Here is a 57,671-nt window from a genome sequence, read left to right as displayed (position 1 = left end):
TTTCAAGCTCTCACCTTCGTGCGAGTTTTCTTCTGTCGTCATCTGTTTTTAATCGTTTTTCTCTTTATTAATTTGTACTACTTTATTCAGAGAGAGTTTTAAATCATTTACTTCTTTTCTACTCAAATAAGATATTTCATATTTGAGGATGGTAGAGCCATTGTTCTTGCTTGAGATGGTCACGTATAGTCTTTTAATAAAAAAAATACTGACGATCTCGTATGTTATCAATTTATATTTTGGAAATTCATCATGAAGAGGTCTGTCCAAAAAAGGAATGATGTTTCTGTTCTTAAAATTCAGTGCTTCTCCATCACTGTCATATTCAAATATTTGTCTGCCGTTCAGGTGAAAAATCACCATTAGTATGACTGGAACAATAAGAAGAATATAACTTTCTTTTCCTACAGCATGAAACCTGTATTCGTTTAACAAAAATGCTGCAATTCCAAATATGGCCATCATTATCAATAATGTATGTACAAAATTGTAAACCGAAGCTTTGTTGCGGTTGCTGAGTCTCATTTGTAATATTTGTGTTTATTGGTTTAATTTTTAGTTTGCTACTTCATCCAAGGTTTCTTTTTTATCAATATCCGGATCTTCCACTACAAGATTTTCAAGAATAAACACCTGCCTGTCCGGTGTATTTTTACCCATATAAAATTCAAGCAGCTGATCTATTGTCTGGTCTTTGCCTATTACTACAGGCTCCAGACGGATATCTTTTCCGATAAAATGTTTGAACTCATCGGGTGAAATCTCTCCAAGTCCTTTAAATCGGGTAATTTCAGGGTTTTTCCCAAGTTCGTTCAATGCTTTTATTCTTTCCATTTCGGTGTAGCAGTACCTTGTCTCTTTTTTATTTCTCACCCTGAACAATGGGGTCTGAAGAATATAAAGATGTCCATTTTTAATCAGATCAGGGAAAAACTGAAGGAAAAATGTAATCATCAGAAGACGGATATGCATACCATCCACATCGGCATCGGTAGATATAATTACCTGATTGTATCTCAGATCTTCGAGACTTTCTTCAATATTCAGAGCAGCCTGAAGAAGGTTAAACTCTTCATTCTCGTATACTACCTTTTTAGTCAGTCCGTAGCAGTTCAAAGGTTTTCCTTTCAGAGAGAAAACGGCCTGGGTCTCAACGTCTCTTGATTTGGTGATAGATCCGGATGCGGAATCTCCCTCGGTAATGAAAATCTGGGTCTCCCCTTTTCTTTCATTCTTCTGGTCGTTATAATGCTGTCTGCAGTCACGGAGCTTCTTATTGTGAAGGGATACTTTTTTGGCTCTTTCTCTTGCCAGCTTCTGGATCCCTGAAAGTTCTTTTCTTTCTCTTTCGGAAATAAGAATCTTTCTTTGGATCGCTTCGGCAATTTCAGGGTTTTTATGAAGGAAATTATCGAGTTTGCTCTTCAGAAAATCAATGATAAAAGTCCTTACGGTAGGTCCGTTGGGTCCCATATCACTGGATCCCAGCTTTGTTTTCGTCTGGGATTCGAATACAGGTTCTTCTACGTTGATAGAAATGGCTGCAATGATAGATTTTCTGATATCTGAAGCATCAAAGTTTTTATTGAAAAATTCACGGATCGTCTTTACATACGCTTCACGGAAAGCATTAAGGTGCGTTCCTCCCTGCGTGGTATTCTGTCCGTTCACGAAAGAAAAATAGGTTTCTGTCTGTGATTTGTCAGAATGCGTAATAGCCAGTTCTATATCGGTATCTTTCAGGTGAATGATGGAATACAGAATTTCGTTTTCCATCTCTTCTTCCAAAAGATCTTTAAGTCCGTTTTCAGAATAATAGGTCTCGCCGTTGAAAATAATCTTCAAACCGGGGTTCAGGTACGCATAGTTGCGCAGCATTTTTTCTATATATTCTTTCCTGTATTTGAAATGAAGGAAGATCTCACCATCAGGAATAAAGGATATTTCTGTTCCGTTTCGGTCCGAAGTATCTTTTTCTTCATGGTTTTCAGTAATCAGTCCCCTGGAAAATTCCGCCATCTTCATTTTTCCTTCACGGAAAGACCTTACGCGGAAATACTCTGAAAGGGCATTAACAGCTTTGGTACCCACCCCATTCAATCCTACAGATTTCTTGAAGGCTTTACTATCGTATTTTCCTCCTGTATTCATTTTGGAAACGGCATCTACGACCTTTCCCAGTGGGATTCCACGGCCAAAGTCACGGATGCTGACTTTACCGTCGTCCACTTTTATTTCAATTCTTTTCCCAGATTTCATTCTGAACTCATCAATAGAGTTGTCCAGAATTTCTTTGAGCAGAATGTAAATACCGTCGTCCGCAGAGGAGCCGTCTCCTAGCTTCCCGATGTACATTCCGGGGCGCAGACGGATGTGTTCCTGCCAGTCGAGGGTTCTGATATTATCTTCGGAGTAGATTGGATTTATTTCTTGTGACATATATGATTTCAGCAAACACACAAAAGTACGAAATTGTACAAAATTATACGAATTTTTCGATTCGTTTTTTTTCAGTATTTAACCTTAAATATTGTATTATTATTAATCAAATCATATATTTACCGTATTATTCAATATCTAGTGAAAAAAATTATACTTTTTCATCTATTCTCTTTTATATTATCATCATCATTATTATTTGCCCAGATTCCCGGAATGATCAATTATAATGATGGAGATGGTCTGAACAATTCGTATACCTACTCGCTCAGTCAGGATAAAACCGGGTTTTTATGGATAGGAAGTGATAACGGATTGTTCCGGTTTGACGGAAAGGAATTTAAACATTTTAACAATAAGCAGGGCTTAAAAAACATCGAAGCCCTGTCATGTATCCCTTTATCCAACGGGGAAATTTTTATTGCCCCTTTTCTGAATGATTTTGCTTATTTGAAAAACGGCAGAATTATCAACTCGGATTCTAACAGCGAATTACAAAAAATGCAGTTCACCGTTAATCCCGACTATTATGTTGATAGTGAATCTCTTTACCTGTTTTCTACCTATAATCCTGACAATATCTACGTATATGGGAATGAAAGGGTGAGCAGGATTCCTTTGGCAATCAAGAGCAGCCTGACAGCTCCTTATTATGCTTTCGGTCTGAATATCGCTGATCAAATGCTGTATCTGTTCAATCAGGAAAAAACGGAAAACATTCAGGCTTATAATATCATCACAAAAAAGAAAACAATCTGCAATATTTCTCTTAAGAAAAACACGGTCACATTAAGGAAGGGTGACATTTTTGTTTTCAGAAACAAAAGAACGGTAGAGGTTTACCAGCTTTACAACAAAATTTACTTCAAAAAACTTAAAAGCTATACCGCAAAGGAAAATATTCACCGGCTCGTCATAGATCGTAACTACCGGCTCTGGCTGTGTCCTGAAGAGGGCGGAGCTCTTTATTTCAAACAGCCTTTATTTGATAACAGCAGGCTTTCCGACCCTGTCAGAATGATGGAAAACTACATCCTCAACGATATTTTAGTGGATAAAGACAACAATACCTGGTTTTCTACTCGGAATAATGGCATCTTTTTCATTGCTGACCAGTTTTTTAAAAATTACGTTCATTTTCCGATCAAAAATAATTCATCCAATATAAAGGCCATTGCCAAAAACAGCCATGGTATTTTCCTGGGCTATAACGAAGCTAAAAGTGGCATTTACCATAATGGGCATGTAACGGATCTTGTTTTTGAAAAAAACATTAAAATAGAGCACAAATCTATATTTTCTGAGGGAAACACTGTGATATTCGGGCTTACAAGAAGCCTGTTTCAGTATGATATCCTGACGAGGGAAAAAAAAATTTTAAAGGATTATCTTTTAAAAAATATTGTGCCCTATACACCAGGATCTATTATATTATGCACATCAGACGGACTTGTTGCCTATAATTATAAAACAGGCAGTTATACTGAAATACTCAGCAAAGAAAGAATGTATACAGCTCTTCCCTATGCCAGGGATAGCTTGTTTGCCGGGAACTTTAAGGATCTTTATAAAGTGAATACTACTTCTAAAAAGAAAAAACTATTTCTCCAGGGATATTACTTTACAGATCTTAAAAAGTTCGGTGACAATCTATATATCGGAGCTACCAACGTTAACGGGATCATTATTTTTGATCATTCTAAAGTCCTCAGAAAGATTACGGAAAAAATTGGATTGATTACAGGCCAGATCAAAAAAATTGAAGTAGAAAACAACAATGTATTTTGGGCAAGTACTAATTATGGACTCAGCAGGATTGAGCTTAAAGGAACTGATATCAGTATCAATAACTTCACACAGACAGACGGCCTGCCATCAAATTCAGTATCCGGATGTATCATTTCCGGTGATACCATCTATGTGGGAACTTCAAAAGGACTGGGAATTCTTTCTGTTAAAAATCTAATGAGCCAGAAGAAATTTATCAACAAAAAAGTAATCATCAATTCCGTTATCATTGGTGGCAGGGAAATTTTTGATATCAGACAGCCATTAACGGGCCAGACTCCTGATAATGACGTTACCTTCAATGTAAGTTTTCCGGATTTTATTTCCCAGGGAAAGATAAGTTACCGGTACAAAATCGAGGGACTCAGCAATGGCTGGCAAACGGGCACTTCCCAGAAGATCATTTTTTCTTCTCTTCCTCCGGGTAATTATACATTTAAGATCTTGGGGATCGGATACAATGGAAAACAATCTTATGCCTCAACGAATCTGCAATTTGAGATTCTTCCGCAATTCTGGCAGACCTGGTGGTTCAAGCTGATGATCATCAGTCTGGGTGTTGCTGGCCTGTTTATCCTTATCACCTTTTATTTTCAGAAGAAAAGAAATAAAAAACTGGAAACGTTATACTATGAAAAAAAGATTGCTGAACTGGAACTGCAGGCGATAAAGGCCCAAATTAATCCTCATTTCATTTATAACTGCCTCAATTCTATCCAGTATCTTCTGTATAAAGAAGATTATAAAGAAACAGAAAATTATCTTGAGATATTTGCTCAAATGATCCGAAAGACCCTGCATTATTCAGAAAAAACCTTCATGTCTATCAAAGATGAAGCAGATTATCTTTCATTATATCTGAATATGGAAAAACTCAGGTTAAAAGATCTGTTCGACTATAAAATTACTTTATCTGAAAACATCAACGAAAGCTGGGTGCTTCCTTCCTTGCTGATTCAGCCTTTTGTGGAAAACGCCATAAAACACGGAATTGCAGGTTTAAAGGACAGAAAAGGAAATATACGGGTGTCTTTTGAGCATACCGGAACATCAATCTGTGTCACCATAGAAGATAATGGTACGGGCATTAACAGCAAAAGGAAAACCAGCCCTGATTCTTTCGGGGTAAGATTATCCCAAAAAAGGATTGAAACATTCAGGCAACTTTTTGAGACTCATATTATACTGGAAATTTATGATCTCTCCGAAAAAGAGCAAAGACCGGGAACGCAGATTAAACTTTATATAAAACCTTATGAAAACCAAAATACAGGCATGCATCATTGATGATGAACAGGACGGAAGAGATTATATCGCTCTTCTACTGAAGAATGAATTTCCTGAGATCCAGACGGTATTTCAGGCATCAAGCGTAGAGGAAGCTTATATTTATCTTACTAAAAATTCCCCGGATATTCTTTTTCTGGATGTGCAGCTGAAAGACGGTACTGCTTTTGACCTGCTTTCAAAGTTCAGAGAAATAGACTCCCGGATCATTTTCATTACCGCATTTGAAAATTTTGCCATTCAGGCTATTAAAAACGGTGCGGCAGATTATTTACTTAAACCCATTAAAAAAATAGACTTTATCATTGCTGTCAATAAAGTGCTGGAAACCATTAAAAAAAGTAAAAGCCAGCCGGGTATTTCTTCCAGCGAGAACAAGATCAGTCTTCCTACCCTTCAGGGCTTCAAATTGACCAATATCAGCGATATTATCCGTTGTGAGGCAGATTCCAGCTATACCACCTTTTATCTTACGGATAAAACGAAGGTCATTGTTTCCAAAACACTGCATGAATTTGAGGAACATCTTACAAAATATAATTTTTTCAGGATCCATCATAAACATCTGATTAATCTTTTTCACCTTAAAGAATACATTAAAGGGAAAGGCGGGCAGGTAGTGATGGCAGACCATTCTGTCCTGGATGTTTCTGTGCGTAAAAAGAATGATTTTTTAAACAAGATTGAGAATTTAGATTAAAAACTGCAGCCGGAATATATTTCCGTTTTGTTATCTGCCTTCCAGTTTTGCAATCATTTTTTTCAGCATTACCGGAACAATCAATTGGTGGAAAGGACGCACGGGAATGAAATACAGCATTCCCATCCGGTTGTGGTATTTCACGGTAGTTGAAATTGTTAAAAAACTATTTTCAGTACTGTGTTGTGTACTATCATAAAAAATTGAAACCCTGAAATCAAGGTGCTTATCATTCTCACCTATGATAATTTCGTGATCCGTCTTATCGAATATTTTGAAAATTCCTATCTGATCTCCCACTTCAAGTTTAAAATCATCAGGTGATAACGATTTACTCTTATCTGTTCCGGTTTTCAGTCCGAACATTTTAACAATGCTGTTTCTGAAAGCAAACATGTTCTTCCCCCACTGAGGTGTACTGGTGAAAAAAGCCCTGCATATTTCGTTCGTACTGATATTTCGTTTAGTATTCAATTCTCCTTTAAAACTGTCTGCATAATCAAAAAATTTTTCTTCTTTGAATAAAACAGATCCTTCCGGTATTGCAGTTTTTATAATTTTCATGGTATTAGAGTGGTTTTGGGCTCTGTTCTAACAAATATAACTGGCTTGCTGCAGAAAAGACCTGAGCAATCTCAGCTTTCCTTTTTTTAATTACAATTAATAGCAGCAAGGCTTCACTTATTAGAAAAATGTATTCACTTATTAATTCACATTAAAGAGATTTTAAAAACTATTTTAATTTTAACCTATATTCAAAATAACTATTAATCCTTAAAGTTTTTGTTGGTTTTTGATGTATAAAATCAATATAATATTATGGTAAGAATGTATTTTTTAACTATTTATCTTCTTTTAGGATGTCTTATGGTGAATGCCCAGGCACCATGTTCAGATTTTAATGACCCCAATAACCCTCCCGGACTTTGGACTCCTGCTCCTTATCCCAACGGAAATGTAGGCGTTTCTGCCGGTACCCCGAATACGCTGGATGGTTCTCAGTATATTATTCTTGATGATAAATCAGGCGGATCATGGTATATCAACCCTTCTGATTTTAAAAATCTAGGGCAAAGATTTTTAGGCCAGTGTCTTTATTTTGATTTCTATCTTGAAAAAGATGGCGGCTATGGTGCTCCTATTCATCCTACCATCTACATCATGTCCGGCAATCAGTATATCACTTTTGTAGCCAATGTCACCGTAACTCCGGGAAGCGGATGGGTTCGTGTGCGTGCACCGATCGCTAATGGTACAGGAACTACCCTTCCAAGCAATTCGGATGGAACATGGACGTTAGGCTCAGCAGTAACGACTGCTGATTTTAATAACATTATGAATAACTCCACAGCTGTTATGATATCTCCGGATTATACCTCAAGCCCAAGCGAAAGAGTATGGTACGATAATATCTGTGTGAAATCATGTGACGGATGTACTGCGGATTTTAAACTTGACACTTCATTCAGCACCGTAACCAATACGGCTACCGCTAACTTAACCCTTACGAATCCTGTTCTGGTTTCTACGCCTAACAATCCGGGAAGTACTTATACCGTGGCATGGGGTGACGGAACTTCTTCACCTTACATTATATCTACTCTAAGCCATACGTATACTACTCCCGGAACGTATACGATCTGCGTTACTGAAAAGAAAGATAAAATGATCATATGTACAAGATGTTTTACATTCTGCTACTCAAAAAGAGACACTGTACCAACAAAAGAAGGCGGAGCAATTGCATTGAAATCTCCACTTTCCGATCTTGAGAGCATTGCTAAAACAGAACTTCAGGCAGAGGAACAAAAAGGAATTATCATGGTTCCCAATCCCGCTAAAAGCCATGTGGACCTACAGACCAACCTTCCTAAAAGAGAACTGGTATCGGTAAGACTGATGGATTTTTCAGGGAAAGTATTGCTTGAAAAATCTGAAATCCTCAACAGCGGTCCCCAGACCCTTACCCTGAATACGGAGAAGCTGGTACAGGGTGCTTACATCGTTGAAGTGAAATCTGAACATATCACAAGTTCACAGAAACTGCTGATTTCAAAATAAAGTCTTATAAAATAATATAACTTCAAAGACTGTCCATGCATGGGACAGTCTTTTTTATGGAATTTCTGCTTCTGATTACAAAAAATGAATTAAATTCGAAGTAAGTAAAAAATCCTTTAATGATACAACTTCCATTATCCAAGCTTTCCAATGTAGGAACTACCATTTTCAGCCAAATGACACAGCTCGCAAACGAAAACGAGGCGATCAACCTTTCACAGGGGTTTCCGGATTTTATGCTGGATCCTGAGCTGCTGGATCATGTAGATTATTTCATTAAAAAAGGGTTTAACCAATATGCTCCAATGGGTGGAATGATTACTTTAAAGGAAGAAATTGCCAGGAAAATTGAAAACAGCCATCAGGCTATATACCATCCAGACTCGGAGATTACAGTAACTGCGGGGGGAACTCAGGCTATTTTCACTGCAGTAGCCACTTTTGTTAAAAAAGATGATGAAGTGATCATTTTTGAACCGGCCTACGATTGCTATGAACCTACTGTAGAACTGTTCGGCGGAGTTGTAAAACGATTTGAAATGAAAGCCCCGGATTATGCAATCGACTGGACAGCAGTACGAAACCTGGTCAGCGATAAAACCAAAATGATCATCCTGAACAATCCCAATAATCCGTCGGGGAAGATTTTAACAGCGCAGGATATTCAGGAACTGATTGCCATTGTAAAAGGAACTTCCATCCTTATTTTAAGTGATGAAGTCTATGAAAATATTGTTTTTGACGGAAAACAGCATCTGAGCCTCGCCAAATATCCGGAACTAAAGGAAAGAACTCTTCTGGTAGCTTCATTTGGAAAGCTGTTTCATGTTACGGGATGGAAAATCGGTTATTGTGCTGCTCCAAAAGCGCTGACAGATGAATTCAGAAAAATCCACCAGTTCAATGTCTTCTCTGTTAACACTCCTATTCAGTTGGCGCTGGCAGCTTACATGAAAAATGAAGGTCATTACAATAATTTGGGGCAGTTCTTTCAGGAAAAAAGAGACTTTTTAAGAAAAGGACTGGCCGGAACTTCTTTTGAATTGCTGGATTGTGAAGGAACTTATTTCCAGGCATTGAAGTATGATAAAATATCGGATAAAAATGATTTTGATTTCGCGAGCGAGCTTACTATCACTCATAAAGTGGCAAGTGTTCCTTTTTCGTCATTCTATAAAAATAAAAGGAATGACCACGTGATCCGGTTATGTTTCGCAAAAAAGCAGGAAACATTAGAAAAAGCCATAGAAAATCTTTCCAGGCTTTAAATCTTTATATAAGCGGAGAAAGTAGCCTGGCCAGATGTTCAAAGAATACTTTGGTTTTTGGTCTTTTCCTCCATGATTCGAGAGAGATTTCCTCACAGTCATTCATGTCTTCATGAAAAAGGTTCTGAAGCTTATCATTGATTTCTTCATTAAAAACCAATGCATTGACCTCAAAATTCAGTTCCTGGCTTCTTACATCCATATTGGCTGTCCCCACGGAAGAAAAGTTATCATCAACGATCATTGTTTTAGCATGGATAAAGCCTTTTTTGTAAAAGAAAATCCTCACATTATTTTCCAGAAGCTCTTCGTAATAAGAATATGCCGCAGCATTCACAACCATGGAATCCCCGGATTTAGGAACCATGAGCCTTACATCAACTCCGGAAAGAGCTGCCTGTTTGATGGCATTTAATACAGTTTCTACCGGAATAAAGTATGGAGTAACAATATATATTCTTTTTCTGGCAGAAAGTACCGCAGAAGCTGTACTGAGCATGATGGAAGGCTTGGTATCCGGACCGCTGGCCGCCGTCTGAATAAGCGAATTTCCTTCTTCTTTGTTCTTATAATCAAAATAAAGCTTAGAGATTTCAGGTATCTTTTCTGTTGCAAAGATCCAGTTGCTGAGGAATAAAAACTGAAAGTAGAAAGCAGCCTCTCCTTTTATATAAAGGTGAACATCTCTCCAGTATTGTATGGGATTAGGATTAATATATTTATCGGAAACATTGATTCCGCCTGTAAAAACTTCTGCGCCATCTACAATAATGATCTTTCTGTGGTCCCTGTAATTGACCCTGTTGGCCAGCAGCCTGAATGTAATTTTATTAACAGGAGATAGCTGAACGCCTCCTTCCTTTAGTCTTCTCAAAAGCTTACGACCTATTTTCCCGCTCCCCATATCATCATAGAGAAAACGGACGATAACACCCTCTTCTGCCTTTTTGATCAGCAGATCGGCAAGCCTGTTCCCTATTCCGTCATTATCATAGATATAATATTCCAGATGAATATGATGGACCGCCTTTTCAATGACCTTAAAAACTTTTTCAAATTTACCTTCCCCATTGATCAGTATTTCCGCATGGTTTCCCGGTGAAAGCGGAGAATAGGAAGCATTATAAAGATAATTGACTGTTGTTAAAAACTGTCCTATTTCTTCGGTATGATTTTTTAATGTTTTATAATGTGTTTTCCGGATATAAGCACTTACACCCTGATAGATCTGTTCGTTCCGTGCAATTTTAAAACTATAGAACTTATTTTTCCGGTAATTGACTCCAAATACAAAGTAGATAATAATTCCTATAACCGGAAGAAAGATGATCAGCATAAGATAAGCCAGGGTTTTGCCCGTATTCTTAGTATCCATAATAATTTTACCGGCCAGAAAAATAATCCCAACAAGATAAAGAACTTCAAGTCCTACAAGAATATATGGGAATTGATCAAAAAACTCTTTTATCATACCTTGAACTTTGCAGATACTAAAGGTAGGTAAAAAGGCAAATAGATAAAAGATAAAAGAACGGGATCGGTAATCTGTGTATCCTGTTTACAAAAAAATAAACCAGCTCATTTTCAGATCTGGTTTTATTTTTTAATTTAAAGAATACCTTGCAATGATATTTTATAAAAACATTCCGCCGGAAGCTTCTATTCTCTGTCCGTTGATCCAGCCTGCATCTTCGGTGCACAAGAATGCCACTACCCCTCCGATGTCATCCGGAAGTCCGGCTCTTCCCAATGCAGTAATACTAGAAATCATTGAATTTACATGCTGATCGTCTCTTGTTCTTCCGCCTCCAAAGTCTGTTTCAATAGCTCCCGGCGCTATAACGTTCGCTTTGATTTTACGGGATCCCAGTTCTTTTGCCATATATTTTGTCAGCATTTCTACACCAGCCTTCATAGAACCGTAAACAGAAGACCCTGGCAAAGCAAATCTTGCCAGTCCTGATGAAATATTAATAATTCCGCCCCCGTCATTAACAAAAGGAAGCATTTTCTGAGTCAGAAAGAAAACTCCTTTAAAATGAACATTTACGATGTCGTCAAGCTGTTCTTCCGTAGTTTCCGTGATGGGAGCGTATAAAGCTGTTCCCGCATTATTGATCAGAAAATCGATATTTGGGCTGCCTGTTTCAGTTTTCAGATGATCTGTAATGTTTTTCACAAATGCATCAAAGCTTTTTACATCTCTGGTATCCAGCTGATAAGCCACAGCATTTTGTCCCAATGCTTTTATTTCTTTAACCACAGCTTCAGCTTCCTCACTGCTATTTTTATAAGTAATAATAACATCTAAGCCTTTTTGGGCAATCTTAAGAGCGGCATTTTTTCCAAGGCCACGGCTTCCGCCCGTGATTAATGCGATTTTTGTTTTTGTATTCATCGTTTTATATTATTTATTTTATTATTTAATGATACAAAGTTGGAAAATTCTGCGGAAGAAACGTTTGCCTGAATCAATCTGAAATTTGCAAAATTCAAATCATGTGCGAAACTGCATTGGGGTAAATGAAGTCTTTCTTTTGAAAAAGTTGGAAAAATGGGCTATTTCCTCAAAACCCAGCGCATAAGAAATCTCAGAAACATTCCATTTGGTTTGTCTTAAAAGAATTTTAGCTTCCTGAATCATACGGTCGGCAATAAATTCGGTGGTTGTTTTTCCAGTGCTTTCTTTTAATTTTTTATTTAAGTAATTCACATGAACCGCTAGTCTGTCAGCATAGTCTTTTGCTGTTTTAAGCTGTAATCTTTGGTCTGAAGATTCTATCGGAAACTGTCTTTCCAGAAGTTCTATAAATAACGACACTACACGTAATGAGGCATCATTTGAAGCAGAAAGCTTTGCAGCAGGCTGCAGCTTTTGTCCGTAATGAATCAGCTCCAGTACATAATTCCTGATGAGGTCATATTTGAAAATATAATCGGAAACTATTTCCTGTTTTATTTTTGTGAACAGAATTTCTATTTCGTCTGCCAGATCATCATCAATCTCGAACAACGGAATATTCCCCGGCTGAAAAATCGGCAGGTCTTCCAATGAAAACCGGGATTGCGCTTTGATGAAGAAATCTTCTGTAAATACACAGAAGCTTCCCGACTGGTCAGGATCTTCCGGAATCCAGTGATACGGAACTTTAGGAGTAGCAAATAATAAAGCATTCTTTTTGATAGCTATGATTTTGTCTGCATATTCTGCCCTATTCTGTCCTCTGATCAGGCTTATTTTGTAATATTTTCTTCTGTTGTAAGGCATTTCCGAAGTAGTTCGCGCTCTTTCGATAGTCTGCCTGATATCGAATACATTGAAATGTCCTATATCTTTATGAAGTCCTTTCGGAAAAATACTTTCAAGATCTTTTCCCAGTTTGGCGGCCATCTCTTTATAGAAATCTTCAAGGGATGAATGAGTGATCTTTTCCATAACTGACTTTTTGTAAAATTCAAATATACAAAGTTAACATGATTTGAAAAATGAAAAAAAAAATACTTTTTTCTTCATGAAGTGATATACATATACATATTTTTCTTACCTTAGTTTTCAAACTAACTCACTAAAAATCAAAACAATGAAAAATCAAGATTTACAGAAAGGAAAAAAACTGAACAAAAAGCAATTAAGAAGCATTACCGGCGGATTAATGGACTGCATTGATCCTATGACCGGAGCCTGCAGTAAAATATCAATAGGCTGTGCACAGCTGCAATGCAGACCCGGAATAGAGCCTTAAGGAATTTAAAAAGCTACTCTGCATAAGGGTGGCTTTTTTATTACTGGGAAAAAGAAAAAATGCTCCAGAGATAATCCCTGAAGCATTTTCAATTATAACTAACTTTAATATATTCTTATACGTTGAATCTAAAGTGCATGATGTCGCCATCCTGAACGATATATTCTTTACCTTCTACAGCAAGTTTTCCGGCTTCTTTAATTTTCACCTCTGAACCATAAGTGATATAATCATTATACTTGATTACTTCTGCACGGATAAAACCTTTTTCGAAGTCTGTGTGGATCACTCCGGCAGCCTGTGGAGCTGTCCATCCCTGTCCTATTGTCCATGCTCTTACTTCTTTTACACCCGCTGTAAAATAGGTCTGAAGTTTTAATAAATCGTAAGCTTTTCTGATCAGACGGTTTACTCCAGGCTCTTCAAGTCCTAATTCTTCAAGGAAGATCTCTCTTTCTTCAAATGTTTCCAGTTCATTGATATCTGCTTCAATCTGTGCTGCTAAAACAACGGTCTCTGCACCCTCGTTTTTAGCCATCGCATCAATCTTTTCTATCCATTCGTTACCGTTTTTGATAGAATTTTCGTCTACGTTGCACACATATAACACAGGCTTTTTGGTTAAAAGCTGGATATCATCGATGATTGGCTGCGTCAAATCATTGACCGGAAACTCTCTTGCATTTTTCCCGTCCTCGATGAATTTTTCCAGGTTTTGAAGTGTTTCATAAACAAGGATATCATCTTTTTTTCCGGATTTGATAAACTTTTTAGCTTTTTCAACAGCTTTTCCAACTGTTTCAAGGTCTTTAAGCTGTAATTCGATGTCGATAATTTCTTTATCTCTCATTGGGTCTACAGAACCTTCAACGTGGATAATGTTACCATTATCAAAGCATCTTAAAACATGAATAATGGCTTCACACTCGCGGATATTGGCAAGAAACTGGTTTCCCAGCCCTTCTCCTTTGCTCGCTCCTTTTACAAGCCCTGCAATGTCAACAATTTCAACTACAGCCGGCAATACTCTTTCTGGATTAACTATTTTTTCAAGTTCAAAAAGCCTTTGATCCGGTACAGATACCGTACCAAGGTTCGGTTCTATCGTACAGAAAGGATAGTTCGCAGATTGAGCTTTAGCGTTGCTTAAGCAGTTAAAGAGAGTTGATTTGCCTACATTCGGAAGGCCTACAATTCCACATTTCATATTGTAAAATTCAAAGTTTAATATTCAATAAGTTCAGGCTGGAAGTCTGATGTTTAAATTCATATTCCGACCACCCAACTTTCAGCCTGCAAAGATAGTGATTTTAAAGGGAGTTTCATAATAAAAAAATCTGCCAGGATTTAGGCAGATTTTTAATAATTTTTGTCAATTAATTGTTTTTTATGGATTGTTTCCCGTGGCTTCCTGAGCCAGAGGGACATCATTCGGTGTCTCCTGCAATGTTTTATCTAAAGTAAATAAAGACTCATCGGTAGCGCGGTCACCGCCTGCAATTTTCAATTTATCTATCAGGTTGGCAGCCAATGTTTCTTCTTCTATCTGTTCCTGTACAAACCATTGCATAAAATTCCATGTAGCCCAGTCTTTTTCTTCCAATGCGAGATCTACAATTCTGTAAATTGCTGTAGTATTGTCTACTTCATGTTTAAAGACTCCGTCAAAACAGGCTGTTAAAGATTCCGGATCGGCAGGCGGAGCCGGAATAGCGTCTACTTTTGGTTTCCCGCCTCTGTTCAGCACATATTCCATAAACTTGATAGAATGATTTCTTTCTTCCTGCGCATGTCTGTAAAGGAAATTGGCAATTCCCTGATATCCTTTATCATCTGCCCAGATCCCGTAAGACAGAAAAACGTGTGATGCATGAATTTCTTTGTTCATCTGATCACTCAATGCCTTTTCAATGGTCGGGGAAAGTCTGTTGGTATTCATAATGATATATTTTTGGTGATTATGGAAATATTAATGCAAAAATGGTTCCGTCCAGAGTTTATTTTTAACCATTTACTTTAAATTTCATTTACATAGAACTGATCTCCATTCATTTAAGCTAATAATTTATAGTTATTCTAAAATAAAAACCAGTTCTTTTCTGAACTGGTTTTCTTTATTTTCTTCACATTAGCCTTTTATTTAATTTTCCTTGCCATATAGTCGCTTTCATTTCCAAGCCTGTCTACCGCTTTTATGGCCACTGCATTTAGTTTTCTGCCGCCTTTAGATTTTGGTATATCCCTCGAAAGAGTGTCCAATGTAAGGATTTCTGTTTCCCAAATTCCGTTGTACTGAGTGAAAAGTATCCATTGGAAGACATTTCCTATACTTTTGCTACTCCAATTCGTTTGTACAAAACTTCCGTTATCCACTGTAAATAATGTTGGAGTCTGTAATGGAACTGCCTTTATCCATGGTGTTTTCGGAACTAATGCTTTTTCGCTGTATGGTCCGTTTTTCAGAGTAGGAAGCATGTCTGTATTTTTTGTTAATCCAGCGATGCTCCAATGAATTTCTCCGGCATCGTTCTTTAAAATCTGTCTTGAGATTTCAATCTGATTCTTAATTTCCGCAGGGCGGTCGGATACTTTGATCTCAACAGTATTAAGACCCGGCCAAAGATGGCGGTTCATTGTATTCTCGGATTTCCACCAGTCTAATAATGCTTCAAAGCCCTGACCTTTGGCATCGATCGGCCAGTACAGCTGCGGAGAGAAATAATCTACCCAGCCTTTATTCAGCCATAATTTGGCATCAGCATATAATTCGTCATATTGAGAAGAACCCACAATTCCTGCAGGATATCCGGGTTTCCAGATTCCAAACGGACTGATCCCGAATCTTACATAATCTTTCTCTGCATGAATCTCTTTGTAAATTCTCTCTACAAATTTATTGACATTATCCCTTCTCCAGTCTGCTCTGGATAAAGTTCCCCCGTTTCTCTGGTACTCATTCCACGATGCATTATCTGGAAAGTCCGCACCCCTGTTATAGGTGGCGTAAGGATAGAAATAATCATCAAAATGGATGGCATCAATGTCATATCTTTTCACAATATCTTTTACAACATTGGAAACGTGTCCCTGTGTTTTGGGATTGGCAGGATCGAACCAATACATTCCATTCTTTAGTCTTACCACAATATCAGAAAGCTTATTCACCATAGACAGGCTGTTTACAGCACCTCCGTTCGAATGGTGGGCACGGTAAGGATTTAGCCAGACATGCAGTTCCAAGCCTCTTTTATGTGCCTCCTCAATCCAGAACTGAAGGGGATCATAATTGGGATAAGGAGCCACTCCTGTTTCTCCGGTCAGAAAGTATGACCATGGCTCTATACTACTTGTATACAACGCATCGGCAGAAGGTCTGATCTGGAAGATTGCTGCATTGAAATTGTTATCTTTCAGCATATCGAGCATGCTTATAGCTTCTGCTTTCTGCTGATCAACCGTTAAATTATTCCTTGAGGGCCAGTTGATATTGGCTACACTTGCGATCCAGGCTCCGCGGAATTCTCTTTTAACCTCCGGAAGAACGGTTCTGAAATTCTCATCAGACGGAGGTACTGTTGTTACAGGTTTTACTCCCGCAACCGGATCTTTAGGCTTTATGGTATTGTTGTTAGGCTTTGCTGTATTTTTTGTTGGTGCTTCTTTTATTGTATTGTTCTGGACGGAGCAACTGGTATATGACGCAAAAATTCCGGCTAAAACAGTAAGCTTTATGATATTCATTCTCATCGTTTGCAAACTACTTTAAATTTATTTCTTCTAAGAGATTATTATGCCAAAATAAACATTTTAAGACATAGTGTAATAAAAAAGCCCCGAAAAATTCGAGGCTTTTCTAGTATATATAAGAATTTCTTATGCTTTCGCTGATCTGTCCATTCTTTTTCTTTCTTCTTCGGAAAGGATTTTCTTTCTCATTCTGATGAAGTTTGGAGTTACCTCAATCGCTTCATCACCCTGGATGTATTCCATACATTCTTCCAGTGAAAATAAGATTTTCGGTGCAACACCAGTATCTTTATCTTTTCCAGAAGCTCTCATATTGTTCAGCTGTTTTGCTTCTACAATGTTTACTACCAAATCTCCAGGCTTGTTTTGTTCACCGATGATCATACCTGCATAGATTTCCTCACCCGGATCCACGAAGAACTTACCTCTGTCCTGTAATTTAGCGATAGAATATTCTGTAGCAGGACCTTGAGTTTTGCTGATCAGTACTCCATTGTTTCTTCCAGGAATAGCACCTTTGAAAGGCTTATATTCTGTGAAACGGTGCGCCATAATAGCTTCACCAGCAGTAGCAGTCAACATCTGAGAACGCAATCCGATCAAACCTCTTGAAGGAATTTCGAATTCCATATGCTGCATTTCTCCTTTAGTTTCCATAATGTGAAGGTCACCTTTTCTCTGAGTAGCCAAGTCGATTACTCTTGAAGCAAATTCTTCCGGAACATCAACTACCAAAGATTCGTAAGGCTCACATTTTTCTCCATCGATTTCTCTAAGGATAACCTGTGGCTGACCAATCGTCATTTCGTAACCTTCTCTTCTCATTGTTTCAATTAAAACTGACAAGTGAAGAATACCTCTACCAAATACCAAGAAAGTGTTTGCATCATCAGTTTGTTCAACTCTTAATGCTAAGTTTTTCTCTAATTCTTTTGTTAATCTTTCTTTCAGGTGGTTAGAAGTTACATACTTACCATCTTTACCAAAGAAAGGTGAGTTGTTGATAGAGAACGTCATGTTCAATGTAGGCTCATCAATTGCAGTTCTTGGCAATGGTTCCGGATTTTCAAGATCTACGAATGAATCACCGATCTGGAAAGCATCAAAACCTACAACAGCACAAATATCTCCTGCTTTTACTTCTGAAACTTTTTTCTTTCCTAATCCTTCAAAAACATAAAGTTCTTTTACTTTTCCTTTTAAAACTTTACCGTCTGCCTGAGCAAGTCCGATCCACTGAGATTCTTTGATCTCACCTCTGATCACTTTCCCGATTGCAATTCTTCCTAAGAAAGAAGAAAAGTCAAGAGAAACGATCTGCATCTGTAAGTTTCCTTCCTCTACTTTAGGTTCAGGAACATATTGCAGGATACCATCCAATAATGGGAAAATATCTTCTGTCTGTTCTAATGAAGTGTTGAACCAACCTTGTTTGGAAGAACCGTAGAATGTTGGGAAATCAAGCTGTTCTTCAGTAGCCTCAAGGTTGAAGAATAAATCAAATACCTGGTCATGAACTTCTTCAGGACGACAGTTTGGCTTATCTACTTTATTGATAACAACTAAAGGTCTAAGTCCTAATTCCAATGCTTTCTGAAGTACGAATCTTGTTTGAGGCATCGGCCCTTCAAAGGCATCCACCAACAAAATAACTCCATCCGCCATTTTTAAAACTCTCTCTACTTCCCCACCGAAATCGGCGTGACCGGGAGTATCGATTACGTTAATTTTAACGTCTTTATAAGTAACAGAAATATTTTTAGATAGAATGGTAATACCTCTTTCTCTTTCAAGGTCGTTATTATCCATTATTAATTCTCCACTTTCCTGATTTTCTCTGAAAATGTTTGTAGCATGAATAATCTTGTCAACCAAAGTCGTCTTCCCGTGGTCAACGTGTGCGATAATCGCAATATTTCTAATGTTTTGCATGAATGATTTTTACGGGTGCAAAAATAGTGTTTTTTAATGAATAATGAGCAAGAATATAGATTAATTAACAAATTCATAATGAGAAATCTATGCAAGATCTTTTAAAAAATCGGGTAAAATAATATACGTCAAGTTCTGTCGCAGGCTGCATTTATCTTTGCTTCAGTAGATTTCCTGCAGGAAACACAATTTATTAACATCAAAAAACAAAAAAATGGCAACAATTGAATTAAATGATCCATTTACAGGTGAATGGACAGTTTTTGAAGAAGCTGTACATAAGTACTATGATGACGATAACGACCCGAATACTCCACTTCCTGAGATTACCACGGATGATTGCGATGGGATTATCTACAAAAAAATTGATAATAAGTATTACAGAAGAGTGTTGGTTGATGACACGGTAAATGTAAAGTGGTTTGGAGCTAAGGGCGATGGTGAAACAGATGACACAGAAGCGATAAAAAAAGCCATTAAATCTTCCCATTCGGTAAGATTCGACCGTGGTCAATATATCATCAATTCTACGATCGATATTCCAATGGAATTTTCAGGACTCAGCATTTCAGGAAGCGGCAGTGACATATGGGATAAAAACAGCACCATTCTTACAACGAAAACTTCAAATACGCTTTTTAAAGGTGTGGCAGGGCTAAATACTTTCAAAATTTCAAATCTTATTTTTGACGGAAAACATAATGCTAATGCTACTACATCAGGAACTATTGCCATGGATTTTACTGATGGCGGAGGATTAATTCTGGACAGAGTTGTGGTAAAAAATTTCTCTGAATATGGTTTATATTCTGAAAAAGGTATGTTAAGAATAGAAAACTGTTATTTCCGGGATAATAAAATTGGTGCTCAAATATATTCGGACAGTAGTATTTCCAATTCTGAATTCGCTGCCGGAGATATTCCTTTAAGACTGGTTGCCGGAGGTAACAGATTAGTCAATGTATGGTGTAATTCCGGAAAGATCTCATGCCTGGATATCGAACCTTTGAATACCAATACAGGTCATCAAAACACGTCTATCACTAATTTATATATTGGTGAAGTGGACAGCGGCCAAACCGAAGCATATGCTATTCGAATCAGGGGTAATGATGTTAAAAGAGTTCAACAGGTTCAGATCAGCAATTCATTCTTCGTTCATGCTGCCGGTGACTCAATAAACGGACTCGTGTATGTAGACAAAGCTGACGAAATTATTCTGAATGGTATCAATGTTTTAGGCAAAGGCCTGTATTCAACGGCAAATGATTATACCAGTCATTTTGTTAAAGGGATTAATTCCAATAGAATTACAGTTGCCTCAAGTGTAATTAATGGCATCAATAAAAATGTTATATATCAAGGGAGTAATTGCTATGATTGGGAAATATTTAACAATACCTTCAATAACTGTGGCGATCATATTGCCGTTAATGATGAGGGAGCAAATATTTACGTAGCTGAAACAATGGGAAGAACATCTGTGATCGGCAACAAGTTTTTAGTGGCAAGTGGAAGCTCTGTTCCATACGCTGCATATGTTTCCAGTATTGAAAGCTTAAACTGGGATAGCAATTTCATTTCTTATCCTAACGTCATCATTGTAAAAGACCCTACTTATACCAGCTCGCCTGAAAACAACTTTTCCGGTTCTTTTTATAGAAATGGAAATGATTTTAAAACAATAAACAAAGCAGCTTTGACAGCCAGTTCTTTTGATCATGGATTTGTACGTCCAAACAAAAACTTAAAGCATGCACAATTCTTTTACGATAATAATTACAGAAAGCCAATTTGGTACGATGGTCTGGATTCGACGTGGAAAGACAGCACAGGAACGGTAATATAAATCAAAATAATAAAATACTTCAGGAACACATGATCTTTGTAAAGTATCATATTTACGTAGCAACCTATTTGGTGATATCTTTGGTAAAAACCTGTCAGCAAAAGACGTTGGGAATTCGCAGGCAACCTCTATTGAAAACGAAAATGGATTCCTAGTGATTAAAATAACAGGATTTAACGAACCCAATCTTGGCTATATTATTCAGGGTAACGTACAACTTATTGTTTAATACAAAGCACCTCAATCGAGGTGTTTTGTAATTTATCACCTCAGGCTCTACTGTTCATATTTTACATCAGATAGGATTTTGGATCTGACCAGTATTCCAAAGCCAGTAAATAAGCCCGGCCTGAACCAAAACCACAAGTGCAAATTTCAATAAAAAAGACTTTTTCGAAATTTTATGTCTGAAAATAAGCATCCCTAAAACCGATCCTAAAGTTCCTCCTACAAAAGTCACTCCCAACAGTGTGCTCTCCGGAATTCTTCTTTTATGTTTGATTGAAAGCCTTTTGTCCCAGCCGAAAATAATGAAAGTAAAAAGATTTATTACCAACAGAATGTATATCATAATCATAGGGCAAAAGTAGTGAATTAAGCGGTGGCTTCCAGTAACATCATTCACCATAAAAAAAGCTGCCTTCCTAAGAAAGCAGCCCTGAGTATTTGTATCTAACAAATTATTTTTTAGCTTTTACATCAACAGCGATTTCGATGTCTTTGCTGATCATCCATTCTGCCGGATCTGCTTCTGAAGTACCGAATTTAATTCCCCAATCTGCTCTGTTTACTGTAAATTTAGCCTGAACAGAAGCTGAACCTTCAGCAACATCTACTTTAGCAGGGAAAGTTACGTTCATTGTTTTTCCAGATAAAGTAAGGTTTCCGCTTACTGTTTTGTTTGCTCCTGCAACAGCATCTTTAGGTGCTTCTTTCAGATCTGTAACACTTGTAATTTTGAAATCTGAAGTAGGATTCTTTGCTGTATCAAAGAAATCAGGGTTTTTCAAGTGAGCTTCAAGATCTCCCGGTTTTTTATCTTTTTCTGTTACTGAAGCAGGATCTACTTTAATAGAGTTCATATCGATCACGAAGTTTCCAGCAGTCAGTTGACCTCCTTCAACGCTTAAATCTCCTGATTTTACGTTAAGTGTTCCCCAACGAGGAGCCATACCTCCTTTGTGGAAAGCTTTCCAGTTTACCACAGAAGTAGCAACATCAACTGCTAAAACTTCACCTTTACTTTCTGCTACTTTCTGCTCTGTCGCAGTTGCTGCAGTATCTGCCGATTTTTCTTTTGTACACGATGCTGCAAGTAATCCTATTCCTACCAATGCAATTACACTAAGTTTTTTCATATTGTTTATTTGTTTAAAAATTTAATTAAATCTTAAATTTCAATTTTTCAAAAATAGAAAAACCATATCAATTATTATCTTAACATACATCAAGAAATTAAAAATTTCAGATTTTACTATTCACAGCTAGCATATGAAGGTGAAACAACCGATTCAGGATTTTAAAATTCATTAACTTTGTACAGGTAAAACTCTCATGATAACTCACAAAGAGATTACAATTTTGAGCCGTTTCAGGTTTGTCAGTGAACTATATCGAAAGAGTTGATAGAGAAATTACTCATCATTAAATCAATCAAAAAATATGAATCAACAGTTATTTGAAAAAGTAGATCAGTACATCGGTAATTTGTTTGCTCCGGAAGACAGTGTTCTTCAGGAAACTATTCAGTCTTTGGATGATGCTTCTATCCCCCAAATCAGTGTGACGCCCAGTCAGGGCAAGTTTTTGCAGTTGATGCTGCTTAGCTGTAAAGCCAAACGAGTTCTGGAATTGGGTACTTTAGGAGCCTACAGCACAATCTGGATGGCCAGGGCAATTCCTGCAGATGGTAAAATAATTACGGTAGAATTTGATCCTCATCATGCCCGTGTTGCCAGCCAGAATATTGCAAAAGCCGGGTATTCAGATAAAATAGATCTGCGAACCGGCAAAGCGATGGATATATTAAATGAACTTATTTCCAAAGGCGAAGAAGCTTTTGATTTTATTTTCATTGATGCTGACAAACCTCCCTATACCGAATATTTTGAATTAGCGTTGCAGCTTTCACATCCGGGAACGATTATTATTTGTGACAATGTCATCCGGGAAGGCAAAGTCCTGGATGAAAATACCACCGATGAAAAAGTGAAAGGAGTGCAGCGGCTTAATCAAATGCTGGCCAACAACCCAAAAGTTACCGCTACTATTATGCAAACCGTTGGTGCAAAAGAATATGACGGGATGGCAATCGCTATTGTCAATTAAATTTCGGCCAGTTCATTTTCTTTAACGAAGAATAAACATTTAAGGTGGGGCAACTCGCCTTTTTTTCATTCTAAAGCCTTATTTTAGCCTTCCGAAAACAAAATAATGACGACCGTAACATTTATACAGCAACAGCTTAATATATCCGAAAAAAGCATCAACAATACCCTACAATTACTGGCCGAAGACTGCACAATTCCATTCATTTCCCGCTACAGAAAGGATAAAACCGGGAACCTGGATGAAGTTCAGATCGAACAGATCTCAAAGATCAGCAAACAGTTTGAAGAAATTGTAAAGCGAAAAGAAAGCATTTTAAAATCAATTGAAGAGCAGAATGCCCTGACAGCAGAATTGAAACAGAGAATTGAGGAAAGCTTCGATATTCTGGAGCTGGAAGATTTGTATTTGCCCTTCAAAAAGCGCAGAAAAACAAAAGCAGATACTGCCAAGGAGAAAGGACTTGAGCCTTTAGCCAAAATTATTATGAGTCAGAAAAGTAATGACCTGCAGTTTCTTGCCTCTAAATACCTGAACACTGAGGTTCCATCGGAAGAAGAAGCGCTTCAGGGCGCAAGGGATATCATGGCGGAATGGATCAATGAAAATATGTATGTCCGTAAAAACCTTCGCCGCCTGTTCCAGCGCAAAGCAATGATTACTTCTAAAGTGGTGAAGGCTAAAAAAGATGAAGAGGATGCACAGAAATTCTCACAGTATTTTGAATGGGAAGAAAATCTTAACAGAACACCTTCTCACAGGCTTTTGGCAATGCTCAGAGCTGAAGCTGAAGGTTTTGTAAAACTTAATACAGGTATTGATAAAGAAGAGGCCATTGATTTTATCGAAAAAGCCATCATCAAATCCAATAATGAAAGTTCAGATCAGATTGTCCTGGCTATTAAAGACAGCTACAAAAGACTTTTAGAGCCTGCCATTTCTAACGAAGCTTTACAGGAGGCTAAAGAAAAGGCAGACAAAAAAGCGATTGAAATATTTTCTGAAAACCTGAGCCAGCTTCTTCTTGCCCCTCCTTTAGGCGAAAAAAGAATTTTAGCCATTGATCCCGGATACAAAAGCGGCTGTAAAGTAGTCTGCATTGATGAAAAAGGAGATCTTCTCCATAATGAAACCCTCTACCCTCACGCCCCACAGAATGAAAGCGGAATGGCCATGAAAAAGATCCGTTCTATGGTGAATGCCTACAATATTGAAGCAATCTCCATCGGAAACGGGACAGCAAGCCGTGAAACTGAGTTTTTCATTAAGAAAATTGCTTTTGATAAGCCCCTGCAGGTTTTTGTGGTTTCGGAAGCAGGAGCATCAGTATATTCTGCAAGTAAAATTGCAAGGGATGAGTTTCCTTCTTATGATGTAACGGTGCGTGGAGCAGTTTCCATCGGGAGAAGGCTGGCCGACCCGCTCGCGGAACTGGTGAAAATTGATGCCAAATCCATCGGCGTGGGGCAATACCAGCATGATGTAGACCAGACTCAATTGAAAAACGAACTTGATCTGACAGTTATGAAGTGTGTAAACTCTGTGGGAATCAACCTGAATACTGCAAGCAAATCACTTTTAAGCTATGTTTCGGGGATCGGTGAGAAAATGGCGGAGAACATTGTTAATTACCGAACTGAGAACGGCGCTTTTGAGGACAGAAAACAGCTTAAAAAAGTTCCGAGGCTTGGGGAAAAAGCGTACCAGCAGGCTGCAGCTTTTGTAAGAATTGCCAATGCCAAAAATCCGCTCGACAATTCTGCCGTACATCCTGAAGCTTATGGAATTGTAGAAAAAATGGCTAAGGACCTTGGCATTAAAACCAACGAACTGATTGCCAGCAAAGAAAAAACAGCTTTGGTAAAGCCTGAAGATTATGTGACAGAAGAAATAGGAATTTTAGGGATCAAGGATATTTTGAAAGAGCTTGAAAAACCTGGATTAGATCCCAGAAAAGCAGCTAAAGTATTTGAATTTGATCCTAATGTAAAAAGTATCCGGGATTTAAAGCCTGGTATGATTCTCCCCGGAATTGTCAATAATATTACAGCTTTCGGGTGTTTTGTAGATATGGGGATCAAGGAAAGCGGACTTGTCCATATTTCCCAGCTGAAAGACGGGTTTGTTTCTGATGTAAATGAAGTGGTGAAACTTCACCAGCATGTACGCGTAAGAGTGACAGAAGTGGATGAAGCGAGAAAAAGAGTGCAGCTGAGCATGATTTTATAGTTATCTGTAAATCTCAATAGTATAATCAAACAAAGTAATCATACATTGAACTATAAAAATTTAATTTTCGACCTGGACGGGACCCTTTGGGATTCCAGGGCCACAATTATCAAAATCTGGAATGAGGTATTAAATAAGCACCGGTTAATCAAAAAAGATTTAAAACCTGAAGATATGAATCAATATATGGGTTTGCTGGCCGATCATATTTTAAAAGATATGGTTCCCGGAATTTCCGATCAGCTGGTTCATGAGGTCCTTTCGGAAATCGTACAGGAAGAAAATAAGATTCTTCACCAATATGGAGGCATACTTTATGACGGTGTAGAAAAAACGTTGAAAAGCCTGACAAAGAACCACAGTCTTTTTATTGTCAGCAATTGCCAGGACGGATATATAGAATCGTTTTTAGCCTATAACAAATTCAGTGATCTGTTCGCCGACTTTGAATCTTATGGCCGTACAAAGAAGCCAAAAGCTGAAAACATTAAGCTGATTATGGAAAGAAATGATTTGAACCCTGAAAACACAATTTATATTGGTGATACGCAGACCGATTACAATTCTGCAAAAGTGAATCATCTTCCGTTTATTTTCTGTGGATATGGCTTTGGAAAGCTGGATATCTCTGAATATCAGCCTTCAATTTCAAAATTCCCGGATATAGAACTTTATCTTAGTTAAAATATTCAATCCTAAGAATTATAAACTTTGGACAAGAAACAAATAAAAATCATTAAAATATCTGAGCTTAAGGATAAAAGAATTATTCGCAGGGCAACCCGTCAATTTGATCAAATGGGTTATAGAATTTACAAATCTTTTGAATATGATTTTCCTTACGACCCCACCTATAAAGGCAACGAAAGTGAAAGACTATTTGCAAAACTTATCGATATATTGCCATTCTTTCTTACTTTTCTGTTTTTGTTTAAGAAAACACCTGTGATCAGTTTCCTGTACTCAATTCCCTGTGTTATTATTTGGGGAGCTTTGTGTGAAGTATTTTGGGGAACTACCTTCGGTAAAAGCATATTTAAAATAAAGGTGCTTGATGATTTTGGAAATTATCCTGGTCTAATATTATCATTAAAAAGAAATTTTCTGTGTCTTACAAATCTTTGGCCGGTATTTACAGACTACATCCCTCCAACAACCCATACATGGGAAAAGGAAACTACGCTGATGAATTTCAGCATGCATATGAATAACACAATCTGTAAAACTTATATTGTTAAGAAAAGTAAAATTGAAGAAATAAAAAAATTACTTTATCAGGAAAAAACAAAGGCTGCACAATAATCTGTACAGCCTTTACTCTTTAAGCTTGAAGACACATATTAATGTAATCTGACATCTGATATCTTTACTTAAAATCTTTAGAATTCCTTCTTGGCTCCTTTACTTCCGGCCATTTTACCGTTTCTCCTTTATCATCCTGAGGCAATACTCTTTTTTCCCTGCTCGTAAATTCAGGATCTTCCGATGCCATATAAGCCAATGCAGCCGTTAAAACCACATTATTTTTAACCTCATCAAAAACGATCTTGTCGTAGGTATCCTTCGTCGTGTGCCATGTGTAGCCGAAATATCCCCAGTTCAGAGAGCTTAAGGAAAAGCCCGGTACGCCTGCCGCTACAAATGATGCATGGTCAGAGCCGCCTCCGCCAGGCATTCCCGGGAAATCGGTTTTAATATGATCTCTCACGGTTTTAGGAACTCCGGTTAACCATTTCCCGATATAGCTATAAGAATCTACAAATCCCTGCCCGCTGATATTAATTACACGTCCGGTTCCGTTATCCTGATTGAATACTGCCTGTGTTCCCTTTATAATCTGCGGGTTGTCTGCTACAAAGCCTCTCGAACCGTTAAGTCCCTGCTCTTCACTTCCCCAAAGCCCAACAATAATAGTTCTTTTATTATTGGGGTAATATTTTTTTAGTATTCTCATGGTCTCAAGCATGGTAAGTGTACCCGTCCCATTATCAGTTGCTCCCTGAGCCCCATCCCAAGAATCAAGGTGGGCAGAAAGGATCACATATTCCTCAGGTTTTTCTTTTCCTTTAATGACGCCGATCGTATTAAAGTTTTTCGCCTCAGGAAGAATCCTGGACTGGGCCTCTACCCTGATCTTAGGTTTCGCCCCTTTTTCTGCCATTCTGTAAAGCATTCCGTAATCTTCCACATCAATGTCTATCATTGGGATTTTTGACGTTTTCGCTCCGAAAATCCTGTTCGCTCCCATAATCCCTGTCCAGTTGGAAATAGCAATTCCTGCTGCCCCTGCTTTTTCCAAAGCTTCCGGAAGTGTATTATTGTCATAGCCAATGTTTTTCACATAATCACGGAAGTCTTTTCCGGCCTGTTCTTTTTCTGCTTTCAGTTTTTCATACAGTTCCGGTGTGGCAAATTCTTTGATCTGCTCGTCTGAACGTCCGATCTTCTGATACTGTGCCATAAGCACTATTTTTCCCTTTGCAGAAGGAAGCCATGCATCGAATTCCGCTTTGGAGGAAACTTTTGGAAGCACCACCACCTCAGCTTCTACTGCTTTTTTAGTTGCAGGGCTCCACGCAAGCTGTGTTGCAGCCAATGATTTTACACGGGGGTATACCATATCTACGTGGGTAATACCACGCTGCCATCCTTTCCATGTTCCGAATTGCTGAAGGCTGGATTCTATTCCCCAGGAACGGAGTTTAGCCGCAGACCATTCATTGGCAGCCAGCATTTCAGGAGTTCCTACAAGACGCGGTCCTATACCGTCCAGAAGCTCATAAGCCATGTTTTCCAGCTGGGAATTATTATTGATTTCATCTACAAAGCTTTTCACAACAGGATCAAGCCTTTCTTTCGGATCTACTTTCACCTGAGCCCATGAGAACTGGGCGACCAGCATAACCGCTGGTACAGCAAAAAATTTATTTATCTTCATAACCTATATTGAATGCTTAAAGATAGCAGAATTTGCTTGAATACAGAAAAAAGTGCAGAAATAAAAGGATTAACTTACGAATTTTCCGGGCTGGCAGTTTTGATCAAAGCCTAAATTTGATTGGTTAAATTAAGGCAAAAAAAACCGGCTCAGTGAGCCGGCTTGGGAACGAATTATTTTTTAGCTTCTTCTACAGAAACTTTTCTGAATTCTTTGAACAGTTTGCTAAGTTCTAAAGCTGATTTACGAGCTCTTGTACCTGCAGCTTTGTTTCCTTTTTCTGCTTGTTGGTTAGCCTCAGTTGCGAACGCTTCGAATTCAGCGTTGATTTTTTCAATTAGTTCTTTCATTATTTTTAAAATTTAGGGTGCAAATATAGGTTTTATGGTAATTCCAGCCTAACTCAGGCAAAAAAAGTTTGGCTTAAAATGCATTTTTTTTCTGCTTTTCTTCTATCAATCTGATTTTCTTTGCATTTATAATAAAAAATAACGGCTTTTATTAAGCGAATTAGGACTTCTAGAGCATTATTTGAATATTTTTCCATCCTTTTATCTGGCCTATTTATTCTTATTCCAAAGTTTTAGGTGCTCTCGAATTCCGGAAAACAGATATTCGTTACGTTGCACTGCGAAAATATATTAACCAAAATAACTGTTCCTGATAAATTAACAGGAATTGTATCCCTTTTGAATGCAATAATCTTCTAATTTTGAATAAAAAAGATTCATGAATATAATTTCAAAATTTACAGTGGGTTCTGAAGAAGGAATTTCTGATCTTATAACCATTATCGATTCTTCGGTTTACACCTTGCATAAAGAACTTATTCCTGAAGAAGATATCAAAAAATACATCGCCGGCAATATTGATCCCAGAAAAATGATCAATGACCTGAATGACCTTTCCAACCAGCTTATTATAACGTATGCAGATGATCAGCCTGCCGGTTACAGCATTCTTAAAAGCGGTTCCGGCCATCCTGCCCTGCCGGAAGGGAAAAAGGCTACAGAGATCAGCTTTGTGATCCTTTCGGAATTTGATTCACCGGAAACCAGACAGTCACTCTGGAAAAAATGCAGATCTGCAGCCAGTTTCACCGATATATTATGGCTCAATATGATGATTCATGACCCACTTTTAGAGTTTTTTAAAGAAGCAGGTTTCACCATTATTGCTGATGCTACAGCCGGACCTTTTCAACTGCCGTCGCATCTATTAAAACTGGACATCAAATAATTTCCCAGACTTGTGCCATTTAAAAATAATCTTACTTGATCATACTCCTTTAAAATAATATTAAATTAATATTGCTTTTCGTATCTTTGATTTTTATAATTTCTATATTATGAGTGATCAGCTGGAAACTATTGAAGATTATTACAGACGCGTCCGAAAGAATCAGGTAAAAATGTTTGATTCTGATGATTTTGAAACAGGAAAGTCGCATTTCAATGTTTCTATGCGGAGGTATTGCAGCTTTAAAAGTCCGTATAACCGCCGTGATTATTATAAGATAAGCTTTATTCTGGGAAAAGGCACATTTCAATATGGATCTCATGAATTGTATATTGACCGACCTGCCCTCTTTTTTCCTTCGCCTAATATTCCGTATTCATGGGAATGCGACGGTGATCTTCAGGAAGGGTATTTTTGCCTGTTCAATCAGGAATTTTTCAGTGGAAATACTGAATTCAATCTGTTTAAGAAGACTTCTCTGTTTAAAGAATGGAGCAAGCCAATTGTTTTTTTAACGGATGAACAGACCCAGCTGGCTACCCTTTATTTTGAGCAGATGTATAAGCTGAATAATTCAGCATATCCTTTCCGGTGCAGCAGTATTAAAAGCCACCTTGCCTCTGTGATGCACCTCGCTTTGGAGAACCGTGTGGATGATATCAATCCCAGTGAGCTTCCGGCTAATATCCGTTTATACCGCCTATTTGATGAGCTTCTTAATAAGCAGTTTCCATTGGATTCCCCGGCATATCCGCTGGCTCTGAAAACCGCTTCTGACTTTGCAGATCAGCTTAATGTACACGTTAATCATTTGAATTCATCGGTAAAATCTGTCACTCAGCTTACCACGACTCAAATTATTAAAGATAGGGTATTTGAAGAGTCCAAAAACCTGTTAAAATACACCAACTGGGATATTGCTGAAATAGGATATACCCTGGGATTTGAACAACCTTCCCATTTCAATAATTTCTTTAAAAAACATGCAGAGGTTTCACCCTTAAAATTTAAAAATGCATTTTAAATCTTTGATTTTTGTAATTTTTACTTTGTCTTTTAAAATTGAATTTCTGTATTCCCGGCTTATTTTTGCATAGTAAAATAACGAATGAATATGTTGTTGAAAGAAGCATCTGAAAAAAGAATCAGATTAATAACCATTATGGCTTTTGTGTCGATCCCGCTTTCCGGGTTTGTCACTGATATTTATTTACCATCATTCCCATCGATGGCAAAGGAGATGCAGGTCTCTGAAAAGGATATCCAGATCACTTTAACGTCTTACCTGCTGAGCTACGGGATTTCACAGCTTTTTGTAGGGGGAATCCTGGACAGTATCGGGCGCTACCGTCCTAAACTGGTCGCATTATTCCTATTGATCATCAGCAGTATCCTAATTACAATGACCGACAGTATTCTGCTGATCTGTCTGCTCCGTATTTTGCAAGGGGCAGCCGTTTCCGTACTGGTTGTTGCTACACGGGCTATTTTTGTGGATCTCTATGATTCTGAAAAAGTAAAGCATTATCTGAGCTATTTCACGATCGTCTGGTCGTGCGGGCCTATTCTGGCTCCTTTTCTGGGCGGTTATCTGGAAAAACTGTTTAACTGGCACGCCAATTTTCATTTCCTGGCTTTCTATGCGGGAATGCTGTTTTTATTTGAATGGTTTTTCAGTGGTGAAAGCTTACCGGAGAAAAAGAAACTTAATCTTTCCGAAAACATCAGCCTGTATAAAATGATGCTAAAAAACAGGATCTTTATGCTGGGAATTTTCATTTTAGGACTAAGCTATTCTATTGTAATGCTTTTCAATATTACGGGTCCTTTTATCATTGAAAATACCTTCCATTTTACTCCAGTGGTTATCGGGTACTGTACCCTGATTTTAGGATTTTCATGGATGATTGGTGGTTTTATAGGAAAACGGAGACTTAAACTTGATTTTAAGGAAAGAATTTTACAGCCTATCATTTTACAGCTGATTCTGATTACCGGACTAATTGCGACCAGCTTCTATGCGGAAAGCCTTTTCATTATGATTCCTTTTGCATTTTTTATTCATATCTGTTCCGGGATTTTGTTTACGTCATTTTTTACAACCAGTATGCTTTATTTTCCTAAAAATGCGGGAACAGCAGGTGGACTGATGGGCGGACTAGTGTACGTGATTACTTCTATTACAAGTTTTATTATTTCGGTCAGTGGAACTGTCACGGAACAGGATGGTCTTGCCTGGCGTTATCTGGCGATTGCCATTATACTTTTGGGAATTATCCTGGTCATGCACCAAGCCGTCAAAAAAGAACAAGCAGAGAATTAATCTCTGCTTTTTTATTTTTTCAATTAAATATTATAAAAATGGCTTATTCCCAGATCTATAAGCATTCTTACTTTTTAATGAAAGCAACGGCATCTACTTCTATCATCATATCATCCAGTGCCAGTCTGGGAACCGGAATTAAAGTACTTGCCGGGAACTTTTTATTTTTCCATATTTTCTGCATTTCCTCTGTCCATATTTTAAGTTTCTCCTGATCATGATCAACAATTAAAACCGTAATTTTAAGAACGTCATTAACTCCTAACTGATAATCGGCAAGTACGGTTTCCAAGTTTTCCAGAGAAAACTTGACCTGAGTCCTAAAATCTTTAGAAAGATGATGTTCCAAGCCTTCTCCTCCACTTTGTCCGGATATAAATACATATTTCCCCTCAACTTCATTCGTTGTAGCATGAGAAAAAGCAAATGGCGCCGGATCAAAAAGACCTTTCGGATTTTTGTGGACGACAGCAGCCAAATTAGTTGCTTTTTTTGGTTTATGGTGATTTGTATTTTGTGAGAAAGCCAAAAATCCTACACAGAGAGTGGATAAATTCAATACTAAACTTTTCATGATATCTATTATTTGTTCTAAAATATTGAAGCAAATTTAGATTTCAATATTTTTAGAAAAATAAACATATGTTGACGTTTTTAGCTTTTATAGACGGTATATTTACCAGTTTTTTTGGGTAATAATAGCAATACATGATCTGGCATATATAGTGGGTACACTTCATAAATAAGAAGAGCAGTTTAAAGTAAAAAGCACAAATGCAATTGATTTTCTTATCTTAACTAAATATTACAGATTCTCATAAGTCTGATCTATTAAAAAAGATACCGCTTTTTTGATTTTATCACGGCCGTCATCAGTATTAAGATCTATACCGCAAAACACACTGCCATTTACGGATGCATACATGTTCAGGTAATAAAGTCCTGAAACTAAAATGGCCGCTATTGCACGGAAATCCTGCGAACGTTCTCCGAAATGAGGATCGATAACTAACTTAAAAAGAGTTTCCCCGTTTTCTTCCTGCATATTGGTCAGCTTTGTCAGGGATTTCCGGGATTCAGACAAGCGCCACAATAAAAGTTTCTGCAGCTCCTTGTTGCTGCGCACATAGTCAAATTGCTGCAGTAACATTGCCTCAGTAAATGCTTTTCCTCCGTCTTTTGGATCGGGCATCATTGTATCGGTGGTTACATTACTCCAATAATCTTGAGACCGGATATATTCATCCATCAAACCATCCATACCGCCAAAATAGGTGTAGATCATTTTTTTATCTACTCCGGCTGTAATTGCGATATCATTTATCTTTAATGCCGCATATCCTTTCGTTTTCAATATCTTTCCAACGGCATCCAAAAATTTCTTTTTACTTCGTTCCTTGTTCCGGACACTGCCTGCTGCTGATTTTCTTTCCATAGCTAAACATTAGATTATACAAGTTTAAGAAAATTTTAATTATTTTAGACACTGAATAGTGTCTTGTTTTGTATATTTGCACAAACTAAACCATTCTATATATATTTAACACAATTTAGGTTGAAACAACTAAAAAAAATTCATAGCGCACCATGGTATATTTTAAGGCAAAACAGCTTTCAGATGATCCTATCGCAAAATGAGTCAGTTTATTTCCTCAGTTTAGGAATGCATCAAAAACAATGAGGGTGAAATGATGAAGACCGTTACTGGGGCATTAAAAATTATGATTTCGAATCTAAACAACTAAGGTAAAAACACTAAATGTGGACAGCATCATTTAACTTCTAATGATGCTGTTTTTGATTTTAAAAAGTAGTCAACATTTAATCTGACAGTTACAATTAAACTGAATAAATTAAAAAATTGTAAACCAATAAATACCTACTGACACCTACTTGTCACAGCTCCATTCTATTTTTGTAGCCTAATTAAAAATCTTCAACAATGAATTTAGTATCAATACGTATTATCACGGCTAATATTGAAAATTTAGTACCATTTTATGAACAAATAACAGGAATACAGGCCATACAGTATACTCCCGATTTTGCTGAACTGAAAACAGCAACAGCAACCATTGCTATCGGAAGCGTGCGAACACTGCAGTTTTTTGGTGGAGAAGGTTTGATACAAGCTGCTGAAAACCGTTCTGCAATCATAGAATTTTTAGTTGATGATGTAGAGAAAGAATTTGAACGCTTACAAAATTTTCTATCTTCTTCTATTATACAGGAGCCAACCACGATGCCGTGGGGGAACAAATCATTATTGTTCAGAGATCCTGATGGCAATCTGGTGAATTTCTTTACCCCTTTAACAAAGGAGTCAATAAAAAAATTTATAGCTAAAGGATAAAAATAAAAAGTGATCATTTAAAAATGATCACTTTTTAATTATACTAGGCCTGCCGGAGGTGCCAACTTAATGGAAAGTATACTTTATATAAATAATTTGGTGTTAATTTTTATCTGTCAGCCTCCAAAACACAGACCTGGATTACCGCATTACCGAATATTCTTTCTTATTTGAAAGCACATCCAGCATTACTTTTGCAATTCTGGCTCTTTCATCTTCCGAAAGATTAGATCCTGAAGGCAAGCATAAGCTATTTCCGAACAGATTCTCTGCAACTTTTCCTCCGTAATAGGGTGCATCTTTAAATATAGGCTGCAGATGCATCGGTTTCCAGATTGGACGGGACTCGATGTCATCCTTCAGAAATGCCAGTCGTAAATCTTCGTGGTTTTTTGATGTTTTTGTTTTTGCACCCTCAACTGTAATAACGGATAACCAGTGATTGCTGTAAAAATCTGAATCAGGTTCTGAAAATATTTTTACTCCTTCTATATTTTCACAGAGTTCTGAATAAAAGCTATGCATTCTTCTACGGCCTTCTACCCTCTCATCCAGCACTTCCATTTGTCCTCTTCCGATTCCCGCACTGATATTGCTCATTCTATAATTATATCCAATTTGAGAATGCTGATAATGTGGGGCATTATCCCTTGCCTGTGTAGAAAGGAATACCGCTTTATCTTTGTCTTCCTGGGAATGGCATACCAATGCGCCTCCTCCGGAAGTCGTAATAATTTTGTTTCCGTTGAATGACAGGATACCGAAACGGCCAAAAGTTCCGCAGGCTTTTCCTTTATATCTGGAGCCTAATGATTCAGCGGCATCTTCAATTAAAGGAATGTCATACTCTGCAGCAATGGATAAAATCTCATCCATTTTTGCCGGCATTCCGTAAAGGTGAACGACAATAATTGCTTTGGGCTTTTTGCCTTTTGAAATTCTGTCTTCTATAGCTTCTTTTAAAGCGACCGGACACATATTCCAGGTATCTTTTTCGGAATCTATGAATACGGGAACAGCTCCCAGATAGACAATAGGATTAGCAGAGGCAGAAAATGTCATAGACTGACAGATAACCTCGTCTCCATGAGTGACATCGCACTCAATTAATGCCAGGTGTAAAGCAGCAGTTCCTGCAGAAAGTGCAGCTACTTTTACATCTTCATTTAAGAATAACTCCAAATCTTGTTCAAAACCATCAACATTCGGCCCTAAGGGTGCTACCCAATTTGCGGCGAATGCTTCTTTAATGTATTTTAATTCGTTTCCACCCAAATGGGGAGAGGACAACCATACTTTTGATTTCATATTTTACTATTCTAAATTTTACTAAATATTTAAACTTCTACTTTTTATTACTTTACCCGGATTACCTACTACTGTAGCGCCATCCGGTACATCGCTAATAATGACAGCTCCGGCACCAATAGTGCACCATTTGCCAATTTCTATTCCCTGTATCACGCTGGCTCCGATTCCAATATGGGTTCCTTCCCCTACATATACGTTTCCTGCCAGTGCGACATTTGGAGATATATGGACAAAATCTTCGATAACACAATCGTGATCAATAGAAGCATTGGTATTGATAATACAGTGTTTCCCTATCCTTACTGCTGCATTTATAGTCACACCAGGCATAACGATAGTTCCTTCTTCGATTTTTAATCTTTTAGATAGTATTGCTTTGGGATGAAGGAGGGTAACATAATTGAAATGCTCACCCCGATTAACTACTCTTTTCCGTAACCTGTTGTTTCCTATAGAAATAAGCACTTCTATATCATAGGGCGGAGCTTCGTGAATAACAGTATAATTCAACACTCTCTCCTTCGACGGATTTTCGTCGATATAGGCTTCAATATTATAACCGCATTCTTCGGCGATTTCGGCCACTACTTTACCATGACCACTTGCTCCGTATAAATACATATTCTGTCTACATTTAATTTAAATTAATTATTTCCTGTAAAAGCCTCTACCGTGGCCTGATCAGCCTGGTTTATGCCTTCCTTTTTTATTACTTTTTTTAAAGTAAGGAACATCACTTTGCAATCTGTTGCAAATGATACATTCTCTATGTACCAAATATCTAATTCAAATTTCATCGTCCAGGAAATGGCATTTCTCCCATTTACCTGCGCCCAGCCTGTAATGCCAGGGCGTATATTGTGTCTTCGTTTTTGAGATTCATTATATAAAGAAAGGTAATGCGGCAACAGAGGTCTGGGACCTATAATCGCCATGTCTCCTTTCAATACATTAATTAACTGTGGAAGCTCATCCAGGGAAGTCTGACGTATAAAACTTCCAACCCTTGTTAAGCGTTCCGAATCGGGCAGGTAATTACCTTGTCCGTCTTTTTTATCATTCATTGTCTTAAACTTGATGATATTAAATATCTTCTCATTTAACCCAGGCCGTGCCTGCAAAAAGAATGGTTTGCCCTGATTTGCGAAATACAGCAAGACCGTGACAATAATGAAAACAGGTGACAACAAGATCAGCCCTATTAACGCAATCAGAAAATCTATAACCCGTTTTAAAAAAAACTTATACACGGTAATCTTTTTCTTTAATTAGTTTTTTGTATTCACTCAATAAAGCGTTCCAGATAACAGACTGCTCATAACGAGATTCGATCATCGGCCGGGCATTCATTTTTAATTTCTGATAATAATCTGTGTCCAATTTCATTTTTCTCATTGCTTCACTAAGCTTTTCACTGTTTTTGACCGGAACTATTGCTCCATTTTGGTCTTCTATAATAATTTCGTTGCATCCGTTGATATCAGAAACAATGCTTGGTAATCCCATTGCTCCCGCCTGCATCACTACATTTGGAAACCCTTCCCGGTAGCTTGGAAAGGCCAATGCATCGGAAATAGCAAAATAAGGACGTACATCTTTCTGAAAACCTACCGATATGATATCCGGGTTATTTTCAATTTCTCTTAATGTATCCGGATGCAGAGGATCCAGCTCCTGTTCCAGTGGGCCAACCAGTAATAATTTGGACTGGCGCTGTGAATTTTCTTTCTTGTTTATGTGAGAAAAGGCTTTGACCAATTCGTTAATTCCTTTATCCCCTACCAAACGTCCTACAAAGACAAACACAAAATGTGCATCTTCTATATTCAATTCTTTTTTTAAAAGATCTTTCTGTGCTTGTGTCACCTGGTCAGTCGAAAAATAAGAAGTATCAATTCCATTGGACGACCCATTTCCAATTACTTTTATTTTGCTTTTATGAGTATAATTATTCTGCAGGATGTATTCATATAGCCCTTTTGAGTTTGGATATACCTTTGTTGCAGATGCATATGTTAATTTCTCTACGAAGTTTAGAATTTCACGTTTCATACCTGTTACTTCCATCAATGGCAAACCTGCTATGGTATGTAATCGGTGAGGAACTCCAGCCAGCTTTGCTGCCAACATACCTACTATACCGGCTTTAGGTGTGTGCGTGTGTACGATTTGTGGCTTTTCTTTTCTTAAAAGCTTATAAGTACTCCATAAAGATTTAATATCTTTAACTGGAGTAATCTGACGAGACATATCAATAGCAATGACTTGTATTTCCTCATCATTTTTCACCTCATCCAATTCTTTTCCAGGCGAAGAAACTCCTATTACTTCAAAATGTTCTGACATAAATCGATGCTGCCCCTTTAATAATATTTTTAAAGAAAGCGGAATTGTTGTTATGCGAATTAGTTTAGTTTTCAAATCTTTAAATATTTAGTTCTATCATCTTCTACTCCTTCGTAACTAACCCCTTATATTTTAAGGCGTTTTATTACCGAGTTTTTAATGCATATCTATTATGCTTTGAATGAGTTTTAAAATCTAACCTCATTTCACATGAAATTTGGTTCTGAAATCAATACTGCTTTCAAACTAAATAATTTCCGTTCTGTCTTTGTGTATTTTTTATAGAGGCTATTTATGCTATCTAATTGACCTGGAAACAAGTACAATAATCCGTACTTCTATTAAGTCTATATATCATAACGCTCTCCAGATAATCATTTGCAGAAATATCTTAATGATTCTTTAATTCTACTCTGATTTTGTTTTATAGCTGCACCCATTAATATGTGAACTTGCTACTGTCTTTAACATGTTTTAAAAGCGATTCTGTAGAACTATCAATTTTGTTATTGATATTAAATTTATAGTTGTTCATTTGAATCATAGGATATAATCCAAACTGTTCTCTTTTTTCAAAAGGTTTTGCAACATTACGAGTAACAAACTTATCCACTTTAAAATAACCTTTCATCTCTTTAATATCTGGTTTGTTTTTATATCCTGCAATATAAATTCCTGTATTGGAGTTTTCAACGGAAATATTGCTGCAGGAAATTGTAACCGATTTTGACATAGTTCGATTACCATATTGTCCTAAATGCAAATCTATACCTACATTGGCGTTATTTATTTTTACATTATCAATATTGATATTTTCCAAATCATTAGAGCTGTCATCAGGTTCAATATCAATACCAGCCATAGGATTTGTTCCATCAATGTTTGCAATTAACAAATTTTTTATAAATACATCTTTACCTCCAGCAATTGTTATTCCATTTCTTCTAACATTGTTTATAATCCCACCCATAATGTTAATTTTTTCCGTTTCTAATAATTTTTCTTTGGTAATACCTGATCTTATATTCCTCATAGTTTTGACCAATACAATCCCATCACCCCAGCAATCTGATATATTGACATTAAAAATATCAATATTTCTTGAGCCCCTTATATCAATACCGAATCCCCATTCACCTTTAGAATCCAAATGTTTTTCACGATCACCTATTAATGTAGGGTTGTAAATTTTAACATTTTCGATACCATGTAAGCTAATGATCTGGTATCTTACATTGGCTGTTGGTTTTAATATTAAGGAAGAGTTTTTCTGAAAATAGATCTGTGAATTGGATTGTGCAAAAATTCCACTAGTCATTAATGGGAAGTTTGGCATGATGACTTTATTATTGGCATCAATAGCTTTTTGAATATAAGTTGTATAATCAACAGTTCCGTCTTTCACATAACCCTTTGGAAGTACTGTTTCAACTTTGAAAAAATCATCCGTTTGAACAGCAATATTCTGAGTTACTATTAATGATTTATCAATGAATACCTTATCTCTTCGTTGAGAGCAACAAATGATTGAAAAGGTTAACAAACTCAATATTAAAAATGATTTTATAATTTTCATAACAAATCTTTTATATTATTTTTCACAATTCTATATTTACCGCTACCTTCAACAGGAATTTCATTAACATAATGTAAATGTATTTTCATAGCATTCCCCACTCTGTCTTTCCAATTTCCTATAAATACTTTTTCAATTTGTTTTGAATAGATTTCTTTATCAATAACGACATATAAATCCAACTCTTCCAATTTGTTCTGTACAGCTTGAAATCTAATAATTCCCTTTGTATCTTTTAAGGTATTGGAAACATTTCCCAAATTGATTTTTCCGTTTTCAACGGAATAGATAAAGTCATCAATTCTCCCTAAAATTTCTTTTACCAGAGGATTGTTATTTCCACAGCTGCATTTTTTATCCGCATCTTCAAGGGTTATTGAATCCCCGATATCATATCTTACCAATGGAGTAGCAGACGTTGTAAATGAAGTGACCACCAGCCTTCCGGACTGCGCAGGCTGATTATTTTCATCTAAAACTTCAAAAACCCCAGTCTGCAATTCTAAATGAAGATTTCCTTTTACGCACTCAATGATAAAAGGAGCGCCTTCAGAGGAAGCATATTGATTGTAAAGTTTTGTTTTAAAAAATTTCTCAATATAGTATCTTGTTTCATCGGTAATGGTTTCTGCCGTTGGGAAAACCGCTTTCACGGCATTTTCCGGAAAGTCGTATCCGTTAGCTATGCCATATTTGGCAATTTCCAGGATGGTAGAGGGAAATCCCACAAAATATTCCGGTGTGAAACGGATAAGATCTTCCACATAATATTTAAGATAATCATCCTTGATATGGAATGTGGAATAGTAACGGACATGATGTACAAAATCTGTCTTCCAGAATATTTTCTTTTTAACATCGCTATCCGTCAATAAATTTTTACCGGAGAACCAGGCCGTCTTTTTGCCCAGTTCGTACCCGAATCTGGATCTGAAATCATCTAAAAATGCAAATCTCTCCTGACTGTCTCTGAAAAAGAACTTCACTTCCAGGGATTTTCCTGTAGTCCCTCCTGTTTTGGATTTTTCTAATTTTTCTGAAGTTTTTACCGTAATGGCATCAATATTATTACGGAGCACTTCTTTATTAACGATGGGCAGGCTGGAAATATTTTCTATTAATTCAGCATGCTCGATATTTCCGATCGTTTTTTTATAATAATCCGAGTTTTGGGTTACAAATTCTATGAATTGTGCATACCTGTTTTTCTGATATGCTTTTAATTCTTCTAATGATAAATGGCGGTTTTGTTTTTTCTCTTTCCTGAAATTCTGGTATTCGCCGCCATATCTTCTTTTGTAGGCCTGCCTGTTATAGGCATAGACCAAACAGTTCTGAAGAAAACCGGGTAATATTTTATATACTTTCTCTTTCATTAAAAGCCTTGTTTAATCATTAATTTAGTAAAGTTTCCAAAATCCATATTCTTCAATAATGAAGCATATTTTCTATAGAGTAAATTTTTTAAATATTTTTTCTCGTCTATAGATTTTACTGTAGAAAAGTCCAGATGATAGATGATGGATCTTGTTACATCTGACTTTCCTCCGCTATTGTTTTCTGCCTCCTGCAGGTATAATTCCGTCACTGCAGGGGAATAGGCTATTCCAAATTCTCTGGCCAGTCTCGCCCACAGATCCATATCTTCTCCTCTGGATAAGCGTTCATCGAATGAGTTGACTTTTAATAAAGCTTTTTTACTCACACATACACAGGAGGTATGGATTACTCCTTTTTTAAGAACTATTTTGAAATAGTCTTTGACCAATCCTTCTTTAAGCTCATCCTGTTTTCTATTATCAACAATGTTTCCTGTACCATATTTTCTTGCAAAATTGGTCACAAAAACATCTGCATGGTCCTTATATCTTGTAATCAGCTTACTAATTTCTTCCAAATGATTGGGCAGCCATTCGTCATCAGCATCCAGAAACGCAATGTATTCATACCGGGATTTTTCAATTCCGGCATTACGGGCTGAAGAAACACCTCCATTTTCTTTATTAAACAGCTTCACTCTTGGATCATCTATTTCACTCACGATGTCCGGACCTTTATCTTTGCTGCCATCATTAACAATAATGATTTCAAAATGCTGATACGTCTGATTCAGCACTTTAAGGATGGTTTCCTTAATATATTTTTCTTTGTTGTACAAAGGGATTACTACTGATATCATTATTTTAAATTAAATATTAAAAACAAGAAGAAACAAATAAAGAATACTCCCAATAAATTGATAAATCCTATTTTTCTGTTGGTCTGCGTGTATGGATACATCAGAAAAGGAATGAAGATCCATGACAGGAAACCAAAACGGTCACTGAATGCTGCGGAGAACATCAGAAAGAAAAAAGCCGATGTAAGCATATACGTTACATAAAACCTTTTATACTTTAACTTCTCCTCTATATTTTCAATATTTTTAAGGGTATAATACCCAATCACCGCAAATATGGTATTGAATACAAAAAAGTTCAGTCTGAACCCTGTTTTGTACGCTACTTTAGCCCCTTTTGCATAATACTGATCCAATCTTTCCTCTACCAGAATATTCAGTACCGGGATCTTCCCTAAAAGATCATTAAGATTAAAATTCACCAATGACAGTATGGTAGCCACAATGTAAATGGAAAATATAACCTTGAGGTTATTGATCTTGGTAGACATTAAGAAAACCACAATAGGGATGATAATGGAAGCATGGTTAAAAAATGCAATGATGAAAAACACAATGGCTAACCACTTTTTCTTATCAAAATAGGTTACGGCCAGAAAAAAGAAAGAGAAAGCAATCCCCTGTCTTGTCGTGTTGATCCCCATTGTTTTAAAGAAGAACATACTGACCACAATAAAGAAAATTAGAAATCTGTTTTTCTGGGTCAAATTTCTTATCCCTACAATAATTGGCGTTACGTATAATATGGCATTTAATGTAAAAAATGCTTTATAATTGTCACTCAGCTTACGGGCCAGCATGGAAACAAAGTAAATTCCTATATCCTTGAGTTCACTTAAAGATCTTACCACTTTAGCTCCGGTGAAATAGATCAGTGATCTTTCTGAATCCGAGCCTACTTTCTTATCCCGGAATCCGATCAGTAATATCATAACCAATGCAAAAAATATTAATAAAAAATTCTGAATTTCATCAGAGTTTTTTCTTCTGTAGATATATTCATTAATCAAAATGACAGCAAAAAGTGCTACACTTAAATAAACAAGTGTAAATCTTAAATTAAATGCATTTATAATGGCGTCCATTTCTCTGTTTCTACAATTTCTGCATGATACGGTCTAATTCCAGATCATAATTATAACTGTTATAAAATGATTTGGCATTCCTGGAATATTCCGTATAATTTTCCAATATGCTGTGCAGGGTTTTAGCGACCAGATCTTCTTTCTGAAAATCAATGCACTCTCCCATTCTGCCAGCTGCAACCGTATTTATAAGCCCCGGAATATCATTCCCGATCATTGGCATAGAAAAATTAGAAAACTCCCATAATTTGTTCGGTGCACAAAATATATTGTTCAAAGAGGAGTGATCATACGTTAATATACCAATATCCGCATGGCTGGTTACATGCAGATGATAAGGAGGCGCTACAAACGGAATATGGATGATGGAAGGACAGATGGTTTTGAGTTTTTTCAAATAGTCTGTTTCCTTACCCATAATGATCAGTGCAAAATCTTCTGACTGATTGATGTAGCGGCAAATTCCTTCGAGTTCTCTTTCAGGAAAAATAACTCCCTGATAAATAATTTTCTTTTTATCTTTTACAGGTTCTAACAGCTTTGACAGTTCATCCGTCAAAGGAAGATTTCTTTCAGACAACTCCGAATACGGTTTATTCAGAATAACTTCCGGTGTTTTGGCCAGCTTCCACCAAACCCGAAGTATATTCGCTCTGTCCAAATTGGAACAGATGACGAGCTTTGCATTTTTAGCAAATTTTTCAAGGCCTTTGATGTACCTTGGCGCGTAATCAAACAGCTCGTATAGATTAAGCACATAGTTCAGGGACAACAATTTATTCCCCAAAGCCAGGGTGGTATCTGCGGCCGGAATCCAGATCAGTTTATCCTGATATCTATTCTCATTAATAATTTTCCAGAAAGTCTTTCTGATCTTAAACCAGTATAAAAACTTGTTGGATGAAGGTTTTATATCCGTTAAATGAACTTTGTCGCAAAGACTGTTCAGCTCGTCGATCAGGTTTCCTTTTTCAAAGCCTAATACCAGATGAATTTTATAACCGTTTTTATTCAGATACTTTATAAAAGCCAATAAAGGAGGGTAATCTGAAACGCAGGTTTTATGAACTATTACAATTTCTTTATTCTCCATTAAATCTGCTGTTATATTTTTTTACAAATTGGTTCAACATCTCATCTGCTTTTGATCTGAGCTCTGAAATGTATTTCTGATGATCTTTTTCCAGATCTGACTGTACTAAATCATTAAGCTTCGGAATATCAAAATCATTATTCCATAAGGCAAATGACGGAATCTGCTGGGTAAGAATCCTTAATTTAGGCTCTATTTCTACGCAGATCACTTTCTTCCCTAACAAGCCGGCAATGATGGCTCCATGATAACGCGCCGTAATGAATGTGGAAAATGAATTTAAAATTTCTATAAAATCATTGATTTCCATGGTTTCCGGATTCCAGACTATACTTTTGTAATCCTGTATCCTTTTCATCCATTTCGGATCTTTATCTTTTGCAAATACTATAAACGTAACATCAAGTTGCGGATTGGAATTGACAAAACTGATCAGCTGTTCCTGATAATCCGCCGCACTGTTCTTCCACTCCCAGTCTCTCACGATAATTCCTATTTTGTTGGAATCTTCAATCTGTGGGACGTTTTGAATATATTTATTAAAACCGGAGGAAAATACCACATCAGCTCCTAAGAATGATTGGATATTCCAGTCGTTGCAATAATCATAAGAAACCTGATCTCTTACTCCTGTAAAAAGGGAATCTTTCAACTGATTCTTTGCAAATTCTATAGCCTGCATGTTATTGTTAAACGGCCCTAATCCGAAGCCCAAAAAAGCTTTTTCAGAATGGGTTACCGCTTCATTTCTCGGTCCAAGCTTCTGCAATACTTTTTTTAGTATTTTAACCGGACTTTTGGATATATTATTCTTTAGTTTGGTTTTAAGTGTAGATTTTTCTATAAAAGAAAAAAACTGCGTTCCTCCACCATAGACCAAAAGATCATCTTTCTGATTATTATTGTATGAAGAATCACATAAAAATTTAGAGACATAGCTATTTTCAGCTCCTATAAAATTCAGGGAACTGTTTTTGATATTGGCTTTGATGAAATCCTCAAACACGATCATCAACAAATCATCGCCAAAATTACTGTCACCATATGCTCCTTTTATTGATATATTCATTATATTTCCGGCTTGATATTTTTTAATAATTTATTTTTCAAATAAATTGCATCTTCAGATTTTAATCTGTAATAATGTTCTGCATCTCTTGATTTAATGACCTGGCAAGGATTTCCCACGACAATGGAAAGCGGCGGTATTTTTCCTGAAACCACACATCCGGCACCTATGATGCATCCTTCTCCAATCTGGCTTCCGGGTGTAATGATTACATTTCCCCCGATCCATACATTTTCGTCAATTTTTACTTTTTTGAATTCAAAAGTTTCATCATAAGGAATAAATTTTGAATCCCTGAACTTATGATTAGCCGAATGAACGGTTAAATTCGGGCCAATGATGACTCCGTTACTGATTTCAACTTCTCCAAGTCCGTTGATATCGGCATTGGGACCAATATATACGTAGGAACCAATGGAAATCCTGTCAGGATACAGCAGCCTTATATTGGGATTTATATCATTAAGCTCACCAAAATGTTTTAATCTTTTTTTGGTTTTATTAAACTTGATCTGATCGAGAATTCTATTTAATTTTCCAATTAAAAACATGATATCGCTTTTTTGATTAATAAAATACTTAAGTAAGTAACCACCGGTAAAAAGATGATGATAAAAAATTTGATATTAAAAATCTCTTTTTTATATATATCAATATACCGTAACAGTAAAACCACCAGAAATCCTAATAAAAATGAAATTGATATTCCCTGCAGGCCTATATACTGTATCAAAACAATACTTAATGCTATGGATACAACAGCGCCCAGCAAGGTCGTCAATGTGATTTTTAATGTATTCTTTTCTTTCTGATATTTTAATCCCAAAAAACCAGCAATGGCATTAAATCCTACCCCCAGATACAAATAGGGCATATATTCCCAGGTTTCGAAATACTCTTTGGAGACCAGTATTTTGGTCATCAAAGGGGATAAAATACCCAGCGTAAAGGCCAGGGCCAATTCAAACATGATAAACTTTCCCAGTAATCTATTAAAGGTCAGGTTATCTTCTTCTTTTAAGATCCTATCCTGTAACGGCAGCAGCAAAACAGAATTGATCACCAGAAGCAATGCAGGAAAACGGCTTGCTACCGCATATAATCCATTTCCTTCGGGCCCCATATAATGCAGGATAATAAATTTACTGGCAGATGATATGGCCCACCAGCTCATTAAATTGGGAATCAAAGGCAAAGAATAGGATGCCATAGATTTTATAAGCTCAGGATCCCAATATTTAAATTTGAAATACTGAAGTATTTTCACCTTATACAAAATCAGAATACATGCTACCGTGTACGCTGCAATATTGGCAATAAAGACTCCTTCAACATTTAATTTTAAAACATAAATGAAAACGACATTAAAAACTACAATCAAAAAAGTAGTCAGAATCCCGTTGATCGCAAACTGCTTCGTATTTCCCTGTCCTCTTAAAATGCTCTGCAATAAAGGCAGTAAGCAATTCAGGAAAATTAATACGATAAAATATCCCTCATACTGAAAGCTGTTAAAAAACACATAAATGGAAAAACCAATACAAAAAATAAGATACCCTATACATAGTGTGATAATAGAATTGGTCATAATTTTTGCCTTCTGGTCTTCACTGATGTATTCTTTATCAATTAACCATCTGTACGTAGCATCAGAAATCTGTAATGAAACCAGTGGCGCAAAAAGACTTATTGTGGTAAGCAGTAAGTCATATTCTCCCAATTCTTTTTTAGTGAGAAAATAGGTGTAAAAAGGGACTAATAAAAATGAAAGAATCTTTGATCCAAAGCTTCCTATGGAATACGTCAAAGTTTCTTTAAACATCTTCTTTTTTAGCAGAGAAGATATATTCATTTATTTACTTTTTATAAAATTTACGATACGTTCACATGCCGTTCCATCGCCATAAGGATTATGCAATTCCCTCATGGATTGGTAACGTACGGTATCATTTAACAAACTCTGCGCTTCTGAAACAATTTTATTTTTATCTGTACCTACCAGAATTACCGTTCCGGCATTCACTGCTTCAGGTCTTTCCGTAGTATCTCTCATTACCAATACCGGTTTCCCAAGACTTGGAGCTTCCTCCTGTATCCCTCCGGAATCGGTGATGATGATATACGACTGATTCATTAACCATACAAAGGCAGGGTATGCTAAAGGCTCAATCAATACTATATTATTAACCTCAGATAAAATTTCATACACAGGTCCTTTTACATTGGGATTCAGGTGCACAGGGTAAATAACCTGAACATCAGGATTTGTAACGGCAATTTCTTTTAATGCTTCACAAATATTGATAAATCCCTGTCCATGATTTTCCCTTCTGTGTCCTGTAACCAGTACAATTTTTCTGGATACATCTATGATGGACCTCAGTGTTTCTATTTCTTTATTATCTATATGCTCCACTTTCTCTGAGCTGTAGAATAATGCGTCTATCACAGTATTACCTGTGACCAATATATTCTCTTCTTTAGTGTTTTCTGCCAATAAATTAAGCTTCGACTGTTCTGTCGGGGCAAAATGATAATCGGCAATACGTCCCGCTACCTGGCGGTTCATTTCTTCAGGGAATGGAGATCTCTTGTCATGGGTTCTCAATCCTGCTTCTACATGGCATACTTTAGCCCCGGAATAGAAACTGGCTATACTGGTCGCCATGGTTGTGGTTGTATCCCCGTGCACATATACATAATCCGGATTAAAATCTTCTAAAACAGATTTCAGCCCGGTGATAATATCAGCGGTCAGATGATACAAATTCTGGCCAGGCTTCATCAAATTTAAATCGTAGTCCGGCTTGATATCAAAAAAACTTAAAACCTGATCTAACATCTCTCTGTGTTGAGCTGTAACACAAACTTTAGTGTCGAATGATTCTTCTTTTTGGAATTCCTTTACCAATGGAGCCATTTTTATGGCTTCTGGCCTAGTTCCAAAAACAATTAGATGTTTTTTCTTCATAATTTTAAGTAAGCAAATATTTATAATTTAGCATCGCACTCTTTCAGGATTCCTTTTACATCATAAATGATCCCTTCTTCCTTCAGATAGTGATTCAGGTTGATATCCATAAATTCCTTGTGTGCAACAGTAAGAATAATTGCATCAAATTTTTCATCCGGAATCTCATTGATCACATCCAGGTTGTATTCATGTTTTACTTCTTCAGGCTTAGCCCAAGGATCAAAAGTAGTAACGTGTAAAGCATAATCTTCCAGCCCGTGGATCACATCTACCGCTTTGGTATTACGTACATCCGGACAGTTCTCTTTAAAAGTTATTCCTAAGTTTAGAACTCTGGCACCATTAATCGTAATCTTCTTTTTAATCATCGTTTTCACGAGCTGGGAAGCCACATACTGCCCCATAGAATCGTTAAGACGGCGTCCTGCCAGGATAATTTCCGGGTGATAACCGTTCTCCTGAGCCTTCTGAGCAAGATAATAAGGATCTACACCAATACAGTGTCCGCCTACCAATCCCGGTTTGAACGGTAAAAAGTTCCACTTGGTGCCTGCAGCCTCAAGCACTGCATGGGTATCTATTTCTAAAAGGTTGAAAATTTTTGCCAACTCATTGACAAAAGCGATATTGATATCTCTCTGTGAGTTTTCAATTACTTTGGCAGCTTCTGCAATCTTAATAGTCGGAGCTAAATGAGTTCCGGCAATAATCACAGATTTATATAAAGCGTCTACTGTTTTTCCAATTTCCGGTGTAGAACCTGAAGTCACTTTCAGAATCTTCTCCACGGTATGTTCTTTATCTCCAGGATTAATACGCTCCGGAGAATATCCTGCAAAGAAGTCCTGATTAAACTTCAATCTTGAAACTTTTTCCAGAACAGGGATACATTCTTCCTCGGTAGCGCCCGGATATACAGTAGATTCATAAATTACAATATCTCCTTTTGACAATACTTTAGCCACCGTTTCCGATGATTTATATAACGGCGTAAGGTCGGGGCGGTTATGCTTATCAACCGGCGTTGGAACCGTAATAATATAGATGTTTGCATCCTGGATATCGTTGATATCAGCAGAGCAGTACAATCCATTTTCATTGGAATGGTGAAAAGGGCTTTCCTGTTTTAATATAGCTTTCAATACTTCGTTTTCCACTTCTAAAGTATTGTCTACACCGGTATTCAATTCCTCAATCCTTTTCTGATTGATATCAAAACCTACAACCGGATACTTGGTTGCAAATAATCGTGCTAAAGGCAGACCTACGTATCCTAATCCGATAACGGCAATTTTATATTGTTTTTCCACAAAGACTCGATTTAAACTTGTTTATTTTAAATTTTCCCAATACCAGCTGATAGCTTCTTTTAATCCTTTTTCTATCGTATGAGTAGGCTGGTATCCTAATAATTTTCCTGCTTTTTCAACAGACGCCAGTGAATGCGGGATATCCCCCACACGGTTCGGGCCATAAATGACATTCACATCGGCAATTTGTTCATCGAATTCGCTTAAATATTTTTTAAGGTATCCAATCAGATCATTCAGTGTTGTACGATCCCCGACTGCTGTATTGTAAACTGTGTTCACTGCTTCAGGATTCTCGGTAAGCATGGCCAGCTCATTCATCTGAATGACATTATCGATATAAGTAAAATCACGTGAATAATCGCCAGTTCCGTTAATGGTTGGAGATTCGTGATTGATTAACTGCTTTACAAACAAAGGAATCACAGCAGCGTATGCCCCGTTCGGATCCTGCCTGCGTCCAAATACATTGAAATACCTCAAACCGATGCACTGCATTCCGTATGTTTTTCCAAACACGTCTGCATACAGCTCATTGACATATTTGGTAATGGCGTATGGCGATAACGGTTTCCCGATCACATCCTCCACTTTAGGTAATGATGCAGAGTCACCATAGGTAGATGATGAAGCAGCATATACAAAACGTTTTACCTTGGCATCACGGGCAGCAATCAGCATATTTAAAAATCCTGAAACATTCACATCGTTACTTGTAATAGGATCTTTAATTGATCTCGGAACAGAACCTAATGCAGCCTGGTGAAGTATATAATCTACATTTTCTACTGCTTTTTGGCAAACTTTCAAATCACGGATATCCCCTTCAATCAGTTTATAATTTGGGTTGTTAAGGAAAGGCTCGATGTTGTGACGGTGTCCTGTTGCAAAATTATCTAAGCAAACGACATAATAGCCTTTATTTAAAAAATATTCCGTTAAGTTGGAACCTATAAAACCCGCTCCTCCTGTAATTAAAATTTTATGCATTTCTATGATTTAAAAATTTTCTTCCACCAGCTATTTTTATCCTTGGTCTGACTGTAGCCATAGCCATAGCTGTAGTTATATCCATAACCTCCTGCCCGTCTGGAAACATCGTTAACGACAAAAGATACATTCGTCAATTTAGAGTCTCTTACAAGGTCGTTAGCAAAATCTATCAATATATTTTTTGATACTCCGGATCTTACGACATACAATGTTGCATCTGCTGTATCTGCAATACTCAGTGTATCCGAAACCAGCATAAGTGGTGCGGAGTCTATAATAATATAAGCATACTCAGAAGACATCTGCTCAATAAGTTTCTGATATCTTCCATTAGAAAGCAGCTCCTGAGGATTGGGAGGAATTGAACCCGCATAAATAACATCACATGAAGGATTCGTAGTTGATGTGTGGACTAGATCCTCTACATTTACCGAATCATCATATAAAAATTCTGTAAGTCCTTTTCTTTTGGTAGGTTCATTATCATACCGCTGGATCTGAGGATTACGGATATCCGAACCAATCAGAAGAGCCCTTCCGTTTTTATTGGCTATGGTAAGGGCAAGATTAACAGAGACCAGGGTTTTACCCTCACCTTTTACCGAAGAGGTTACCATAATCACTTTGGCAGAATCTTTTGTAGGCAAAACAAATTTAAGATTGGAAACAAGAACCCTGAATGCTTCAGCCAACTCCGAAAAATCGTTTTTTTGCACCAAATGGTTTTCATTATCTTTAAGTGACGGTATATCAACCAGTACCCCTAATGAAGAACGTGCTTTAATATCTTCTCTGCTGTAAATTTTATCATCCAGCATGAATAGCACATAGAAAATCGCAAAAGGGATTAATATCCCTAGGAAAAAAGCTCCCAGAAAAATAATATCTTTTTTAGGTGACACCGGAATATCTTCCGTAAAAGCAGGATTCACAATTTTGGCTTTCGGTACATCTACCGACAAATTAATTGCGTTTTCCTCTCTTTTCTGCAAGAGAAACAAAAAGAGCTGCTCTTTAAGATTTTGCTGACGTTCTATACCTCTGTAAACTTTAGACTGTCCCGGAACCTTTTCTATGACTTTATTACTACTTGTAATTTGGTTTTGAAGTTGAGCAATACCCGTCTGTACTGTTTGTTTCTGTTCATTGATGTTATCTCGAATGATGTTCTTCAGAGAAGCAATTTCCCTGTTCATTTCAATAACAGCAGGGTTTTCATTGGTTGCTTGCTTGAGGGTTTTATTTCTGCTGATCAGAAGTAAATTATATTGAGAAATAGATTGTTCCAGAGAAGGATTAAGCCCCAAATTAGAAGGCATGAGCTGACTGTTTCCTTTTTGGGCTTCCGTAGCAAGAGAGTTTAGAAGATCAAGCTGGGCTTGCTGCTGAAGAAGAGCTTTAGTATTTTCACTTGTATTCTGTAGAGCCAATTCTGCCTGCGCCTGCAGATCCACAATACGGTTACGGTTCTGGAAGTCTTCCTTCTGATTTTCTACTCCGGAAAGATCCTTCGTAATCACCTCCAGTCTTTTATCGATAAATTCCTGCGTATTCTGTGCCTGCAGATTCTTATCTCTCTGCCCATCAAGGTTATACTGTTTAGTCACTTCATTAAGAATAGCCTCCGATTTTTCAGGAAGAGATGCTATAAGACTGATTTCCATCAACATCGCTTTTTCATCCGGTAAACTAACCTGTATTGTTTTTTCAAGTTTTTTTACTTTTTCAACGGGATTCCAAAAAATGATTTTATATTCTGATTTAGGCATAAGAGCAGAATTTCTTTGCAATACTACTGTTCCAAAATCAAGCTTTACAGGAATATTAAATTTCCCTGTTGTATTTCCTTTTTGTCCATCCTGAAGGGTAAATTCATCACCCTTTATCTTTGTTATAGTATATTGTGAGGAAACAAATTTCTTTTTATTATAAGCTAATATTTTCGCTGTAATAGGTGCGCCTGCAAACAGTTGCCAATCTTTAAATTCTCCGGCATTAAAATATTCTACATTCAGATTAAGGTTTTTCACTACCTGCATGAGTATAGGCCGAGAATTGACTACGGCCGCTTCACTTTTCAGTTCATCAGCATTACCCAAACCTATACCCAGATTATCCAAATCTGCCAAAGCTGAAGAAAGATCACTTGTTTTTTTATCAAATTTAAGGGTAGTCTTTGATTGATACTGAGGAACACTGTATCTAAGATAAATATAAGCTCCTATTATAAAAACAAACATAGATGCTATAAACCATGGCCATTTATAAAGATATTTAGAAATCGTTTTTCTTAAATCCAACTTCTCTTCTTTTGCCTGAAATTCTGTCTGCTGCATATTTATTATCTTGTTAAAGCAACAATAAGGGTACCTGCCGTTAATAATGCACCAATAATCTGGAATGTAAGAGCTCTATTCGGGTTTGTGTTGGCCATAACCTGCTTATTTTTATCCGGCTGCACATATAATATATCGTTTTGTTTCATATAATAATAAGGTGAACTGACTATATCAGATCTTGTCAAATCAACGTTAACAATTTGGTCTACTCCATCATCTCCTGTACGGATAAGTTTCACATTTGTACGATCGCCATAATCAGTCATATCACCTGCTAGACCCAATGCCTGGAAAATATTTACCTTTTGGGAAACACTTTGTTTTTGACCTGGCTCCTTTACTTCACCCAAAATACTTACATTAAAATTTTTCAGAGTAATGGATACCATAGGATCTGTAAGATACTTCTTCAAACGGGATTCAAGGTCCTGTTTCAGTTGTATCTGGGTCATTCCTTTAGCATATACATTTCCTATTACAGGGAAATAGATAAATCCTTCATCATTTACTAAATACTCGCTTGGCTGTACATACTGACTGTTTCCTGCGCCGGAATCACTTCCTACTTTATTGGCTGTATTAAGATTGAAAGGCTTCACAGCAATTTCGTCCAGTGCAGAAACAAGGATCATGAGAACATCCCCCTCCTGAATATGCAGTCCTTGAAATTTTGCCTTACTAACCTCTTCTTCCATATTCTGTTTTGATATATATACCATGTTTTGCTTGGGCTTACATGAAAGTAAAGTAACCGATAACAGTATTATATATGTAATAATAGTTTTCTTCATATGTTATTTAAGTCTATTCGAATTAATACTTATTTTATTAAAGATACATACAACAAAAGATAGAACTAAGTATATTTTACATTAAATATAAATTCACTTATGTATGAAATGGATTCAAATAAAAATATCTTAATTTTAAAAGTCAATTCATTGTGTAGCAATTTTCATTCCGATTGGAAATAAAACAGTAAAAATATTTGATTATTTTTCACTTATCAACACCATAATTCAAACTATGTTACTGATAGACTTCACGTTCCGGTGTTTTATCTAAAATTTCAAATTCCGAATTATTACTTATAAATTCCGGTACAATTATTTTCAGAATCTGAACGACCTGCAAACTCTCTTTTTTTATGGCCGAACGCATAATCTGCCTGCACAGAAGTTCTATATCTTCAAATTCCATCAGCGGGTCTCTTGAAATCATGATTTTCTCATGATGGGTAGGAATAGTCGTAGAATTATCTGTTAGAAGCTCTTCGTACAGCTTTTCGCCAGGTCTTAACCCTATAAAATCAATTTTAATATCAACATCCGGCGTATATCCGGATAACTTTATCATCCTTTTAGCCAGATCCAGAATTTTAATAGGCTTACCCATATCAAAAACATAAATTTCGCCTCCGTTGCCCATTGTCCCTGCCTGAAGTACCAGTTCGCATGCTTCAGGAATGGTCATAAAATAACGGATAATATCGGGATGGGTAATGGTAACCGGACCTCCTTTTTCAATCTGTTTCCTGAAATGTGGTATTACAGAACCGTTAGATCCCAGCACATTCCCAAAACGGGTTGTAATAAATTTTGTTGTATTATCAGGAGAGTTTTGTAAAGACTGCACAAAAAGTTCGGCAGCTCTTTTAGAGGCTCCCATTACATTGGTTGGGTTCACAGCCTTATCGGTAGATACCATCACAAACCGGCCAACATGATATTGCCTGGATAATAAAGCTAAGTTTCTGGTACCCCCGATATTTACAAAAATAGCTTCATGCGGATTGTCTTCTATTAATGGAACATGCTTGTAGGCTGCTGCATGATATACTATTGAAAAATGGTAATCTTCAAATAATTTTTCAAGCCTGTAGTAATTCGAAATATCCGCCAGCACAAATTTGAAATTCTGGTTCGGAAATCTTTCCAGCAACTCAAGCTTCAGTTCATGTAAAGGGGATTCAGCCTGATCTACAACCACAATAAGTGATGAATCCAACTGAGCAACCTGCCTCACAATTTCACTTCCAATAGACCCGGCACCTCCGGTCACCAGGATACTTTTATTAAAATGACGGCTTTTTACTTCTTCACTTTCAATTTTTATCGGGCTGCGGTCCAGTAAATCTTCAATCTGAAGGGGACTGAAACCTCCTACAATACCATCTTCCTTTATTTTGTTGAGACACGGTGCTTTCAACACTTTCAATCCTTTATCCAGTGCAAGTGTCATCCACTCTTCCATTTCTGCCTTCTCCATCGTTCCCCGGATTAAAACCGCATCAAATTGGTTAGTCAGACTATGACTTTTAAGAAGTTCTTTTTTATTATAAATCTTATACCCCAGTAACATTGCCTTTTTGGAATCTGATCTGGCGCTAAAAAAGCCTTCCAGCTGATAAGCGTGCCCCGGATTATGAATAATTGCATTGGCCAATGAGACAGATTCGCCCCCCACTCCTACAACAGCAACTCTTATTTTGGATGGGATACTCTTATACTTATGATCCATAACCATGCTAAAAAGCTGTTTGGTAAGCATCCTGAAAAAGAACATGAGAAGAGTGGAAATGAAAAAGAATAAAAAAAGTGCCGGATATAAATAAAGCGGCCTTCCCAACACCATATCTGATATAAAATTCAGGCCCAGCAATACTATAAAGGTACTGCCCGAAGACCACAGAATTTTAAAAAAATCAAAAAAAGTAGAATATCTTATTATTCCTGCATATGTTTTGAAGAGGAGCATACATAAAATATTAACCCCAATAATCGTTAAAATTTTTTCATTGAGATATTCAACAAAATAAATTTTTACGTGCAGTTTTTTTAATAACAGATAGATCGTTAAGACAGAAAAGGAAACTATTGAAATATCAATAAAAAAAACTAACCACCTAGGTACGTACCTTAACTCTTTGATTTTAAAAACATTCCCCATACTACAGATAAACCTAAAAATATTTATATTTTTTATTTAATTCAACATTTGGTGGTTTTTAATTTTAAACAAATATAATTAATTATTAATACAGTATTTAGCATCATATGTTAATTTAACATATTATATATTGAAATTATTACCTATTTTAACCATACAGAACACACAAGACTCATATCTCATTGCAACACAGTATTTTTCAAATTTCAAGCCGATATGTTAAAAAATCATAATGTTAAAAAAATGAAATTTCTTCATGTTTATTTTTAATAATAAATGGCGCATTATCATTTTTCACCAGGCAATTCTTATAATCTGTGAAATAAAAAAAGCAAAGCTTACGGCTTTGCTTGAAAAAAAATGATTTAAAAATTATTTCAGATACTTTTCAAAAAAACTTTCTAGTTTATCAAATGGAATTACATCAACTTTATCATAAAGATCAACATGAACTGCACCAGGAATTATCATCAGTTCTTTGGGTTCGGAGGCCATTTTGTAAATATCTTCACTGAAATATCTCGAATGTGCTTTCTCACCAACAATTAAAAGCACAGGTCTTGGAGAAATTTCTTTTACATAGGTAAGTATCGGCATATTCATAAACGATAAAGGGTTGGTCAAAAGCCAGGCTCCGTTTGAATTAAGTGAATTGGTGTGAAAACCACGGGAAGTCCTGTAATAATCGAAATAATCTTTTACAAATTGTGGTTCGTCGCTTTTTAGACTTTCGGGAAGGTTTCTTTTGCCTTTGGTTGGGTTTCCATTTTCAGCATCTTTCCAACGCTGTTGCCCCAGGTCATCCAATATTTTTGTGAGCTGTTCCAAACTTATCACATCGTTATATCCTTTTGACATCAATCTGGTCATATCATACAGGCTGGTAGTAGCGACCGCTTTCACTCTTTTATCAACTGCAGTTGCATTCAATGCAAAGCCTCCAAAACCACAAATTCCAATGATGCCTATCCTGTTTCTATCCACATTTTTCTGAAGTCCTAAAAAATCGACAGCAGCACTGAAATCTTCGGTATTAATTTCCGGTGATGCGAGGTTTCGAGGTTCTCCACCGCTGTCACCGGTATACGAAGGATCAAACGCGATGACAGCAAAGCCCCTTTCTGCCATTTGGTTTGCATATAAACCGGATGATTGTTCTTTTACTGCTCCGAATGGTCCGCTAATCGCTAATGCTGCTAATTTCTGACTTTTAACATTTTTCGGAAGATAAAAATCTCCTGATAATGTTATACCGTAACGGTTTTTGAAAGTCACCGCTGTTCTTACTACGTTTTCGCTCAGTTGAAAAGTATAGTGTTCTGCCGTATCCATTTTTGAGGTATTTAAATTTTTGTTTTGGGCAAATATCTGCCCTGTAAAAAAGAGCATCACTGCCAGTGTTATTATTTTTTTCATTACAGTATTTATTTAGTTAATTGATTTTTCCTGAAATAAGCAACTGCGAGAACCACTGACCTTTTGTTCCCGTTCAGGTAAGGAGGACTGTTCATTTCAATCACTTAATTTATAATACAAAATTAAATCAGATAAATATGCAACTTGTTACAAATAGTACAGTAATAATGTCAAATATTACGTATTTTAGCATTTTATCGACAGAAAGTAAATGGAAACACCGGCTCAACCAAAAGTTTTATTATTGAAAGCCACCGGAGACATCGAATTTCCGGAAGATTTCCAGTTACACTATCATACGCACATCTATTGCCAGCGTGGAAATGCAAGCTTTATTTTTAATGGAAAGCCTGTTCAATGTAAGCAAGACGAATTTATTTTCTGGCTTGCTGACAGTAAGATTTCAGATTTATCTTTTTCTAAAAACTTTACTGCAACAGTACTGTTTATTGATAATTATTTATTAACAGACAATTTTCCCAGCCTGAACATCAGCATCGACGCCATTGTGCATCATAGAGTTGATCCACTATTACGTCCAGATAAAAAAAACAAAAAAAGAATTCTGAAAAATTTTCAATCATTGTACATTAAGTCGCTTGAAACAGCCAATCGCTTTTATGACGAAATTCTAAAACTTCAAATGCAGCTTTTCCTGCTGGAAATGTGGGATATTTTTATTGACCAGCTTGAAAGGCGAAGCCGCAGTTTGGAAAGCGGAACATTATACGAGCGATTTATTAAACTCGTAGAAGTACACTGTATGAAACACCGCGAAGTGCAATTTTATAGCAGTCTGCTTAATAT

51 protein-coding genes (2 of these 51 running past the window's edge) are annotated in these 57,671 nt (G+C 36.8%); 15 read left to right on the top strand and 36 right to left on the bottom strand.

Features of this window, described 5'->3' with window-relative positions:
• The 3 genes from V6R96_RS07855 to V6R96_RS07845 form a co-directional block, all read right to left on the bottom strand.
• Nucleotides 1–42, bottom strand: the start of a protein-coding gene (locus V6R96_RS07855; protein ID WP_336378581.1) for a DNA gyrase/topoisomerase IV subunit A. The gene continues 2,547 nt to the left of window position 1, outside the view; only the first 42 of its 2,589 coding nucleotides appear in the window; it begins with the start codon at nt 40–42; its stop codon lies off the left edge, out of view.
• Nucleotides 43–48: 6 nt separating this feature from the next.
• Nucleotides 49–465: a hypothetical protein gene (locus V6R96_RS07850; RefSeq protein WP_223559282.1), complete on the bottom strand. Its 417-nt coding sequence runs from the start codon at nt 463–465 to the stop codon at nt 49–51.
• Nucleotides 466–555: 90 nt separating this feature from the next.
• A complete protein-coding gene (locus tag V6R96_RS07845; RefSeq protein WP_111958316.1) occupies nt 556–2,439 on the bottom strand; it encodes a DNA topoisomerase IV subunit B in 1,884 nt (627 codons plus the stop codon).
• A gap of 141 nt (nt 2,440–2,580) precedes the next feature.
• On the opposite strand from V6R96_RS07845, the gene V6R96_RS07840 reads away from it, so the two are divergent.
• Both V6R96_RS07840 and V6R96_RS07835 read left to right on the top strand, forming a co-directional pair.
• Nucleotides 2,581–5,514, top strand: a complete 2,934-nt coding sequence (locus V6R96_RS07840; RefSeq protein WP_336378580.1) for a histidine kinase — start codon at nt 2,581–2,583, stop codon at nt 5,512–5,514.
• Complete coding sequence (locus tag V6R96_RS07835; protein ID WP_336378579.1) at nt 5,483–6,214, top strand: response regulator transcription factor; 732 nt, start codon at nt 5,483–5,485, stop codon at nt 6,212–6,214. Before V6R96_RS07840 ends, V6R96_RS07835 begins: the two co-directional genes overlap by 32 nt.
• Nucleotides 6,215–6,244: 30 nt before the next feature.
• Here V6R96_RS07835 and V6R96_RS07830 read toward each other — a convergent pair whose 3' ends face one another.
• Nucleotides 6,245–6,778 carry a DUF2867 domain-containing protein gene (locus tag V6R96_RS07830; protein WP_336378578.1) on the bottom strand — a complete coding sequence of 178 codons (534 nt, stop codon included), beginning with the start codon at nt 6,776–6,778 and terminating at the stop codon, nt 6,245–6,247.
• Nucleotides 6,779–7,042: 264 nt separating this feature from the next.
• Between V6R96_RS07830 and V6R96_RS07825 the strand changes: the two genes are divergently transcribed.
• Together V6R96_RS07825 and V6R96_RS07820 are read left to right on the top strand one after the other, a co-directional pair.
• The gene (locus tag V6R96_RS07825; RefSeq protein ID WP_336378577.1) at nt 7,043–8,275 is read left to right on the top strand and encodes a T9SS type A sorting domain-containing protein; all 1,233 of its coding nucleotides are present in this window, start codon (nt 7,043–7,045) and stop codon (nt 8,273–8,275) included.
• Nucleotides 8,276–8,394: 119 nt separating this feature from the next.
• The gene (locus tag V6R96_RS07820; RefSeq protein ID WP_336378576.1) at nt 8,395–9,543 is read left to right on the top strand and encodes a methionine aminotransferase; all 1,149 of its coding nucleotides are present in this window, start codon (nt 8,395–8,397) and stop codon (nt 9,541–9,543) included.
• Nucleotides 9,544–9,547: 4 nt separating this feature from the next.
• Here V6R96_RS07820 and cls read toward each other — a convergent pair whose 3' ends face one another.
• The 3 genes from cls to V6R96_RS07805 all read right to left on the bottom strand — a co-directional run bounded on the left by cls (nt 9,548) and on the right by V6R96_RS07805 (nt 12,979).
• Nucleotides 9,548–11,014 (bottom strand): cardiolipin synthase, encoded by a 1,467-nt coding sequence (gene cls, locus V6R96_RS07815; RefSeq protein ID WP_336378575.1) that lies wholly within the window; start codon nt 11,012–11,014, stop codon nt 9,548–9,550.
• 162 nt (nt 11,015–11,176) lie between these two features.
• Nucleotides 11,177–11,941 (bottom strand): SDR family oxidoreductase, encoded by a 765-nt coding sequence (locus V6R96_RS07810; RefSeq protein ID WP_336378574.1) that lies wholly within the window; start codon nt 11,939–11,941, stop codon nt 11,177–11,179.
• Nucleotides 11,942–12,040: 99 nt separating this feature from the next.
• The gene (locus tag V6R96_RS07805) at nt 12,041–12,979 is read right to left on the bottom strand and encodes a helix-turn-helix transcriptional regulator (protein WP_336378573.1); all 939 of its coding nucleotides are present in this window, start codon (nt 12,977–12,979) and stop codon (nt 12,041–12,043) included.
• Nucleotides 12,980–13,124: 145 nt separating this feature from the next.
• Between V6R96_RS07805 and V6R96_RS07800 the strand changes: the two genes are divergently transcribed.
• Nucleotides 13,125–13,286: a hypothetical protein gene (locus V6R96_RS07800; protein ID WP_336378572.1), complete on the top strand. Its 162-nt coding sequence runs from the start codon at nt 13,125–13,127 to the stop codon at nt 13,284–13,286.
• 115 nt (nt 13,287–13,401) lie between these two features.
• On the opposite strand, the gene ychF is transcribed toward V6R96_RS07800, so the two are convergent.
• The 4 genes from ychF to typA form a co-directional block, all read right to left on the bottom strand.
• Nucleotides 13,402–14,493 carry a redox-regulated ATPase YchF gene (gene ychF / locus V6R96_RS07795; protein ID WP_223559273.1) on the bottom strand — a complete coding sequence of 364 codons (1,092 nt, stop codon included), beginning with the start codon at nt 14,491–14,493 and terminating at the stop codon, nt 13,402–13,404.
• Nucleotides 14,494–14,673: 180 nt separating this feature from the next.
• Entirely contained in the window at nt 14,674–15,225 is a 552-nt protein-coding gene (locus V6R96_RS07790; RefSeq protein WP_111958336.1) for a ferritin, read from the bottom strand.
• 197 nt (nt 15,226–15,422) lie between these two features.
• Nucleotides 15,423–17,027, bottom strand: a complete 1,605-nt coding sequence (locus V6R96_RS07785; protein WP_407934746.1) for a glycoside hydrolase family 10 protein — start codon at nt 17,025–17,027, stop codon at nt 15,423–15,425.
• Nucleotides 17,028–17,159: 132 nt separating this feature from the next.
• The gene (typA, locus tag V6R96_RS07780; RefSeq protein ID WP_111958340.1) at nt 17,160–18,965 is read right to left on the bottom strand and encodes a translational GTPase TypA; all 1,806 of its coding nucleotides are present in this window, start codon (nt 18,963–18,965) and stop codon (nt 17,160–17,162) included.
• A gap of 214 nt (nt 18,966–19,179) precedes the next feature.
• Here typA and V6R96_RS07775 point away from each other — a divergent pair, with 214 nt between their 5' ends.
• Nucleotides 19,180–20,814, top strand: a complete 1,635-nt coding sequence (locus V6R96_RS07775; RefSeq protein ID WP_336378570.1) for a glycosyl hydrolase family 28-related protein — start codon at nt 19,180–19,182, stop codon at nt 20,812–20,814.
• A gap of 295 nt (nt 20,815–21,109) precedes the next feature.
• Here V6R96_RS07775 and V6R96_RS07770 read toward each other — a convergent pair whose 3' ends face one another.
• Nucleotides 21,110–21,391 (bottom strand): DUF1294 domain-containing protein, encoded by a 282-nt coding sequence (locus tag V6R96_RS07770; protein WP_228452609.1) that lies wholly within the window; start codon nt 21,389–21,391, stop codon nt 21,110–21,112.
• 103 nt (nt 21,392–21,494) lie between these two features.
• On the bottom strand, nt 21,495–22,172 hold the full coding sequence (locus V6R96_RS07765; protein WP_223559269.1) for a YceI family protein: 678 nt from the start codon (nt 22,170–22,172) through the stop codon (nt 21,495–21,497).
• Between the two features lie 304 nt (nt 22,173–22,476).
• Between V6R96_RS07765 and V6R96_RS07760 the strand changes: the two genes are divergently transcribed.
• From V6R96_RS07760 to V6R96_RS07745, 4 genes are all read left to right on the top strand, one after another.
• The gene (locus tag V6R96_RS07760) at nt 22,477–23,142 is read left to right on the top strand and encodes an O-methyltransferase (protein ID WP_336378569.1); all 666 of its coding nucleotides are present in this window, start codon (nt 22,477–22,479) and stop codon (nt 23,140–23,142) included.
• A 105-nt stretch (nt 23,143–23,247) separates the two neighbouring features.
• Nucleotides 23,248–25,371, top strand: a complete 2,124-nt coding sequence (locus V6R96_RS07755; RefSeq protein ID WP_336378568.1) for a Tex family protein — start codon at nt 23,248–23,250, stop codon at nt 25,369–25,371.
• Nucleotides 25,372–25,416: 45 nt separating this feature from the next.
• Entirely contained in the window at nt 25,417–26,055 is a 639-nt protein-coding gene (locus tag V6R96_RS07750; RefSeq protein WP_336378567.1) for an HAD family hydrolase, read from the top strand.
• A gap of 114 nt (nt 26,056–26,169) precedes the next feature.
• The gene (locus tag V6R96_RS07745) at nt 26,170–26,673 is read left to right on the top strand and encodes an RDD family protein (protein ID WP_336378566.1); all 504 of its coding nucleotides are present in this window, start codon (nt 26,170–26,172) and stop codon (nt 26,671–26,673) included.
• A gap of 64 nt (nt 26,674–26,737) precedes the next feature.
• Here the strand turns inward: V6R96_RS07745 and V6R96_RS07740 are convergent, their stop codons facing one another.
• Nucleotides 26,738–28,309, bottom strand: coding sequence for a M28 family peptidase (locus V6R96_RS07740; RefSeq protein ID WP_336378565.1), 1,572 nt, complete (start codon nt 28,307–28,309; stop codon nt 26,738–26,740).
• A gap of 173 nt (nt 28,310–28,482) precedes the next feature.
• Complete coding sequence (locus tag V6R96_RS07735; protein ID WP_040994607.1) at nt 28,483–28,659, bottom strand: histone H1; 177 nt, start codon at nt 28,657–28,659, stop codon at nt 28,483–28,485.
• Between the two features lie 379 nt (nt 28,660–29,038).
• Between V6R96_RS07735 and V6R96_RS07730 the strand changes: the two genes are divergently transcribed.
• The 3 genes from V6R96_RS07730 to V6R96_RS07720 all read left to right on the top strand — a co-directional run bounded on the left by V6R96_RS07730 (nt 29,039) and on the right by V6R96_RS07720 (nt 31,871).
• Entirely contained in the window at nt 29,039–29,548 is a 510-nt protein-coding gene (locus tag V6R96_RS07730) for a hypothetical protein (RefSeq protein WP_111958356.1), read from the top strand.
• Between the two features lie 109 nt (nt 29,549–29,657).
• A complete protein-coding gene (locus V6R96_RS07725) occupies nt 29,658–30,572 on the top strand; it encodes a helix-turn-helix transcriptional regulator (RefSeq protein WP_336378564.1) in 915 nt (304 codons plus the stop codon).
• Nucleotides 30,573–30,665: 93 nt separating this feature from the next.
• The gene (locus V6R96_RS07720; RefSeq protein WP_407934754.1) at nt 30,666–31,871 is read left to right on the top strand and encodes an MFS transporter; all 1,206 of its coding nucleotides are present in this window, start codon (nt 30,666–30,668) and stop codon (nt 31,869–31,871) included.
• 67 nt (nt 31,872–31,938) lie between these two features.
• On the opposite strand, the gene V6R96_RS07715 is transcribed toward V6R96_RS07720, so the two are convergent.
• Together V6R96_RS07715 and V6R96_RS07710 are read right to left on the bottom strand one after the other, a co-directional pair.
• Nucleotides 31,939–32,445: a RidA family protein gene (locus tag V6R96_RS07715; RefSeq protein ID WP_336378562.1), complete on the bottom strand. Its 507-nt coding sequence runs from the start codon at nt 32,443–32,445 to the stop codon at nt 31,939–31,941.
• 231 nt (nt 32,446–32,676) lie between these two features.
• A complete protein-coding gene (locus tag V6R96_RS07710; RefSeq protein ID WP_111958362.1) occupies nt 32,677–33,306 on the bottom strand; it encodes a TetR/AcrR family transcriptional regulator in 630 nt (209 codons plus the stop codon).
• Between the two features lie 507 nt (nt 33,307–33,813).
• Between V6R96_RS07710 and V6R96_RS07705 the strand changes: the two genes are divergently transcribed.
• On the top strand, nt 33,814–34,224 hold the full coding sequence (locus tag V6R96_RS07705) for a VOC family protein (protein ID WP_336378561.1): 411 nt from the start codon (nt 33,814–33,816) through the stop codon (nt 34,222–34,224).
• 141 nt (nt 34,225–34,365) lie between these two features.
• On the opposite strand, the gene V6R96_RS07700 is transcribed toward V6R96_RS07705, so the two are convergent.
• The 19 genes from V6R96_RS07700 to V6R96_RS07610 all read right to left on the bottom strand — a co-directional run bounded on the left by V6R96_RS07700 (nt 34,366) and on the right by V6R96_RS07610 (nt 56,864).
• On the bottom strand, nt 34,366–35,532 hold the full coding sequence (locus tag V6R96_RS07700; RefSeq protein WP_111958366.1) for a DegT/DnrJ/EryC1/StrS family aminotransferase: 1,167 nt from the start codon (nt 35,530–35,532) through the stop codon (nt 34,366–34,368).
• Between the two features lie 21 nt (nt 35,533–35,553).
• The gene (locus V6R96_RS07695; protein ID WP_223559256.1) at nt 35,554–36,156 is read right to left on the bottom strand and encodes an acetyltransferase; all 603 of its coding nucleotides are present in this window, start codon (nt 36,154–36,156) and stop codon (nt 35,554–35,556) included.
• Nucleotides 36,157–36,179: 23 nt separating this feature from the next.
• The gene (locus V6R96_RS07690) at nt 36,180–36,785 is read right to left on the bottom strand and encodes a sugar transferase (RefSeq protein ID WP_111958370.1); all 606 of its coding nucleotides are present in this window, start codon (nt 36,783–36,785) and stop codon (nt 36,180–36,182) included.
• The gene (locus tag V6R96_RS07685) at nt 36,778–37,881 is read right to left on the bottom strand and encodes a glycosyltransferase family 4 protein (protein WP_336378560.1); all 1,104 of its coding nucleotides are present in this window, start codon (nt 37,879–37,881) and stop codon (nt 36,778–36,780) included. The genes V6R96_RS07690 and V6R96_RS07685 overlap by 8 nt, the downstream gene beginning before the upstream one ends.
• Nucleotides 37,882–38,320: 439 nt before the next feature.
• Nucleotides 38,321–39,457 (bottom strand): right-handed parallel beta-helix repeat-containing protein, encoded by a 1,137-nt coding sequence (locus tag V6R96_RS07680; protein WP_223559254.1) that lies wholly within the window; start codon nt 39,455–39,457, stop codon nt 38,321–38,323.
• The gene (locus V6R96_RS07675) at nt 39,454–40,833 is read right to left on the bottom strand and encodes a phenylacetate--CoA ligase family protein (protein ID WP_336378559.1); all 1,380 of its coding nucleotides are present in this window, start codon (nt 40,831–40,833) and stop codon (nt 39,454–39,456) included. Before V6R96_RS07675 ends, V6R96_RS07680 begins: the two co-directional genes overlap by 4 nt.
• Nucleotides 40,833–41,636, bottom strand: coding sequence for a glycosyltransferase family 2 protein (locus tag V6R96_RS07670; RefSeq protein WP_336378558.1), 804 nt, complete (start codon nt 41,634–41,636; stop codon nt 40,833–40,835). Before V6R96_RS07670 ends, V6R96_RS07675 begins: the two co-directional genes overlap by 1 nt.
• Nucleotides 41,636–42,721, bottom strand: a complete 1,086-nt coding sequence (locus tag V6R96_RS07665; protein WP_336378557.1) for an EpsG family protein — start codon at nt 42,719–42,721, stop codon at nt 41,636–41,638. The genes V6R96_RS07670 and V6R96_RS07665 overlap by 1 nt, the downstream gene beginning before the upstream one ends.
• A 10-nt stretch (nt 42,722–42,731) precedes the next feature.
• A complete protein-coding gene (locus tag V6R96_RS07660; protein WP_336378556.1) occupies nt 42,732–43,814 on the bottom strand; it encodes a hypothetical protein in 1,083 nt (360 codons plus the stop codon).
• Nucleotides 43,804–44,883, bottom strand: a complete 1,080-nt coding sequence (locus V6R96_RS07655) for a polysaccharide pyruvyl transferase family protein (RefSeq protein WP_336378555.1) — start codon at nt 44,881–44,883, stop codon at nt 43,804–43,806. The genes V6R96_RS07660 and V6R96_RS07655 overlap by 11 nt, the downstream gene beginning before the upstream one ends.
• Nucleotides 44,883–45,434 (bottom strand): acyltransferase, encoded by a 552-nt coding sequence (locus V6R96_RS07650; RefSeq protein WP_202089959.1) that lies wholly within the window; start codon nt 45,432–45,434, stop codon nt 44,883–44,885. Before V6R96_RS07650 ends, V6R96_RS07655 begins: the two co-directional genes overlap by 1 nt.
• Nucleotides 45,425–46,735 (bottom strand): polysaccharide biosynthesis C-terminal domain-containing protein, encoded by a 1,311-nt coding sequence (locus tag V6R96_RS07645; RefSeq protein ID WP_336378554.1) that lies wholly within the window; start codon nt 46,733–46,735, stop codon nt 45,425–45,427. Before V6R96_RS07645 ends, V6R96_RS07650 begins: the two co-directional genes overlap by 10 nt.
• A complete protein-coding gene (gene wecB / locus V6R96_RS07640) occupies nt 46,736–47,854 on the bottom strand; it encodes a non-hydrolyzing UDP-N-acetylglucosamine 2-epimerase (RefSeq protein WP_223559247.1) in 1,119 nt (372 codons plus the stop codon).
• Between the two features lie 20 nt (nt 47,855–47,874).
• Complete coding sequence (locus tag V6R96_RS07635; protein WP_223559246.1) at nt 47,875–49,167, bottom strand: nucleotide sugar dehydrogenase; 1,293 nt, start codon at nt 49,165–49,167, stop codon at nt 47,875–47,877.
• A 21-nt stretch (nt 49,168–49,188) separates the two neighbouring features.
• Nucleotides 49,189–50,157, bottom strand: a complete 969-nt coding sequence (locus tag V6R96_RS07630) for an SDR family oxidoreductase (RefSeq protein WP_223559245.1) — start codon at nt 50,155–50,157, stop codon at nt 49,189–49,191.
• Between the two features lie 2 nt (nt 50,158–50,159).
• Nucleotides 50,160–52,496 (bottom strand): tyrosine-protein kinase, encoded by a 2,337-nt coding sequence (locus tag V6R96_RS07625; RefSeq protein ID WP_223559244.1) that lies wholly within the window; start codon nt 52,494–52,496, stop codon nt 50,160–50,162.
• 5 nt (nt 52,497–52,501) lie between these two features.
• Nucleotides 52,502–53,218: a polysaccharide biosynthesis/export family protein gene (locus V6R96_RS07620; protein WP_223559243.1), complete on the bottom strand. Its 717-nt coding sequence runs from the start codon at nt 53,216–53,218 to the stop codon at nt 52,502–52,504.
• Between the two features lie 310 nt (nt 53,219–53,528).
• Complete coding sequence (locus V6R96_RS07615; RefSeq protein WP_407934745.1) at nt 53,529–55,448, bottom strand: polysaccharide biosynthesis protein; 1,920 nt, start codon at nt 55,446–55,448, stop codon at nt 53,529–53,531.
• Nucleotides 55,449–55,820: 372 nt separating this feature from the next.
• Nucleotides 55,821–56,864 (bottom strand): alpha/beta hydrolase, encoded by a 1,044-nt coding sequence (locus tag V6R96_RS07610; RefSeq protein ID WP_336378553.1) that lies wholly within the window; start codon nt 56,862–56,864, stop codon nt 55,821–55,823.
• A gap of 211 nt (nt 56,865–57,075) precedes the next feature.
• Between V6R96_RS07610 and V6R96_RS07605 the strand changes: the two genes are divergently transcribed.
• Nucleotides 57,076–57,671, top strand: partial view of a helix-turn-helix domain-containing protein gene (locus V6R96_RS07605; protein ID WP_336378552.1) — the 5' portion only. It continues 226 nt past the right edge of the window; 596 of the gene's 822 nt are visible here — the first part of the coding sequence; it begins with the start codon at nt 57,076–57,078; its stop codon lies off the right edge, out of view.

The organism is Chryseobacterium sp. CCNWLW53 (genome assembly GCF_037083525.1).
Taxonomy (GTDB): Bacteria; Bacteroidota; Bacteroidia; order Flavobacteriales; family Weeksellaceae; genus Chryseobacterium; species Chryseobacterium lathyri.
Note: the sequence above shows the minus strand (reverse complement) of the source record. Positions and strands in the feature narration are given on the sequence as shown.

Bases quoted from the DNA above. Each gene is read 5' to 3' on its own strand.
- V6R96_RS07850 (WP_223559282.1), bottom strand. From the start codon at position 465: ATGATGGCCATATTTGGAATTGCAGCATTTTTGTTAAACGAATACAGG.
- V6R96_RS07845 (WP_111958316.1), bottom strand. From the start codon at position 2,439: ATGTCACAAGAAATAAATCCAATCTACTCCGAAGATAATATCAGAACC.
- V6R96_RS07835 (WP_336378579.1), top strand. From the start codon at position 5,483: ATGAAAACCAAAATACAGGCATGCATCATTGATGATGAACAGGACGGA.
- V6R96_RS07830 (WP_336378578.1), bottom strand. From the start codon at position 6,778: ATGAAAATTATAAAAACTGCAATACCGGAAGGATCTGTTTTATTCAAA.
- V6R96_RS07825 (WP_336378577.1), top strand. From the start codon at position 7,043: ATGTATTTTTTAACTATTTATCTTCTTTTAGGATGTCTTATGGTGAAT.
- V6R96_RS07820 (WP_336378576.1), top strand. From the start codon at position 8,395: ATGATACAACTTCCATTATCCAAGCTTTCCAATGTAGGAACTACCATT.
- cls (WP_336378575.1), bottom strand. From the start codon at position 11,014: ATGATAAAAGAGTTTTTTGATCAATTCCCATATATTCTTGTAGGACTT.
- V6R96_RS07810 (WP_336378574.1), bottom strand. From the start codon at position 11,941: ATGAATACAAAAACAAAAATCGCATTAATCACGGGCGGAAGCCGTGGC.
- V6R96_RS07805 (WP_336378573.1), bottom strand. From the start codon at position 12,979: ATGGAAAAGATCACTCATTCATCCCTTGAAGATTTCTATAAAGAGATG.
- V6R96_RS07800 (WP_336378572.1), top strand. From the start codon at position 13,125: ATGAAAAATCAAGATTTACAGAAAGGAAAAAAACTGAACAAAAAGCAA.
- ychF (WP_223559273.1), bottom strand. From the start codon at position 14,493: ATGAAATGTGGAATTGTAGGCCTTCCGAATGTAGGCAAATCAACTCTC.
- V6R96_RS07790 (WP_111958336.1), bottom strand. From the start codon at position 15,225: ATGAATACCAACAGACTTTCCCCGACCATTGAAAAGGCATTGAGTGAT.
- V6R96_RS07785 (WP_407934746.1), bottom strand. From the start codon at position 17,027: ATGAATATCATAAAGCTTACTGTTTTAGCCGGAATTTTTGCGTCATAT.
- typA (WP_111958340.1), bottom strand. From the start codon at position 18,965: ATGCAAAACATTAGAAATATTGCGATTATCGCACACGTTGACCACGGG.
- V6R96_RS07775 (WP_336378570.1), top strand. From the start codon at position 19,180: ATGGCAACAATTGAATTAAATGATCCATTTACAGGTGAATGGACAGTT.
- V6R96_RS07770 (WP_228452609.1), bottom strand. From the start codon at position 21,391: ATGATTATGATATACATTCTGTTGGTAATAAATCTTTTTACTTTCATT.
- V6R96_RS07765 (WP_223559269.1), bottom strand. From the start codon at position 22,172: ATGAAAAAACTTAGTGTAATTGCATTGGTAGGAATAGGATTACTTGCA.
- V6R96_RS07760 (WP_336378569.1), top strand. From the start codon at position 22,477: ATGAATCAACAGTTATTTGAAAAAGTAGATCAGTACATCGGTAATTTG.
- V6R96_RS07755 (WP_336378568.1), top strand. From the start codon at position 23,248: ATGACGACCGTAACATTTATACAGCAACAGCTTAATATATCCGAAAAA.
- V6R96_RS07745 (WP_336378566.1), top strand. From the start codon at position 26,170: ATGGGTTATAGAATTTACAAATCTTTTGAATATGATTTTCCTTACGAC.
- V6R96_RS07740 (WP_336378565.1), bottom strand. From the start codon at position 28,309: ATGAAGATAAATAAATTTTTTGCTGTACCAGCGGTTATGCTGGTCGCC.
- V6R96_RS07735 (WP_040994607.1), bottom strand. From the start codon at position 28,659: ATGAAAGAACTAATTGAAAAAATCAACGCTGAATTCGAAGCGTTCGCA.
- V6R96_RS07730 (WP_111958356.1), top strand. From the start codon at position 29,039: ATGAATATAATTTCAAAATTTACAGTGGGTTCTGAAGAAGGAATTTCT.
- V6R96_RS07725 (WP_336378564.1), top strand. From the start codon at position 29,658: ATGAGTGATCAGCTGGAAACTATTGAAGATTATTACAGACGCGTCCGA.
- V6R96_RS07715 (WP_336378562.1), bottom strand. From the start codon at position 32,445: ATGAAAAGTTTAGTATTGAATTTATCCACTCTCTGTGTAGGATTTTTG.
- V6R96_RS07710 (WP_111958362.1), bottom strand. From the start codon at position 33,306: ATGGAAAGAAAATCAGCAGCAGGCAGTGTCCGGAACAAGGAACGAAGT.
- V6R96_RS07705 (WP_336378561.1), top strand. From the start codon at position 33,814: ATGAATTTAGTATCAATACGTATTATCACGGCTAATATTGAAAATTTA.
- V6R96_RS07700 (WP_111958366.1), bottom strand. From the start codon at position 35,532: ATGAAATCAAAAGTATGGTTGTCCTCTCCCCATTTGGGTGGAAACGAA.
- V6R96_RS07695 (WP_223559256.1), bottom strand. From the start codon at position 36,156: ATGTATTTATACGGAGCAAGTGGTCATGGTAAAGTAGTGGCCGAAATC.
- V6R96_RS07685 (WP_336378560.1), bottom strand. From the start codon at position 37,881: ATGTCAGAACATTTTGAAGTAATAGGAGTTTCTTCGCCTGGAAAAGAA.
- V6R96_RS07680 (WP_223559254.1), bottom strand. From the start codon at position 39,457: ATGAAAATTATAAAATCATTTTTAATATTGAGTTTGTTAACCTTTTCA.
- V6R96_RS07675 (WP_336378559.1), bottom strand. From the start codon at position 40,833: ATGAAAGAGAAAGTATATAAAATATTACCCGGTTTTCTTCAGAACTGT.
- V6R96_RS07670 (WP_336378558.1), bottom strand. From the start codon at position 41,636: ATGATATCAGTAGTAATCCCTTTGTACAACAAAGAAAAATATATTAAG.
- V6R96_RS07665 (WP_336378557.1), bottom strand. From the start codon at position 42,721: ATGGACGCCATTATAAATGCATTTAATTTAAGATTTACACTTGTTTAT.
- V6R96_RS07660 (WP_336378556.1), bottom strand. From the start codon at position 43,814: ATGGAGAATAAAGAAATTGTAATAGTTCATAAAACCTGCGTTTCAGAT.
- V6R96_RS07655 (WP_336378555.1), bottom strand. From the start codon at position 44,883: ATGAATATATCAATAAAAGGAGCATATGGTGACAGTAATTTTGGCGAT.
- V6R96_RS07650 (WP_202089959.1), bottom strand. From the start codon at position 45,434: ATGTTTTTAATTGGAAAATTAAATAGAATTCTCGATCAGATCAAGTTT.
- V6R96_RS07645 (WP_336378554.1), bottom strand. From the start codon at position 46,735: ATGAATATATCTTCTCTGCTAAAAAAGAAGATGTTTAAAGAAACTTTG.
- wecB (WP_223559247.1), bottom strand. From the start codon at position 47,854: ATGAAGAAAAAACATCTAATTGTTTTTGGAACTAGGCCAGAAGCCATA.
- V6R96_RS07630 (WP_223559245.1), bottom strand. From the start codon at position 50,157: ATGCATAAAATTTTAATTACAGGAGGAGCGGGTTTTATAGGTTCCAAC.
- V6R96_RS07625 (WP_223559244.1), bottom strand. From the start codon at position 52,496: ATGCAGCAGACAGAATTTCAGGCAAAAGAAGAGAAGTTGGATTTAAGA.
- V6R96_RS07620 (WP_223559243.1), bottom strand. From the start codon at position 53,218: ATGGTATATATATCAAAACAGAATATGGAAGAAGAGGTTAGTAAGGCA.
- V6R96_RS07615 (WP_407934745.1), bottom strand. From the start codon at position 55,448: ATGGGGAATGTTTTTAAAATCAAAGAGTTAAGGTACGTACCTAGGTGG.
- V6R96_RS07610 (WP_336378553.1), bottom strand. From the start codon at position 56,864: ATGAAAAAAATAATAACACTGGCAGTGATGCTCTTTTTTACAGGGCAG.